51 protein-coding genes and 7 pseudogenes (1 of these 58 running past the window's edge) are annotated in these 55,868 nt (G+C 71.4%); 28 read left to right on the top strand and 30 right to left on the bottom strand.

The features are described 5' to 3' along the window. On the top strand, nt 1-111 hold the 3' end of the coding sequence (locus tag E1265_RS01850; protein WP_243740462.1) for a LysR family transcriptional regulator. 831 nt of this gene lie to the left of the window's left edge; the window shows 111 of its 942 coding nt (coding positions 832-942); the start codon falls outside the window, past its left edge; it ends in the stop codon at nt 109-111. A gap of 41 nt (nt 112-152) precedes the next feature. Here the strand turns inward: E1265_RS01850 and E1265_RS01845 are convergent, their stop codons facing one another. From E1265_RS01845 to E1265_RS01830, 4 genes and pseudogenes are all read right to left on the bottom strand, one after another. Continuing rightward, a complete protein-coding gene (locus E1265_RS01845) occupies nt 153-923 on the bottom strand; it encodes an aminoglycoside phosphotransferase family protein (RefSeq protein WP_132928413.1) in 771 nt (256 codons plus the stop codon). A 43-nt stretch (nt 924-966) separates the two neighbouring features. Then, the gene (locus E1265_RS01840) at nt 967-1,695 is read right to left on the bottom strand and encodes an NAD(P)H-binding protein (RefSeq protein ID WP_132928412.1); all 729 of its coding nucleotides are present in this window, start codon (nt 1,693-1,695) and stop codon (nt 967-969) included. A gap of 102 nt (nt 1,696-1,797) precedes the next feature. After that, nucleotides 1,798-2,331: an EF-hand domain-containing protein gene (locus E1265_RS01835; RefSeq protein WP_132928411.1), complete on the bottom strand. Its 534-nt coding sequence runs from the start codon at nt 2,329-2,331 to the stop codon at nt 1,798-1,800. Nucleotides 2,332-2,486: 155 nt separating this feature from the next. Beyond that, nucleotides 2,487-3,492 (bottom strand): annotated as a pseudogene (locus E1265_RS01830) (SDR family NAD(P)-dependent oxidoreductase). A gap of 73 nt (nt 3,493-3,565) precedes the next feature. Between E1265_RS01830 and E1265_RS01825 the strand changes: the two are divergent. Next, nucleotides 3,566-4,552 carry an AraC family transcriptional regulator gene (locus E1265_RS01825; RefSeq protein ID WP_132928410.1) on the top strand — a complete coding sequence of 329 codons (987 nt, stop codon included), beginning with the start codon at nt 3,566-3,568 and terminating at the stop codon, nt 4,550-4,552. Here the strand turns inward: E1265_RS01825 and E1265_RS01820 are convergent. Continuing rightward, entirely contained in the window at nt 4,522-5,718 is a 1,197-nt protein-coding gene (locus E1265_RS01820; protein ID WP_132928409.1) for a CehA/McbA family metallohydrolase, read from the bottom strand. The genes E1265_RS01825 and E1265_RS01820 overlap by 31 nt on opposite strands. Nucleotides 5,719-6,087: 369 nt before the next feature. On the opposite strand from E1265_RS01820, the gene E1265_RS01815 reads away from it, so the two are divergent. Beyond that, a complete protein-coding gene (locus E1265_RS01815) occupies nt 6,088-7,281 on the top strand; it encodes an MFS transporter (RefSeq protein ID WP_132928408.1) in 1,194 nt (397 codons plus the stop codon). Between the two features lie 182 nt (nt 7,282-7,463). Then, nucleotides 7,464-8,381: a S1 family peptidase gene (locus E1265_RS01810; protein ID WP_132928407.1), complete on the top strand. Its 918-nt coding sequence runs from the start codon at nt 7,464-7,466 to the stop codon at nt 8,379-8,381. Between the two features lie 235 nt (nt 8,382-8,616). On the opposite strand, the gene E1265_RS01805 is transcribed toward E1265_RS01810, so the two are convergent. The 4 genes and pseudogenes from E1265_RS01805 to E1265_RS01790 all read right to left on the bottom strand — a co-directional run bounded on the left by E1265_RS01805 (nt 8,617) and on the right by E1265_RS01790 (nt 11,747). After that, the gene (locus tag E1265_RS01805; protein WP_132928406.1) at nt 8,617-8,961 is read right to left on the bottom strand and encodes a hypothetical protein; all 345 of its coding nucleotides are present in this window, start codon (nt 8,959-8,961) and stop codon (nt 8,617-8,619) included. Nucleotides 8,962-9,025: 64 nt separating this feature from the next. Continuing rightward, nucleotides 9,026-9,583 (bottom strand): annotated as a pseudogene (locus tag E1265_RS01800) (alpha-amylase); the annotation flags it as partial. 132 nt (nt 9,584-9,715) lie between these two features. Then, nucleotides 9,716-11,071: a nicotinate phosphoribosyltransferase gene (locus E1265_RS01795; RefSeq protein WP_132928405.1), complete on the bottom strand. Its 1,356-nt coding sequence runs from the start codon at nt 11,069-11,071 to the stop codon at nt 9,716-9,718. Nucleotides 11,072-11,093: 22 nt separating this feature from the next. Next, nucleotides 11,094-11,747 (bottom strand): pyridoxamine 5'-phosphate oxidase family protein, encoded by a 654-nt coding sequence (locus E1265_RS01790; RefSeq protein ID WP_132928404.1) that lies wholly within the window; start codon nt 11,745-11,747, stop codon nt 11,094-11,096. A gap of 80 nt (nt 11,748-11,827) precedes the next feature. Between E1265_RS01790 and E1265_RS38520 the strand changes: the two genes are divergently transcribed. After that, nucleotides 11,828-12,172, top strand: a complete 345-nt coding sequence (locus tag E1265_RS38520; RefSeq protein WP_243740468.1) for a hypothetical protein — start codon at nt 11,828-11,830, stop codon at nt 12,170-12,172. 274 nt (nt 12,173-12,446) lie between these two features. Here the strand turns inward: E1265_RS38520 and E1265_RS38515 are convergent. Then, nucleotides 12,447-12,860 (bottom strand): annotated as a pseudogene (locus tag E1265_RS38515) (erythromycin esterase family protein); the annotation flags it as partial. A 662-nt stretch (nt 12,861-13,522) separates the two neighbouring features. After that, the gene (locus E1265_RS01780) at nt 13,523-14,422 is read right to left on the bottom strand and encodes a glycoside hydrolase family 19 protein (protein WP_279571385.1); all 900 of its coding nucleotides are present in this window, start codon (nt 14,420-14,422) and stop codon (nt 13,523-13,525) included. A 374-nt stretch (nt 14,423-14,796) separates the two neighbouring features. Between E1265_RS01780 and E1265_RS01775 the strand changes: the two genes are divergently transcribed. Further along, on the top strand, nt 14,797-15,702 hold the full coding sequence (locus E1265_RS01775; RefSeq protein WP_132928402.1) for a class I SAM-dependent methyltransferase: 906 nt from the start codon (nt 14,797-14,799) through the stop codon (nt 15,700-15,702). A 77-nt stretch (nt 15,703-15,779) separates the two neighbouring features. Here the strand turns inward: E1265_RS01775 and E1265_RS01770 are convergent, their stop codons facing one another. The 3 genes from E1265_RS01770 to E1265_RS01760 are packed head-to-tail and all read right to left on the bottom strand — an operon-like array spanning nt 15,780 to nt 19,053. Continuing rightward, entirely contained in the window at nt 15,780-16,883 is a 1,104-nt protein-coding gene (locus E1265_RS01770; RefSeq protein WP_132928426.1) for an NAD(P)-dependent alcohol dehydrogenase, read from the bottom strand. A 2-nt stretch (nt 16,884-16,885) separates the two neighbouring features. After that, complete coding sequence (locus E1265_RS01765) at nt 16,886-18,289, bottom strand: aldehyde dehydrogenase family protein (RefSeq protein ID WP_132928401.1); 1,404 nt, start codon at nt 18,287-18,289, stop codon at nt 16,886-16,888. Between the two features lie 8 nt (nt 18,290-18,297). Continuing rightward, nucleotides 18,298-19,053, bottom strand: a complete 756-nt coding sequence (locus tag E1265_RS01760; RefSeq protein WP_132928400.1) for a (5-formylfuran-3-yl)methyl phosphate synthase — start codon at nt 19,051-19,053, stop codon at nt 18,298-18,300. Nucleotides 19,054-19,323: 270 nt separating this feature from the next. Between E1265_RS01760 and E1265_RS01755 the strand changes: the two genes are divergently transcribed. The 4 genes from E1265_RS01755 (at nt 19,324) to E1265_RS01740 (ending at nt 22,466) form a co-directional block, all read left to right on the top strand. Beyond that, on the top strand, nt 19,324-20,250 hold the full coding sequence (locus E1265_RS01755; protein WP_132928425.1) for a hypothetical protein: 927 nt from the start codon (nt 19,324-19,326) through the stop codon (nt 20,248-20,250). A 223-nt stretch (nt 20,251-20,473) separates the two neighbouring features. Next, nucleotides 20,474-21,223: a hypothetical protein gene (locus tag E1265_RS01750; RefSeq protein WP_132928399.1), complete on the top strand. Its 750-nt coding sequence runs from the start codon at nt 20,474-20,476 to the stop codon at nt 21,221-21,223. Nucleotides 21,224-21,258: 35 nt separating this feature from the next. Continuing rightward, complete coding sequence (locus tag E1265_RS01745; protein WP_132928398.1) at nt 21,259-21,483, top strand: hypothetical protein; 225 nt, start codon at nt 21,259-21,261, stop codon at nt 21,481-21,483. An 83-nt stretch (nt 21,484-21,566) separates the two neighbouring features. Continuing rightward, nucleotides 21,567-22,466 (top strand): arginase family protein, encoded by a 900-nt coding sequence (locus E1265_RS01740; protein ID WP_132928397.1) that lies wholly within the window; start codon nt 21,567-21,569, stop codon nt 22,464-22,466. Nucleotides 22,467-22,604: 138 nt separating this feature from the next. On the opposite strand, the gene E1265_RS01735 is transcribed toward E1265_RS01740, so the two are convergent. Then, nucleotides 22,605-23,720 carry a ferric reductase-like transmembrane domain-containing protein gene (locus tag E1265_RS01735; protein ID WP_132928396.1) on the bottom strand — a complete coding sequence of 372 codons (1,116 nt, stop codon included), beginning with the start codon at nt 23,718-23,720 and terminating at the stop codon, nt 22,605-22,607. A 264-nt stretch (nt 23,721-23,984) separates the two neighbouring features. Between E1265_RS01735 and E1265_RS01730 the strand changes: the two genes are divergently transcribed. Continuing rightward, the gene (locus tag E1265_RS01730; protein WP_132928395.1) at nt 23,985-24,971 is read left to right on the top strand and encodes a DJ-1/PfpI family protein; all 987 of its coding nucleotides are present in this window, start codon (nt 23,985-23,987) and stop codon (nt 24,969-24,971) included. 5 nt (nt 24,972-24,976) lie between these two features. Here the strand turns inward: E1265_RS01730 and E1265_RS01725 are convergent, their stop codons facing one another. Then, nucleotides 24,977-26,146 carry an IS110 family transposase gene (locus E1265_RS01725; RefSeq protein WP_132928424.1) on the bottom strand — a complete coding sequence of 390 codons (1,170 nt, stop codon included), beginning with the start codon at nt 26,144-26,146 and terminating at the stop codon, nt 24,977-24,979. Nucleotides 26,147-26,383: 237 nt separating this feature from the next. On the opposite strand from E1265_RS01725, the gene E1265_RS01720 reads away from it, so the two are divergent. Further along, the gene (locus tag E1265_RS01720; RefSeq protein ID WP_132928394.1) at nt 26,384-26,986 is read left to right on the top strand and encodes a DJ-1/PfpI family protein; all 603 of its coding nucleotides are present in this window, start codon (nt 26,384-26,386) and stop codon (nt 26,984-26,986) included. A gap of 1,279 nt (nt 26,987-28,265) precedes the next feature. Continuing rightward, nucleotides 28,266-29,564 carry a Na+/H+ antiporter NhaA gene (gene nhaA, locus E1265_RS01715; protein WP_243740461.1) on the top strand — a complete coding sequence of 433 codons (1,299 nt, stop codon included), beginning with the start codon at nt 28,266-28,268 and terminating at the stop codon, nt 29,562-29,564. Nucleotides 29,565-31,290: 1,726 nt separating this feature from the next. On the opposite strand, the gene E1265_RS01710 is transcribed toward nhaA, so the two are convergent. Beyond that, nucleotides 31,291-32,691 (bottom strand): sodium:alanine symporter family protein, encoded by a 1,401-nt coding sequence (locus E1265_RS01710; protein ID WP_132928392.1) that lies wholly within the window; start codon nt 32,689-32,691, stop codon nt 31,291-31,293. Nucleotides 32,692-32,956: 265 nt separating this feature from the next. Between E1265_RS01710 and E1265_RS01705 the strand changes: the two are divergent. Beyond that, nucleotides 32,957-33,259, top strand: a pseudogene (locus tag E1265_RS01705) (hypothetical protein); the annotation flags it as partial. 552 nt (nt 33,260-33,811) lie between these two features. Here the strand turns inward: E1265_RS01705 and E1265_RS01700 are convergent. Continuing rightward, nucleotides 33,812-34,442, bottom strand: a pseudogene (locus E1265_RS01700) (alpha/beta hydrolase); the annotation flags it as partial. A 106-nt stretch (nt 34,443-34,548) separates the two neighbouring features. On the opposite strand from E1265_RS01700, the gene E1265_RS01695 reads away from it, so the two are divergent. From E1265_RS01695 to E1265_RS01675, 5 genes and pseudogenes are all read left to right on the top strand, one after another. Then, nucleotides 34,549-35,118 carry a TetR/AcrR family transcriptional regulator gene (locus tag E1265_RS01695; protein WP_132928391.1) on the top strand — a complete coding sequence of 190 codons (570 nt, stop codon included), beginning with the start codon at nt 34,549-34,551 and terminating at the stop codon, nt 35,116-35,118. 124 nt (nt 35,119-35,242) lie between these two features. Continuing rightward, the gene (locus E1265_RS01690; protein ID WP_132928390.1) at nt 35,243-35,494 is read left to right on the top strand and encodes a hypothetical protein; all 252 of its coding nucleotides are present in this window, start codon (nt 35,243-35,245) and stop codon (nt 35,492-35,494) included. 138 nt (nt 35,495-35,632) lie between these two features. After that, nucleotides 35,633-36,451, top strand: a complete 819-nt coding sequence (locus E1265_RS01685; protein WP_132928389.1) for an oxidoreductase — start codon at nt 35,633-35,635, stop codon at nt 36,449-36,451. 145 nt (nt 36,452-36,596) lie between these two features. Beyond that, nucleotides 36,597-37,299 (top strand): annotated as a pseudogene (locus E1265_RS01680) (SDR family oxidoreductase). Between the two features lie 55 nt (nt 37,300-37,354). After that, a pseudogene (locus tag E1265_RS01675) lies at nt 37,355-37,642 on the top strand (alpha/beta fold hydrolase); the annotation flags it as partial. 267 nt (nt 37,643-37,909) lie between these two features. On the opposite strand, the gene E1265_RS01670 reads toward E1265_RS01675, so the two are convergent. The 8 genes from E1265_RS01670 to E1265_RS01640 all read right to left on the bottom strand — a co-directional run bounded on the left by E1265_RS01670 (nt 37,910) and on the right by E1265_RS01640 (nt 44,256). After that, entirely contained in the window at nt 37,910-38,161 is a 252-nt protein-coding gene (locus E1265_RS01670; RefSeq protein WP_132928388.1) for a hypothetical protein, read from the bottom strand. Nucleotides 38,162-38,627: 466 nt separating this feature from the next. Further along, the gene (locus E1265_RS01665; RefSeq protein WP_132928387.1) at nt 38,628-39,203 is read right to left on the bottom strand and encodes an NAD(P)H-dependent oxidoreductase; all 576 of its coding nucleotides are present in this window, start codon (nt 39,201-39,203) and stop codon (nt 38,628-38,630) included. Between the two features lie 78 nt (nt 39,204-39,281). Further along, the gene (locus E1265_RS01660) at nt 39,282-39,548 is read right to left on the bottom strand and encodes a hypothetical protein (protein ID WP_243740466.1); all 267 of its coding nucleotides are present in this window, start codon (nt 39,546-39,548) and stop codon (nt 39,282-39,284) included. A 136-nt stretch (nt 39,549-39,684) separates the two neighbouring features. Next, nucleotides 39,685-40,359: a PP2C family protein-serine/threonine phosphatase gene (locus E1265_RS38510; protein WP_243740465.1), complete on the bottom strand. Its 675-nt coding sequence runs from the start codon at nt 40,357-40,359 to the stop codon at nt 39,685-39,687. Between the two features lie 23 nt (nt 40,360-40,382). Next, nucleotides 40,383-40,535: a hypothetical protein gene (locus E1265_RS38505; protein ID WP_165953616.1), complete on the bottom strand. Its 153-nt coding sequence runs from the start codon at nt 40,533-40,535 to the stop codon at nt 40,383-40,385. Between the two features lie 530 nt (nt 40,536-41,065). Further along, nucleotides 41,066-42,211, bottom strand: coding sequence for a galactonate dehydratase (gene dgoD, locus E1265_RS01650; RefSeq protein WP_132928385.1), 1,146 nt, complete (start codon nt 42,209-42,211; stop codon nt 41,066-41,068). Between the two features lie 34 nt (nt 42,212-42,245). Beyond that, nucleotides 42,246-42,995, bottom strand: coding sequence for an SDR family NAD(P)-dependent oxidoreductase (locus E1265_RS01645; protein WP_132928384.1), 750 nt, complete (start codon nt 42,993-42,995; stop codon nt 42,246-42,248). 43 nt (nt 42,996-43,038) lie between these two features. Further along, nucleotides 43,039-44,256 carry an ROK family transcriptional regulator gene (locus E1265_RS01640; protein ID WP_132928383.1) on the bottom strand — a complete coding sequence of 406 codons (1,218 nt, stop codon included), beginning with the start codon at nt 44,254-44,256 and terminating at the stop codon, nt 43,039-43,041. A 116-nt stretch (nt 44,257-44,372) separates the two neighbouring features. Here E1265_RS01640 and E1265_RS01635 point away from each other — a divergent pair, with 116 nt between their 5' ends. From E1265_RS01635 to E1265_RS01625, 3 genes are read left to right on the top strand one after another with little or no spacing between them, the layout of a single operon-like run. Continuing rightward, on the top strand, nt 44,373-45,713 hold the full coding sequence (locus E1265_RS01635; protein ID WP_132928382.1) for an extracellular solute-binding protein: 1,341 nt from the start codon (nt 44,373-44,375) through the stop codon (nt 45,711-45,713). Then, nucleotides 45,710-46,705, top strand: coding sequence for a sugar ABC transporter permease (locus E1265_RS01630; RefSeq protein WP_132928381.1), 996 nt, complete (start codon nt 45,710-45,712; stop codon nt 46,703-46,705). Before E1265_RS01635 ends, E1265_RS01630 begins: the two co-directional genes overlap by 4 nt. Further along, nucleotides 46,702-47,526, top strand: coding sequence for a carbohydrate ABC transporter permease (locus E1265_RS01625; protein WP_132928380.1), 825 nt, complete (start codon nt 46,702-46,704; stop codon nt 47,524-47,526). Before E1265_RS01630 ends, E1265_RS01625 begins: the two co-directional genes overlap by 4 nt. Nucleotides 47,527-47,915: 389 nt before the next feature. On the opposite strand, the gene E1265_RS36745 is transcribed toward E1265_RS01625, so the two are convergent. Next, a complete protein-coding gene (locus E1265_RS36745) occupies nt 47,916-48,089 on the bottom strand; it encodes a hypothetical protein (RefSeq protein WP_165953615.1) in 174 nt (57 codons plus the stop codon). A gap of 111 nt (nt 48,090-48,200) precedes the next feature. Next, nucleotides 48,201-49,010, bottom strand: a complete 810-nt coding sequence (locus tag E1265_RS01615) for an alpha/beta hydrolase (protein WP_132928379.1) — start codon at nt 49,008-49,010, stop codon at nt 48,201-48,203. A gap of 159 nt (nt 49,011-49,169) precedes the next feature. On the opposite strand from E1265_RS01615, the gene E1265_RS01610 reads away from it, so the two are divergent. The 5 genes from E1265_RS01610 to E1265_RS01590 all read left to right on the top strand — a co-directional run bounded on the left by E1265_RS01610 (nt 49,170) and on the right by E1265_RS01590 (nt 53,948). Further along, on the top strand, nt 49,170-50,027 hold the full coding sequence (locus E1265_RS01610) for an SDR family NAD(P)-dependent oxidoreductase (protein ID WP_132928378.1): 858 nt from the start codon (nt 49,170-49,172) through the stop codon (nt 50,025-50,027). A 2-nt stretch (nt 50,028-50,029) separates the two neighbouring features. Beyond that, entirely contained in the window at nt 50,030-51,322 is a 1,293-nt protein-coding gene (locus tag E1265_RS01605) for an aminotransferase class I/II-fold pyridoxal phosphate-dependent enzyme (protein ID WP_132928377.1), read from the top strand. Between the two features lie 16 nt (nt 51,323-51,338). Then, on the top strand, nt 51,339-52,310 hold the full coding sequence (locus tag E1265_RS01600; RefSeq protein ID WP_132928376.1) for a diiron oxygenase: 972 nt from the start codon (nt 51,339-51,341) through the stop codon (nt 52,308-52,310). A gap of 2 nt (nt 52,311-52,312) precedes the next feature. Beyond that, nucleotides 52,313-53,149 carry a tryptophan 2,3-dioxygenase family protein gene (locus E1265_RS01595; RefSeq protein ID WP_132928375.1) on the top strand — a complete coding sequence of 279 codons (837 nt, stop codon included), beginning with the start codon at nt 52,313-52,315 and terminating at the stop codon, nt 53,147-53,149. 430 nt (nt 53,150-53,579) lie between these two features. Continuing rightward, a complete protein-coding gene (locus E1265_RS01590) occupies nt 53,580-53,948 on the top strand; it encodes a hypothetical protein (protein WP_132928374.1) in 369 nt (122 codons plus the stop codon). Nucleotides 53,949-53,963: 15 nt separating this feature from the next. Here the strand turns inward: E1265_RS01590 and E1265_RS01585 are convergent, their stop codons facing one another. After that, nucleotides 53,964-54,866, bottom strand: a complete 903-nt coding sequence (locus E1265_RS01585; protein WP_132928373.1) for a DUF3626 domain-containing protein — start codon at nt 54,864-54,866, stop codon at nt 53,964-53,966. Between the two features lie 112 nt (nt 54,867-54,978). After that, entirely contained in the window at nt 54,979-55,278 is a 300-nt protein-coding gene (locus tag E1265_RS38500; protein WP_243740460.1) for a hypothetical protein, read from the bottom strand. Between the two features lie 421 nt (nt 55,279-55,699). Here E1265_RS38500 and E1265_RS37765 point away from each other — a divergent pair. Continuing rightward, on the top strand, nt 55,700-55,868 hold a 169-nt coding region (locus E1265_RS37765; protein ID WP_132928423.1), incomplete at its 3' end, for a transposase.

Raw genomic sequence — 55,868 nt, 5'->3', positions numbered from 1 at the left:
GTCCGGCAGGGCGGCCGCGCCCACCCACTCGTCCGGCACGGTCTCGACGCACTCGACGAGGTGATCGCCACCCATCCGTCGCTCACCATGGCCGTGCCCGCCGCCGGCTGAGCGTGTCCGTCCCGGAAGGCGCCGGGCTGCTCGGCGCCGGCTCAGGCGAACAGGTGGCGGTTGGTCCGGCTCCAGGCGAGTCGCCGGTCCAGGTCGTCGAGGTGACCGTCGGCCACCCAGCTGACCTGGGGCTGGCAGCCCCGCTCGGCCAGTGCGCGGACCTGCTCGATCCCGCTCCGCTGCACGTCGATGACCGCGTCGACCAGGCCGGCGGTGGAGGTCAGGCCGTACGCGGTGGCGAACAGCTCCAGGCGGTGGCGTCGGTCGGGCGGCTCCGGGTAGCGCAGCCATCGCAGGCACTCGGCGTCGTCCCGGAACGGCGCGACGTACTCCAGGGCGTAGGCGACGTCATGCAGGCGGGGCGCCGGACGGGCGTAGTCCCAGTCCAGGATCCCCGCCGGCGCCTCGCCCCGCCAGACGATGTTCCACGGGCCGAAGTCACCGTGGCAGACCACCTCGCCGTCGCGCAGCCCGCTGTCCCCGGTGCACCAGCCGAGCCCCTCGGGCGGACGAAAGTCGGCGACCGCGTCGTGGTACTGGCGCAGCAGGCGGGCGAAGGTGGCGAGTCCCGCGTCGTCGACCACTCGGGCCCAGCCCAGCGGCCCGGACTCGCCTTCCAGATAGCCGAGGACCTCACGACCCTCCTCGTCGATTCCGAGCACCCGCGGCGAGTACGGGAAGCCGACGTCCGCCAGGTGCAGGAGCAGGGCGTGCACGGCCGGGGTCCACGGGTGCACGGGGCGCCGGACGGTGCCGCCGCGGCGCACCACCCGGCGGTGTGGCGTGTCCTGCAGCACCTCTTCATCGGCCATGCGCGCAGTGTCCCGCGGATCGTGGTCTTGAGGCGAAGTGGTTTCAGGAGAGCCAGTCGGTGTACCGAGTGGGGGCGAGGTGGGCGTTCGTGTCGGTGAGGACGTCACCCTTGACGGCGGCGAACATGCCGGCAGTGGGGTCGGTGACGACGGTGCGGCCGTCGGCCTCGCGGGACAGGGTGATCCGGCCGAGCTCGTCCAGCGGGAAGACCTCCGGTCCGGCGATGTCGCGGATGCCCATCAGCGGGGCGCCGGCGGCGACTTCCGCGACCGCGGCGGCCACGTCCCTGGCGGCGATCGGCTGGATCGGCGTGGCGGGCAGCCGGACGGTGTCGCCTTCAGTGGTCATGGCCAGCACCGCGTCGACGAACTCCATGAACTGTGTCGCGCGGACGATCGAGTAGGGGATCGGTCCCGTCCTGAGGATCTCCTCCTGGAGCGCCTTGGCGCGGTAGTAGTCCAGCTCCGGCACCTGGTCCACGCCGACGATCGAGAGGACGACGAAGTGCCGGACGCCGCCCCGCCGGGCCGCGGCGAGCAGGTTGTCCATCGAGGTCTGGAAGAAGGCGGTCGACGCTTCGTCGAAGGTCGGGGAGTTCGTCAGGTTGACGACGACGTCGACCCCGGCCACCGCCTGGTCCACCTCCTGGCCGCTGATGATGTCGATGCCGGTGGACTTCCCGTGCGGGACCGCCTCGTGTCCGGCGGCATCCAGAGCCTTGACGACCTGTGACCCGATCAGCCCGGTGCCGCCGATGACCGCGAACTTCATGAGATCCCTTTCGCCTGGGATGTCCGCAATATGGCACACGAGGCGGGGCGGTTCTTCACGACGGGGCCGGAGTCGCGCCGGCCGTACCATCGGGCGGTGTGCTCAGGTCGCCGGGTGGCCGACGAGCCGGTCGCCCGGGATGTCCGCCTTCTCCGGGGCGTAATAGTCCTTGATGCCCTCCACCCAGGTCGCCACCGTGATGTGGTCGGTGTCCGTGGGGCCGAAGGCGTCGAACAGCGCGTCGATGTTGGGGCGTTCGAAGCCGATGGCCACCATCAGCGCCATGAAGCGCGACCGCTCCACCAAGCCCTCGCCATCCGGGTCGCCGAGCGCGGCGAGGGCGTCGGCGAACGCGGCGATGGTGGCGTCGAAGCGCTCGGGCGACAGGACGCAGCGGACATACTCCTCGTAGCTGACCCGGCCGTCGCCGTCGGCGTCGAGCTCGGCCTCCAGCGTCTCCCAGTACCGCCGGAACGCGGCCCGCATGGTGCTCTTCGCCGCCTCGTCGGACGCGGACGCCGCCTCGACGACCCGGTCCGCCATGAGGTCGAAGTCCTCGGCCTCCAGCTTGCCGTTGCCGTTGACGTCGAAGAGGGAGAAGACGAGCTTGACCCGGTTGATCGCCTCGGTACGCATGGTGCGTTCACCTTTCTGCCGGCGGTCGACGCGCGGGCGAGGACGAGCGGCCCAGCGCCGGAATCACTATCCGGTCATCGCCCCGGCGTCGACCGGGGCGATGGTCGCGGTTCACCTGAAAGCGTGAAGAAGGCCGGGCTTCGGTTTCCCGCCTGCTACGCCGTGAGCAGCCGCTCGCTCAACTCCCAGAGCCGGCGGTGCCGACTCCGGGTCCACCGCGTGTGGCACGACGTCGGACGGCACGTCCTCGCCGACGCCGAACGCGACGGGCCTCGGAGTGTCGAGCGGCGAGACGTCGTTGTTCTTGAGGTAGACGCCGCCGATCCCGGCGAGCAGGGGACTGGTCGCGGCGAACACGATGGTGCTGGCCCCCTGCCGCGGCGTCTTCATCTCGCGATCGGGGTCGATGACCGGCCGGCCTGAGGCGTCGAGGAGACCCATGGCCCGCTGCGCCGCCTCGCTCACCGCGGGACCGTCCTCGGCCCGCGCCGGCCCCAGGCTGGTCGTGACGACGATGCCCGGGTGCACGGCGTGGCCGCGGATCCCGTCGTCGGCCCACCGGCGGTCGAGCTCGACGGCGAAGAGCACGTTGGCGGTCTTCGACTGGCCGTATGCGAGCATGCCGTCGTAGCCGGTGGTGAAGTGCGGGTCGTCCCAGCGGATGTCGGAGAGCCGGTGGCCGCCGGACGTCAGGTTGACCACCCGGGCGCCCTGAGCCGCGCGCAGGGCGGGGGACAGGGCCAGGGGCAGTTGGAAGTGGCCGAGATGGTTGGTCGCGAACTGCGATTCGTAGCCGCGGGCGTCCCGGACCAGGGGGCCGCCCATGATGCCGGCGTTGTTGATCAGGATGTGCAGCGGGCGCCCTGAGCCGAGGTAGCGGGCGGCGAAGGCGTCGATCGACGCCGGATCGAGGAGGTCGAGACGATCGATCTCCACGCGCTCGATGCCGGCCAGCCCGGGCGCGGCGCGGTCCGGGTCCCGCGTGCCCACGGTCACGGAGGCGTCGGCCCCGCTGAGCGCGCGCGTGGTCTCCAGGCCGAGACCGACGTGGCCACCGGTGACGATGACGTTCCTGCCCGTCAGATCGATGCCGCGGAGGACCTCGTCGGCCGTGGACGCCGCCGTGAAGCCGGAGCCGATGGGGTGTTGGTCCTGAGTCATGGCACCACTCTGCGCGCCACCGGCCGTACTCTGAATCATTGACCGTTCGTATTTCCTTCGCGATAGTACGGGCATGGTCCCTGATCAACTGTCCGAGGTGTTCGACCTCGTCGAGGTCCGCGGTCAGATGACGGGCGGGTTCGCGGCGCGCGGCCCCTGGGGGTCGAGAGCCGTCATCGACACCCCGCTGAAGTTCATGGCGATGGTGCGCGGTCGGGCCCGGCTGACCACCGACGGTGCGGCCGAGCCGATCGAGCTCGGGCCGGGGGACGTCGCCATCCTGAACAACCGGTCGTGGCTGGAGCTCGAAGGCGGCACCGGCGACGGGCCCCGCCGCGAGATCGCGCCCGAGCCCGGCTTCCCCTCCCCCCGCCTCGTCGCCGCACACGACGGTACCGACGACGTCCTCGTCGGTGGCCGCGTCGACCTCAACCCGGCCGGTCGGGCACTGCTGACGCAGGCGCTCCCGCCGCTGGGGCACGTCCGGTCATCGGCCGCCGTGGCGGCCGATCTGCGCGGTTGCCTCGACCGACTCTTCCACGAGGCGACCGGGCACCGGATGGGCTCGGCGTTCGCCATCCGGCAGTACGCGCAACTCCTGGTGCTCGAGCTGCTGCGCGCCTACGTCGACCAGGCCGAACTGCCCCCCGGATGGCTGCGGTTGCTGACCGACGAACGGCTGCGTCCGGCGCTCAGCCTCATGCACGGCGACCCGGCCAAACCGTGGGGGCTCGAGCAACTGGCGCGCGCCGCGGCGATGTCGCGCACCTCGTTCGCCGAACGCTTCAGGACCGTCGCCGGTGTGCCGCCGCTGACCTATCTCAGCCGCTGGCGCATGCTGCTGGCGCGGCGCGCCCTCCGGGACGGCGACGTCCGCGTCGGGTCGCTCGCGGTCCAACTCGGCTACGGCTCCGAGAGCGCCTTCAGTACCGCGTTCAAACGCGAGGTGGGCGAGTCCCCGCTGCGCTACCGACACCGGACGCGCCACGAACCGCCCGCTGACGAGGTCCCGTTGGCACGTCTCGACGGTCAGGGCACCAGCCACCAGGGGCTGGTGTAGGCGACGCCCCAGTCGTTGCACGGGTGGCCCGCCGGTCCCGGCGTCTCGTTGGCCCGTGTGGGGTCGGAGACGCGGAGCACGACCCAGTCCCCGTCCTCGACGTCGAGCGGCACCGTGAACTCCACCAGGCGGCCGGCCACCGTCTCGACGACGTCCGCGACCGCCGGAACGTCCGTGCCAGGGCGCAGCACCTGCACGACGAGCGGCCTGTCCTGCCAGTCGGGACCACGGTCGAGGTCGACGGCGAACCTGACGTCACCGGCGGCGAGCGCCAACTCCCCGCCCATCCGGACCCCGTTCGCCGTGGCGTCGAGCCGTAGCCCCGAGACCCGGGTGGCGAAGAACCGGCGGGCGCGCATCGCCTCGAACACGCCCTGCCGGGTGTTCTCGGTGACCCAGAGGCCGCTGCGGCCCTTCCCCTCGGGGAAGCCCCAGTCGGTGCCGTGCTCGTCGGTCACCCCGCTCAGCCCGGTGCGCCAGCCGGCGTTGAGGCACGCCACCAGGGGCGAGTCAGAACCGCTCGACCAGCCCTGGAAGAGGTAGTCGTCGGTGCGGTTGAACATTTCGAGCCCCACTAACTGCTCGCGCACGGCCGGCGTGTAGTCGAAGCCGCCGAACCGCAGCGGCTCGCGGCCCGGGTGGTTGAAGCTCGCCACGGCCTGCCGGGCACCGAGCCACTGGAAGAAGCCGCCCATCGAACCGGCGCCGAGCAGGTCCACCCAGTCGTCGGTGAACCACACGTTGGCGTGTCCGAGCAGCGGGTGCGACCACTCGAACCCCCGGATCGCCGTGTAGCGCCCGGGGTCGTTCGCCGCGTCGGCCAGTTCGCCCGTCCGCCGCCACTCCGCTCCGTCGAGGCCCTCGACGGAGAACAGGGTGCTGTGGTCGGTCAGGGCCGCGACGTCGAGGCCGGCGGCCCGCATCGACGCGAACGCCGCCTCCGGGTCGCCGTCGCCGTCGGACATGATCGTGTGGTTATGCATGTCCGCGTGGACCAGCAGGGTGTCGGTGGAGAGCCGGGAGGTCCTGGCCGCCCCGGGCGGGGTTCGGGGCGCGGCCGCGGCAGCCGTCCGGGTCGCCCCGGAGACCGCGGTGATCAGTAATCCGCCGGCCGCCGCGAGCGCGGCTCGCCGGCTCGGCCCCGTCACTGTCTCGTGTCCGCTCATATCGACCCAGTACAGCACCGCGGCGCGAACACCGCACGAATCCGCCGAACATCCCGCCGAACATCACCGCACGGGCCGTGGTGAGGTGGCCCACGGCTCGTGAGCCGCCGCGGGACGACGCCGGCCTGGTGACCTCCCCCGCGCCCCCATCGCCAGCCCTGCTACTGTTGCCCCGGTCGCCCGGACCCGCCTTGGTCCGGGCCTGACGTTTCTCCTCCGCCCGGTGTCGGGGGCGGCGGTGAGGGCGCGTGTCCCGTCCCACCGCAGTCCTGGACGTCCCCCGGCGGGCCAGGGGTCGCACCTCTCAGCTCACTCAGGCGCCGGCGACCCCGGACGGCCCTCCCCGCCGGGCGGCGACGAAGGACACCCATGCCCAGCGCCGCCACCGGCTACCGGCCCCTGCTGCGCACCCCCGGCGCCGCCGCCTTCTTCCTGACCGCCGCCCTCGGACGCGTCGGCATCGCCATGACCGGTTTCGGCCTGGTCTGGTTGCTGCACGCCCGCACCGGCTCCTACGGCACCGCCGGTCTCGCCACCGCCGGATTCGCCCTCGCCGAGGCCCTGGCCGGCCCGCAACTGGCCCGTCTGATCGACCGGTTCGGACAGACCCGCGTCCTGCCGTGCTTGCTCATCGGCCACGCCGCCGCCATCGGCTGCGTCCTCGCCTCCACCACCCCAGCGGCCGCGATCACCGCCGCCACCTGCGCCGGCGCGGTTGTCCCCCAACTCGGCGCCCTGTCCGCGGCCCGCTGGGCCCACCTGCTGCGCGACGAACGGGCCGACGAACTGCCCACCGCCTTCTCCCTGGAGTCCCTCGCCAACGCCACCGCCTTCCTCCTCGGGCCCGTGCTGGCCACCTCGCTCGGCGCGGTCGGCGACGCCGCCCTGGCCAGCACCATCGCCGCGGCCCTGATCCTCGGCGGGGGAGCGGCCCTGGCCGCCCAGGTCCGCACCGCTCCCCCGCCCGCCCGTGCGTATGCCGAACACGCCCGCGCCGGACGGAGGTGGCCGCGGTCCGCCGTTCTGCTCCTGGCCCTGCTGAACCTGGCCATCGGGCTGTACTTCGGCACCATGGGGGTCGCCGTGAGCGCCTTCGCCATCAGCAACGGGATCCCCGGCGCCGCCGCGCCGATCATCGCCGCCTCCGGCCTCAGCGGGCTGCTCTCCGGCTGGCTCTACGGGCTGCTGCGGCCCTCCGCTCCGGCGCACCACCAACTCGTCGTGTCCACCGCATGGTTGACGGGCACGGCGCTGCTGCTTCCCCTCGCGCCGTCAGCCGTTTCGCTTGGCGTGGCCGTGGTGGTCACGGAGGCGGCGGTCCCGCCCACGCTCGTCCTGCTGAACGTCCTCACGGAGCGCACCGTCCACCCCACCGTTCTCACCCAGGCCTTCACCTGGAACAACTCCGCGGGCGCGGCCGGTTCGGCGGTGGCGGCGTCGCTCGCCGGGCGCACCGCCGACGCGTGGGGTGCGTCCGCCGCCCTCGCCCAGGCCCCCGCGGCCGGACTCGTCCTCCTCGCCCTCTCGCTGCTCCTCGCACGCGCCGCTCGGCGCCCCCGGTGACGGCCCAGACGGCTACTGGCCGAAAGTGCGCCTTGTCAAAGCGTGACGGAATGGGAGTATCTCGTGTGGCACTTGTCGCGGATTTGCGTGTTCTCCGCTCGGTGGGTGCCGAATCGCCATGCTTCACGCACCTCACAGCCGTCTCATCCACTGGATCGACGAATCCCACTGGAGGAATGCACGTGAGATCGAAGCGCACCACCTCGCGCCGGCGTCTCGCCCGCGGCTTACGGGCCCTGGCGGTCGCCACCGGCCTGGTCGCCGCGTCGGCGCTGTTCCTGCCGGCCACCGCCCATGCCGACGAAGGCGGTTTCAGCGCCACCGAGTTGTCCGCCGCCAGTGAGGCCATCGAGGCCGCCGGCATCGGCGGCGTCGCCTGGGCCGTCGACCAGGCGACCGACACGGTGACGGTCCTGGTCGACGAGACGGTCTCCGAGGCCGACCTCGCCGAACTCACCGCCAGCGCCGGCGACCTGGCCGGCGCGCTGGACGTCCAGCGCACCGAGGGCACGTTCGAGAGGTACCTGCAGGGCGGCGACGCGATCTACGCCGACGTCGGCTGGCGCTGCTCGCTCGGCTTCAACGTCCGCTCCGGCGGCAGCTACTACTTCCTGACCGCCGGTCACTGTACGGCCGACCCGTACGGTCCGACGCCGCCGTACCCGCTCTGGCACAACGGCTCCGCCTGGATCGGCTACACCGCCGGCTCGTCGTTCCCCGTCAACGACTTCGGCCTCGTGGCCTACGACCCGCAGCCCTCCTCGGTGCCCGGCACGGTGGCGGGCGGCGGCACCATCACCGGCTTCGCCAACCCCGTGGTGGGCCAGTCGGCCTGCCGCAGCGGCAGCACCACCGGCGTGCGCTGCGGCTCGGTCACCGGCCTCGGCTGGACGGTCGACTACGGGAACGGCGAGGTCGTCTACGACATGATCCGGACCAACATCTGCGCCGAGCCCGGCGACAGCGGTGGTCCCCTGTGGTCCGGCTCCACCGGCCTCGGCCTGACCTCCGGGGGCAGCGGCAACTGCACCTCCGGCGGCGTCACCTTCTTCCAGCCGGTCGTCGAGGCGGCCAACGCCTACGGCGTCACCGTGCCCTGACCGCCGGCCCGTTCCGACGGCTCGCGCCGGTCCGCACGCAGCCGGCCTCGTCCCCGCTCGGCCACGGCCGGGCGGGGACGTCCTGCGCGAGCGGTAGGCCGAGTCGGTCGGAGCCGCCGCCGTTGGACCGCGGGTCGGGGACGAGTCCGCGCGGCGCGTCCGGCCCGCTGGTCCGGTGCCTCGGTGAACTCAGGGCCGGTCGCTCCCCCACAGCAGGCGGTCGACGCCGACCTCGTCACGCAGCCGCCCGGCCGAGCGGCACGGGCGGCGCGCCCACCAGGTTGAGCCGGATGCCCCGCGCTCCCGCGGTGTGCGGGCCGCCCAGGGCATCGAGGGCCGCGCGTGGCTCCCGCTGGCCGATGACGACGGTCGCGCGTAACCGGTCGGGCCGGGCGCGCACCGCGTCGAGCGCCACGCCGAGGACGCGGCCGCGGGCATCGTTCGGCGTGCTGGTGCCGCTGATTGTGCCGTTCGTCCTGCGCTTGGCCGCATCGGCCGTGGACTCCAGCCCGTTCTCCACCGGAGGCGCCCTGGTGGTCGCCAACGTTGAGGAAAGCCGGCGGGACGGCGTCTTCCGCATGGTGATGATCGCGATCGCCTCCCTGGTCGCCAGGCTCGTCTTCCCGCTCCCGGCCGGCCCGGGGTCAGCGCAGATACGGCCCGACGCCACCGACCTGGCCGGGTGCGGCGTTGGCGCCGCCCAGGTCGAGGACGTAGACCCGCAGATTCCCCTTGCCCGGCGCCGCCACGCTCAGGGTGCCGTCGGTCACCCGCCGGGTGTCGCCGGTCACGACGTCGACGTAGGTGCCGTTGGGGATGCCGGTGAAGGTCGTCGCGCCACTTACCGTGACCAGGGCGAAGCTGTCCACCCCGGTCTCCTGGTCGGTGTAGCGCCGTTTGAAGGCCATGTTCCCCGAGATGCCCTCGGTGGAGTACTGGCCCGTCTGGAGGGCGGGCACGGCACGGTGGATCTGGTTGAGGCGGCGCTGCACGTGCCGGACGAGCGGCTGCTCCAACGTCTCGGCGACCGGGCCGCTCGCCGAGGCGACCTCGCCGAAGTCGGCCGTCGTCACCTCGCCCTCGACGTGGTCCCCGTAGTAGGCGCGGCCCGTCGTGGCCAGCGGGCAACCGGGGCCGCAGTCGATGCGCCGGCCGGCCCGGAACTCGATCTCCGAGCCGTAGTAGAGGGTGGGGATGCCGCGGGCATCGAGAAGCCGGTGTTGACCGTGCCCTTGAGCTACCCCAACGCGGGGTTGGTGCCCGACCTCTTCGCCGCACTCACGTCATGACGACGGCGAGGCCGTCGCCGACCGCGCCTGCGGGCCGCGGGCCCCTCACGGGACGTGGGGCCGTGCCGCCGGCGCGCTCGGCCGGTCCCGCTCGATCCGCTTCCGCACCTCGTCGGTGAGGCCCACGAGCCGGTCGGAGACCACGGGGACGGGCATCTTCGGACCCCGGACGCGCAGCGCGTCCCGGGGCAGCGCCGCCAGGTCGGCGGTCAGCCGCTCGTGGGCCGCCCGCAGCGTGTCGCGCGGTCCGGTGCGGCGGCCGTCGGTCATCACCGTGCGCAGCAGCGGCTCGGCTCCGGCCGGCGGCGGCTCGTCGCGGGTGGCGATCAGATCGGGTCCGCCGGGGCGCCGCCAGACCGCCTTGGGTCCTGGCGCCGTCACCTTGGCGGTGGACAGCTTCATCACCGGCCGGCCCGCGTAGGACACCAGCTTGTAGGCGGTGTCGAGGTAGGGGGCGTCCGCGGCGACGCCCACCTTGGTGCCGACCGCGAAGACGTCGATCGGCGCCCCGGCCCGCACCAGGTCGTCGACGGCGTACTCGTCAAGGCCGCCGCTGGCCACGATCCGCACCTCTGGCAGCCCCGCCCGGTCCAGGATCCGCCGGGAGCGGTGGGCCAACTCGCCCAGGTCCCCACTGTCGAGCCGGATCGCGCAGCCCTCCCCGAGCCCCATCTCCCGGAACACCTTGGCGGCCACCTCGGTGCCGGCCTCCGTGTCGTAGGTGTCGACCAGGAAGGTCACGGGGCCCGGGTGGGTGAGGGCGAACGACCGGAACGCGGCCTCCTCGTTGCCGAACGCCTCGATGTAGGAGTGCGCCATCGTCCCCGTCGCCGGCAGGCCGTACGCGGTGGCCGCGGCTACGTTGCTGGTCGCGGCGAAGCCGGCGAGCGCGCCGAGCCGGGCGGCGGCCATCGCGGCCTCCAGACCCTGGGTGCGGCGCAGCGAGAAGTCCACCACCCGCCGGCCGTCGGCGGCCAGCACGCAGCGCGCCGCCTTGGAGGCCACCATGGTGTGGTGGTTGAGCTGGTTGAGCAGCACGCTCTCCACCAACTGCGCCTGGGGGAGCGGGGCCGTCACCTCGAGTAGCGGCTCGCCGGCCAGCACGACCCGGCCCTCGGGCACCGCCCGTACCTCGCCGGTGAACCGCGTTCCGAGGAGCGGGGCGAGGTTGGCGAGCGGCCGGTGCAGCGCCTCGGCGAACGCCGCGACGTCCTCGGGCCCCACCCGGAAGCGTTCGAGGTAGTCGAGGGCCGGTTCGAGCCCGGCGGCCACCAGGAATCCGCGGTCGGGTGGAAGCCGGCGGGGGAACAGGCCGAAGGTGGCCGGCCCGGTCAGACCGTGCTCCATATACGACATGGCCATGGTGACCTCGTACAGATCGGTGGTCGCCGCCTCCGACACCGCCTCGCCTCCTCCCGGTCGCTCAGCCCGTCTCGATCCGCCGCCCGGTGATCCGGGCCGGGGCGATGCGCACCCACCGGTCCCGTGCGCCGCCCGCCCAGGGTTCGCTGTGGGCCGTCTCGTCAAGACGCCGCACCTCGGCCGGGTCGGTCACCTGCCGGGCGGGGCCCGTGACCAGGACGCTCCAGCCCCGGCTGAGCGCGTCGTCGATCTGGTCGACCTCGAAGGCCGCCTCGGCCCCCGCGGCCCGGGCGGCCGGGCTGTCCTGCCCGGTGCGGAAGGCGACGCCGCCGTCCACCACCGTGTAGTTCACCGGCAGGATGGCCGGTCCGTGGGGGGTGCTGACGGCGACCCGACCTACACCGTGGGTGGACAGTCGCTCCCGGCACTCCGGGCCGTCCATGGCCACGAGACGCGGATGGCGTCCCGCTTCGCCGAGGCCGGGCGGCAGGTCGTTGCCGGCTCCCAGCAGGGTCGCGGCCGGCGTGTCGAGTGCCGCCGCGATCCGGAGCAGTGCGGCCGTGTCGGGCGCGTCGGGGCGTCGCTCCGCGTAGCGGACGTAGCTGGCCGCCAGGCCGGCGTGGTCGGCCACCTCCTCCTGGCTGAGCCCCAGCTTCGCGCGGCGGTCGGCGATGCGCCGCCCCACGTCACCGCGGCCGCTTCCGGATGTCGGCACCTCGCGCTCCTCTCACCCGCGGCTCCCGTCTCGCCTCGACGGAGACCCATTCCGACTTGCCGTGAATGCCAGGATCAAACATGTTCGCTGTCGCGTGGTGGAGCGGGCCGGGGCGTCAGGTTGCGGACGGTGACGAGCCCCCGCTGGCGCGGGTCGAGCGTTTCGTCGCGGACTACGTGCGGCGGATCGGCGCCGAACCGCGGTTCCGGGAGCTGCTTGAGGTGGTCGCCCTGCGGACCGAGCCGCTCCCTGAGCTGGCGACCGCGCCTCGCGAGAAGCAGCAGACCGTCGAGGCATGGCGCGCGGCGCTCGTTCCCGTGCTTGCCGCGGACGAAGCCGCCGGACAGCCGCGTCCCGGGCGCGCCGGCCGCGGCGGCGGACGTCGTCGTGGTGCCGCACCGCATCACGGGTGGTCAGAGCCGTGAACCCGGGTGCGCACGGCGTGCCTGCCGCGGGTGCCGGTCTCCTCGGCGCGGAACGGCTGGCCCGGACCCTTGTGCGGGGCCTCGCCCGGTGATCGATGCCTTCCTGGCAGCACCGCCGAAGCTGATGCTGGACCGTGGCGTCGACGGAGCCGAGGCCGAGGAACCGGTGGAGCGCGTCGAGGCTCCGCACGCCGAATGGAACGTGAGTCGACGGCCTGGCGGGCGCGGCTCGCCAGGCGGTCGCGGTCGGCTGGTGGAAGCGCCGCGAAGTCGGCCGCCGCCGCGTGGGCGCGACGTGCGCGGTAGTGCCCCTCGACACGTCGAGCAGGTGCGGGTGGTGCCTGCCGACATGGTCGGTGACGGCCTGGAACTGTGCGTTGCCTGGCCGTGGGTGGTACAGGCCGGTGCCGAGGAACCGCACCTGCCGGCGCGGACGGCGCGCGTTGTGCTCGCGCCTCCAGCGGACGAGGGCCAGGTACTCCTGTACGTGCCAGGGGGCCGCTCCGCGGCCGAACTCGTCGGCCATGACGCGGCGCGGGTCGCCGGCGCCGGTGCGGACGTACGCGTCGAGCAGCAGCCTGGCGCTCCACCTCGCCTCCAGGGCGAAGATGGGGAACCCCTTCTCGGCCACCAGATAGCGGAAGACCCGGAGTTTGAGCGTGTAGAGCTCGTGCGAGCCGTGCAGCATCTCGCCGAGACCGACGACGGGTACGTCGCCGATCGCCGCGCCCAGCGGCCGGAGATCGGCGAGCGGGCCGCAGGGATCGGTGCCGGCCAACGGGAGGGCCGAGTCGGCCAGGGCCCGCGCCACTCCGGTTCCGGGCCCCGGCCCTGCGCCCGCACCATGACCGACAGGGGCGTCACCGCCGGAGCGCCAAGCAGGGCACGCCGCGACAGGCTCGGCATGGAGGTCGCCGTTTCCTCGGGATCGGGTGGCGGCCCTCACCTTCGCTGGAACCAGGGTCCCGGGACCATCCGGCCAGCTACCGTCTTCCGGGGCGGTAGGCACCACCTGGTCGCCGAGCGGCACAGATCCCCTCCTGGGCGCCATGGCACATGGCGTCGCGTCGGGTGCCCGCGGAGACGCCTCGCGGTCACAGGCCGATGGTGGTCGCCAGGCCGGCGGTGTGGGCGCGTAGGTAGTCCTCGTGGTCGCTGAATCGTGTCGGGGCCGTGATGGCCGCGCCGGTCGTTGTCAAGAACAGCGTTCTCGTTCTCGGCGACGCCGCACCCGATGCCCCGAGCACCGGCAAGCGTCCGGGGTGGCCTGGAGCGGGGGTGCCGTCCCGGCCGGCTCGGGGCGGGCCGGGACGGCGCGGGCGTCGAGAATGGTGCGTCAAGAATGGTGCGTCAGCAGTACAGGTTGCCGCCCGGGGTGGTGCCGAGGACCTGGCTGAAGTTCTGGAAGGTGGTCACCCGGCTCTGTACCTGGGCTGGGTTGCCGCCGTCGCATTCGATGCTGCCGTTGATGCTGCGGATCGACTCACCGAAGCCGGCGCCGCTGACGATGGCCTGGTGGCCGCTCATGGTGCCGGCGCCGGACTGGGTGTTCCAGAACCACAGGGCGGTGCGCCAGGCGATGGCGGAGTCGTTCTGCACCAGCCACGGGTTGCCGAGGAGATCGATGCCGAGCGCGTCCCCTGCGGCCTTGTAGTTGAAGTTCCAGCTCAGTTGGATGGGGCCCCTGCCGTAGTAGGCGGCCTGCCCGGCGGGGCACCCGTAGGGCTGGCTCCAGTCGCAGTAGTGCGGGTAGTTGGCGGTGTTCTGCTCCACGATGTGGACCAGACCGCCGGTCTCGTGGCTGACGTTGGCCAGGAACGCGGCGGCCTCGCGCCGCTGCGCCTCCAGGCTGCCGGTGGTGGCGAATCCGGGGTAGGAGCTGAGCGCGGCGACCAGACCGCCGTACGTGTAGAAGGAGTTCCGGTTCGAGAACATCTGGTTGAACTGCACCTCGCTCACGACGAAGCCGCTCGGGTTGCCGCCCCCGCCGTCGCAGCTGTACGGCTCCCAGTACCAGGTGCTGATCAGCGGGTCGTACCCGGGGTTGTCGTGCTCCGCGATGTAGTGGGAGCCGTTGTAGCGGACGATGCTGCCGGCCGGATACCAGGCGCCGGCCCGCCAGTCCGTCGCGGTGGCGCAGGAGGCGGCGAGGGGGGCGGGGGCCGCGCTCGCTGGCGGCACCATCACGCCGGCCAGCCCGATGGCGAGCAGAGTGGTCGTCAGTAAGGCCACGATGCGTTGTCGCAGCACGTGTTCTCTCCTCGGGAGTGCGGCGGCTCACCGCTCGGGACAGCGGGCGGCCGCCGCGTCGTGGGGGTGATGCGCACCACTGAAGCGCGCCCCGACATCTCCGTCAAGGTCTAGACCAGACCGCTAGTAGGATCGCACCTATAGGCTGGTGGTCCCGTCGTGCTAGCGCACGGCGGAGCGCCCCGGAGCCACATGGGCGATTCATTCGTTCGAGCGACTTTCACCAGTCCCCCGACCGAGGGGATTCGCGGGCTCTGACACTGGGAGTGCGCGGAAATCGCGCACCCACATGGGGGTTGGAGATGCGGCGGTCGGCAGTTCTCGAATGCGGCGCACGTTCATCAGGGTGATCAAGAGGAATCGACGGAGCGTCCATGGCTGACATATCCCACCGCGTCACCGGTACGGAAGGTGTGGAAGGCGGTGTCGGCCTGACCGCCCTCCTGGTCGCCGCCGCACGGGCGATCGAAACCCACCGCGGCGACAGCCTGGCACGGGACGTCTACGCGGAGCACTTCGTGCTCGCAGCTCCGGCGTCCGCGGGCTGGCCGGTCCGCCTCCGACAGGCGCCTGGCGGGGACGCGAACCCGTTGTGGGGGCGGTTCGCTCGGTACTTCGGTCTGCGCACGAGGGTCTTCGACGACTTCCTCCTGCGGTCGGTGGATGTCGGTGCCCGCCAAGTGGTCCTGCTCGGGGCCGGGTTGGACGCGCGGGCCTTCCGGCTCGACTGGCCACCAGGCTGCGTGGTCTTCGAGGTCGACAGGGAACCCGTGCTGGCCTTCAAACACCGGGTGCTCGACGACCTGTCCGCCACTCCGAAGGCGACGCGCGTCCCGATCCCGGTCGATCTGCGTGACGACTGGGTCGGAGCGCTGACCGGTGGCGGCTTCGATCCCGCCGCGCCGAGCGTCTGGCTCGCCGAAGGTTTGCTGTTCTACCTCCCCAACGCCACTGAGACATACCTCATCGACACGGTGGACCGGCTGAGCGCGGGGCGCAGCGCTCTGGCCTACGAGGTCAAGCTCGAGAAGGACCTGATGCGATACCGCGACAGCCCGATCTACACCTCGACGCGGCAACAGATCGGGATCGACCTGCTCGACCTCTTCAACAGGGAACCGCGCCCCGACTCCGTGGGCGCTCTGGCGGACAGGGGCTGGGCCACATCGGTCCACACCCCGTTCGACTTCACCCGCGGGCACGGACGCGGCCCGCTGCCCGAGCCGAACGACGCGCTTGAGGGCAACCGGTGGGTGTTCGCGGACAAGACCCGGCCGTGAACAGGTCGTGAGCGGGCCCGGGTGCGTCTCACCGGCGTCACGCACCGGTCGGGCAGGCGCCGGCGTCGCCCGCCCGGTCACCGGCCGCTCCCCTCCGGAACCAGGACGGGTTTGACCACGCGACCCGCGTCGAAGTCACGCTCGGCCTCGTCGATGTCGACGAGCGGGTACGTACGGATCAGCTCGTCGAAGGGGAACCGGCCGGCCCGCCACAGGCCGGTCAGGCGCGGAATCAGCAGGCCCGGCACCGCGTCCCCCTCGCAGACATGGGAGATCCTCCGGCCCCGGTCCAGCGCGCCCGGTTCGATCGCCAGCGTGGCGTGGAGCCGGGCGACGAGACCGAGGTGACCGGTCGGGCGCAGGGCCCGTAGCGCGTCGTTGATCAGCGGGGCGGAGCCCGTGGTGTCGAGCGCGTACCGCGCGCCGCCGTCGGTGAGTCGCCGAACGCGGTCGGGCAGGTCGGCCGACGTCGCGTGCAGCGGGATCGCGCCGAACCGCTCGGCGAGTGCCAGCCGTTCGGGGTGCCGTTCGACGGCCACGGTCATCGCCCCGGCGGCGGTGGCCGCCATCACCGCGGCCAGGCCCACCGCTCCCGCGCCGAAGACCGCGAAGGTGTCGCCGGGCCCGATTCCGAAGGAGTTCAGGACCGTTCCGGCGCCGGTGAGGAAGCCACAGCCGAGCGGTCCGAGCAGTTCGACGGGCAGCGCGGGATCGACTCGTACGGCGTTGCGGGCCGGGACCAGGGCGTACTCGGCGAACGAGGACTGACCGAACCACCGGGGAGCCAACGCGCCTCCGGCCGCGTCGGTGAACCGTGCCGCCTTCTCCTCGCGCCCTCCGAAGAGGTTCAGTGCGGCGAAGGAGTCGCAGTAGGCGGGGGCCCCGCCCAGGCAGTTCCCGCAGCGACCGCAGGAGTCGAAGCTCAGCACGACGTGATCGCCGGTGCTCAGGCCGGTGTGCGGGCCGCCCGTCTCCACCACCACCCCGGCTCCCTCGTGGCCGAGCACCGCGGGCAGCGGTGAGCGGCCCGCGGAACTCCGGACCGCGAGATCGGTGCGGCACATCCCGCAGCCCGCGATCCTGACCAGGACCTCGCCCTCGACCGGCCCCGCCTTGAGGATCACCTCCTCGACCGCGAATCGGCTCTCGTACGAGCGCAGCACCGCCGCGGCGAACCTCAGCGTCACGGCTCCTCCGGACGGTGTACGACGAACGGCCTGAGATTCCCGTAGAGCCCCCACGGCCCGCCCGCGACGCCGACGCCGCTCTCCTTCGTGCCCGCGAAGGGCTGGGCCAGTGACAGTTCGCCATGGTGGTTGATCCACGCCGTCCCGCACTCCAACCGGTGGGCCACCACCTCGGCCCGGTCCAGATCGGTCCCCCACACCGAGCCGCCAAGGCCGAAGCCGGTGTCGTTGGCTGCCTCGACGGCCTGGTCGAGACGGACGTACGGCAGCACCGGCAGCACAGGACCGAACTGCTCCTCCGTCACCACCGGGCTGTCCGGGGGGACGTCGGCCAGGATCGTCGGGGCGAAGAAGTAGCCAGGCCGGTCAAGACGGTGGCCGCCGGCCACGGCTCGGGCGCCGTCCGCCAGGGCCCGGGCCGTGTAGCGCTCGATCCGGCCCAGTTGGGGGGCGTTGTTGACCGGTCCCAGTTGCGAGGCCGGGTCGAGCCCGGCTCCAACGACGACGGTCCTCGCACGCTGCGCGAGGGCCTCGACCACCTGCGCGTAGCTCCGGGCCGGCGCGTAGACACGCTTGACCGCCATGCAGACCTGCCCGCAGTTGCGGAACGCCGCCCAGAACAACCGGTCCGCGACGCGCTCGACGTCCACGTCGTCGAGCAGGATGGCGGCGTCATTGCCGCCCAGCTCCAGGGTGACCCGGGCGAGCGAGGCCGCCGCGCCCGCCGCGACGGCCCGGCCGGTGGGACCGGATCCGGTGAAGGTCACATGGCGGATCCCCGGATGGGACGCGAGGCGGGCGCCGAGGGGCTCGCGGCCGGTGACGATCGTCAGTACGCCGTCAGGGAGGGCGGTGGCGATGACGGACCCGAGCAGCCGGGTGGCGAGGGGCGTGAACGGGGAGGGCTTGAGCACCATCGTGTTGCCCGCCGCGAGGGCGGGCGCGAGTTTCGCCGACGCCAGTTGGAGGGGGAAGTTCCACGGGACGAGCGCGGCGACAGGTCCGAGAGGCCGCCAGCGGACCTCGCTGCTGACCGGCCGCCCGTCCGTGATCGGCTGGGGGCGGGCATCGAGGTCGGCGAAGTACCGCAGGCGGGCTGCCGTACGGGCGATCTCCGCGTACGACTCGGCCAGCGGCTTGCCCTGCTCGCGGGTGAGCAGCGGAGCGAGGTCCCGCCCGGCCGCCTCCACGAGGTCGGCCGCCGCGCGCAGCGCGGCGGCGCGCGCGACGGGGTCCGCCCGCCAGCTGAGCCAGGCCGCATGGGCCCGGTCGACGATCTCGTCCAACTCGTCCGGCCGCTGGTCGGGAGCCTCGTCGAACGCCTCACCCGTCGCCGGATCGACGACGGCGAAACGCTCACCCGGGCCCCCGGGCCCGTGCCCGGGCCGACTCGTCGGCATCCGGGCGGTCAGCTCGCGGCGGTGACGGCGGCCGCGTGTTCGCGGGCCTGCCGATCCATCTCCGCCCGGAAGGCGGCCACCAACTGGGTCTTGATCCGTCCCCTTTCGCGGTCGCCCCGCTCGCAGACCGCCCCGCGCACGCCCACGATGTCCGTGCCGATGCGGGTCAGCGCGGCGAGGTCGCCCTCCTTGACGCTGCCCGCGAGCGCGGCGAGCAGCCCCGCCTCGTGGCTCAGCCGGACGAACTCGGCGCAGCGGTCCGGCGGAACGTGGTCGAACAACCGTGTTCCGTCCTTGATCGCGGTGTCCAACATGGCCGCGTCGCATCCCGAGTGCCGGGCGATGTCAGGCAGGGCGAGCGGGTTGACGCAGCCGATCCGGTGGGCGTCGGCGTAGCCGGAGGCGACGACGAGGGCGTCGGGCCGGTGGTCCTTCACCGCCCGGACGACCCCTCGCATGACCTCGACGGCCTGCTCGGGCGTCGTGCATCCGTGGAGGCCCACCTTGATGTACGTGGCTCCGGAGACGACCGCGCCGAGCGCCGCCTGGGCCACCGTGCCGGGCTTGTACGGCACGTCCCCGACGGTGGCGGACACCGGCTTGTCCGCCGGCACCACGTCGCGGATCTCCCTGATGACCCACGGGAAGTTCGCGCCGAGCGAGCCCTCGTCAGGCTTCTTGACGTCGACGATGTCGAGATGCTGCGCCGCTTTCGCGCAGACGATGGCCTCCTCGACGCTGTCCGGAGAGATGAGAAGTAACAAGGTGGACCCCTTCCCATGGCATGTCCACCCGGCCAGCGGGCCGGTGCGCGGAATCGCCTGGAGCGCTCGCGATCTGCTCAGTGTCGTGGTCAACCAGGGCCATCGGTAGGGCGTGCGGTGACCCAACGAGTCACTCCCCGCGCCACCCCGTGCGCCGTTCACGCCGGTGAGGCGTCCCCCCGTGGTGACGCGCCGCCGGCCCTCGCCCAGCGACCCGCACCGTGGGGCGACCTTGACTCTCACACCGTGTCAGGCGGCACCGTGCGGGACATGTCCCTCACCTATGTCGGCTCCGGTCCCTACTGCTACGCCAACTCCCTGGCGATGATCCTCGGCGACCAGGCGCCGCCTCCGGCCGTGATCGAGGTCCTCACGGGCTCCCCGTACGGCATGCAGCTGATCGGTGGGCGGCTGCCCCTGTTCGACTCCTTCGGCTGGGACCCCGAGATCGGGCTCGACGACGCGATCGGCCTCCTCGGCTGGGAGTGCGATCGCGTGGACGGGGAGACGGTCGCGGACGCCCTCGACCGGCTCCGTAGGGCCTGCCAGGACGGCCCCGTGCTGGCCGGGCCGCTCGAACTCGGTCTGCTCTCGTACCAGCCCGGGTCGGGCAAGGCGGTCGGCGCCGACCACTACCTGGTGGTCCTTGAGGTGGGCGACGACACCGTCCTCGTCCACGACCCGCAGGGCTACCCGTACGCCACGATTCCGGTCGACGCCTTCGCCGAAGCGTGGCGCGGGGAGTTGATCCCCTATCTGGCGCGGCCCTTCCGGATGCGGCACGGGTTCACCCGGCGCGCGCACGTCCCCCCGAAGGAGGCCTTGCGGCGCGCCCTCCCCGCCGGGCTGGCCTGGCTGGCCGGCCGGAACGACGTGGAGGTCGCCCCCGGCACCCTGGGCCAGGCCGAGGCCGCCGAGCGCACCGCCCGGCTGGTGGAGCAGGGGCTTGATCCCGAGATCAGGCTGCTGTGGCAGGCATTCGCGGTGCGCGTGGGCGCCCGCCGTCACAACGACCTGGCAGCGGCCCTGCTCTCCCTCGACCGGGACGCGGGCGCGGCCGTCGCCGCCGAGCAGGCCCGGATCGTCGGTGGGCTACAGGGGCCGCTCGTGTCCGGAGACGACACGGCGCTCGCGGCTGGCCTGCGGCGCCTGGCCCCGACGTACGAACGACTGCGCGCCGCCCTGAACGCGGAGTGAACCCCTCGCCATCACGCCCGTCGAGATCACCGGGGCCGGGTCGCGGCCCTTCGCCACGGGTTCCGAAAGGCGGGCTCGGGGCCTTGGCCCCGAGTGGAGTAGCGAGCGGCGAGCCGCCGACCCATGACGGTTGCGGCTGGCCACAGCCGCCAGCATGACGACACCGAGAGGGCGCGGTCCGGAGGCGCCGCGAGAGCCGCGCCCGCACGAGGATGTCGCCTGGGTGCTGCGGGAGCAGGCCCTCGCGCGCATCCAGGGCGTCCAGACACGCGTCGACGTGTCGAAGGGCAGGGCGCTCGAGGTGGCGACGGACCGAGCGGCGCGGCACGCCGTCGAGAAGCTGACCGAGGACGCGAACAGCGAACTGAAGGCGGCTCGGGAGATACTTCGGCACGAGCATCGGCACCGCCGCCGCATGGACGAGCACGTGCTCGCCGCGAACACCCACAACGACATGGCCCACAACCTGATGCTCCGTCCAAGCGGCCCTGCCCGGGGTGCTGGCCTTCGTACGCCAGCAGCTGCCGCTGGCCGACGAGCGCAGGAAGCGGCTGGAGAAGTTCGCGAAACAGGGCGGGACCTTCGGGGAACAGGAGCGGTGGGTGCTCACCAGCGCGCTCACCGCGGCGCAGCGGTCTCTGCACAGCAGCGGATGCGCGCACGCAGCTTCGACAGGACGTTGACAGTCGTGGTCTGGGGGCTCGCGGCGCTGGCGATCGCCGTCGCGGTGGCAGGCGCGCTGTGGCCGAGGTTCGTGCCGCTGTGCTTCACCCCGGAGAACCACGTCGTCTGCCCCACGCGCACGGAGTCCGCGCGGGGCGATCGTGCCGACGAGATCGCCCACGGGGCGTCGCGCTGGGACTACCTCGCCGTGGAGGTCGCCGGTGTCGTGGCTGCCGCCGTCGCCTCCGCGATGACGCTGGGCGGCAGCAACGGCACGGCCGCACCGGTCAAGGTGCCGCTGAGGAGCTAGCGCTGCTGAAGCTGCCGACCGGTGCGCTCACGGCCGTGCTCGGCATGCTGCTGATGCGCGCGAACTTCGTCCCCGGCCTGACCAGTCTTGACACGTCGGCCCAGATCATCGGCTGGGCCATCATCTTCGGGTACGCCCAGCAACTCTTCCCCCGGCTCGCGGACGCGCAGGGGCGCGCCGTTCTCAACGGCATTCGCACCGTGAACAGCCCGCCGGACTGTGATCCGCCGCCGAAGCGGGGCCGCGCCACCGCGCCGTAGCGCGAGCGGCGCTGATCGCGGCCCGCCCGAGGTCGCGACCGGCCGCCCACGGCGACGATGCGCCACCGCGCCACAATGGAGTGATGCGCCGCAATCCCGTCCTTCTTGACGCCCCGTCGAATCTCGGTCTCAGGCCGCCCGCGGAAGGCACCGTGCCCGGGTGCCACAAGCTGGCCGGCGCCCTGCGCGAGCAGCGGCTGCTGGCCCGGCTCGGTGCCGACGAGGGCGGAGTCGTCGTGCCGCCCCGCTATGACCGCGGGGATTGGAAGGAGGGAGGCGGGGTGTTCCACGCCGGGCCCATCGCCGCATACACCCGCAAGCTCGCCGACCGCGTCGAAAAGCACGTGCGGGCCGGGGAGTTCCCCGTGGTGCTGGGCGGGGACTGCTCCATCCAACTCGGTGCCTCGCTCGCGCTGCGCCGCGTCGGGCGGTACGGGATCGCCGCCGTCGACGGGTCCGCCGACTTCCGGCACCCCGGCAACTCCGACCGCGTCGGCGCCGCTGGGGGCGAGGAGTTGGCCCTCGCGACCGGCCGCGGGCAGACGGACCTCACCGACATCGAAGGTCTGCGACCGTACGTACGGGACAGCGACATCGAGGTACTCGGCATCCGCGACTACGACCCGGAGCGCGCCGAACTCACGGAGTCGGGCATCAGCAGCACGACGGTGGGGGAGATCAGGGCGCGTGGCGCCCGGCAGGCGGCCGGCGCGGCGCTGCGAACGCTGGAGTCCCCGGCTCTCGACGGCTTCTGGGTCCACCTGGACGCCGACGTCCTGGACCCGTCGGTGATGCCCGCCGTGGACAGCCCCGACCCCGACGGCCTGCTGCCCGGCGAACTCGCGCCGCTGCTCCGCGCGTTGCTCGGCTCGCGCCGGTGCGTGGGGCTCAACGTCACCATCTACGACCCCGATCTCGACCCGGACGGCTCCTGCGCCGCCCTGCTCGCCGACCTGCTCGTCTCGGCTCTCACCGAGCGCTGACCGTCCTCTAACCCGCACGCGGCGCCAGGCCGGTGGCCGACGGTGGGTCCCGTTCCCGGTCGGGACCCGTTCGGCGGTCCGGTGCGAGGCGACACGTCGCCCGCGTCGCCTCGCACGGGGCCAGGGTGGTGGTTGTTGTCAGCTGGTGGGCTGGGGTTGGTTGGGGGTCTGGTCGTTGTTCTCGGGGGTTTGGCCGTGGGCGGGTGTGTGTCGTGTGGGGCGTAGGCGGTGGATGGTGGTCACCAGAGCGAGGGTGAGGGTCAGGAGTCCGGTCCAGATGACCCATTGTTCGGGCCAGGGGTCCGTGGAGTGGCCGTGGTCGGGTCGGCCGCCGTCGGTTCCGGTGATGATGATGGCGGCTAGGCCGGCGATCGTGGCTAGGACGGCGAGGCGGCCGGTCAGGCGGGTGGTGAGTGGCAGCGGGCGTGGCTCTCGGCGGGGTCCGCGCAGTCGCAGTCGTTCACTGGGGCGGGCGGGTGCCAGCAGTCGGAGTAGTAGTAGCCCGGCGAGGGGCATTTGTAGCGCCCATACCAGGGTGCGGAACGAGCCCTCGAACCAGACGTTGGTGCCGTACAGCAGGGTGTGCCAGGCGCTGAGCACGTAGACGATGATGATGAAGCGGTGCAGGGCGCGCCATAGTCGGGAGCCGGTGGTCTGGCGCACGTAGAAGGCGAGGCCGAGGATGATCGCCAGGTAGAAGGCGAGTAGGCCGAGGAGGATGGCGATGCGGCCGGTGCCGGTGTCGTAGCCGCCGGGGACGAATACTTTGACCAGGGTCTGGCGTACTAGCTCGCCCGTCGGTTGGTTGTCGAAGTTGGTCTGGAGTTCGGCGGCGAAGAATGTGGCCATGTGCATGAAGATCAGCCCGATCGTGGTCAGGCTGGTGGTGCGGTGCCACTTCTCGACCCTGGCCGCCGACATCCAGCGCCAGGGCGGGCGCGTTCCGGATCTGAGCAGGCCGAAGACGACGGTGATGTAGGCCCACAGCAGTCCCGACCAGCCGAAGGCCTGGCACAGCCAGTACCACCAGTACTCGGACGCGTCCTCGAAGGGCGGCATGATCTGGAGGCTGGGCGAGGTGCCGTTGTCGATTCGGGCCCACAGCCACCAGAAGATGAGGCCGGTGATCAGCAGTGCCAGGCTGGCGTCGGGTACCGTGGCGCGGGCGTCCGCCCTCAACCCGCGCCAGTCGAAGCGGCGTGCGTTTCTTCGCTTTCCCGGGGTGGGCAGGGCTGATCTCGTGACGTCTGTCATCGGAGTCCACCATTCTCTGAAGCGACTTCGCGGTGTTCCAGCCCCCGGTGACGGTCCCTCACGTGCGTTTCTCCTGAGAGTAGACGCGGCGTGTGTGGACCGGAACACACGTACGGCACGAGAAGTTCCGCGTGCCGCCATTCGGATCGGTAGTCGGCCCGGATCGCCCGCGGGTTCCACCTTCGGTGCGGGCGCTCTGGATGGCGCGATCCGTGGGGTGTCCGTCGTTGACGTCATGGGTCGGGGCGACCGAGGGTGGTGGCCATGGATCGGCGTCGCGTCGTGTTCGTGGTCTTCGAGGGATTCCAGCCGCTGGATCTGGTCGGCCCCCACGAGGTGTTCCTGCACGCGGACCACCTCGCCGGCGGGTACGACTGCCGCGTCCTGGCGCCCAGGCCGGGGCCGGTGCGCACGTACGCCGGGCTGCCGGTGCACGCCGAGTACGGGGTGGCAGAGCTCGACCCGACCGACGTCGACACTCTCGTGGTGGCCGGCGGCCGAGGCGTCGACGAGGCCCGCCACGATCGGGAACTGACGGGCTGGATCGCCGCGGCCGGCGCCGGTGCGCGGCGGGTGGCCTCGGTGTGCAGCGGGGCGTTCCTGTTGGCGGCGGCCGGGCTCATCGACGGTCGCCGGGTCACCACCCACTGGGCGCGCGCCGACCAGCTCGCCAGGGAGCACCCGGAGGTGAGGGTCGACCGCGACCCGATCTTCGTGCGCGACGGCCGGGTGTGGACGTCGGCCGGGGTGACCGCCGGCATGGACCTGGCGCTGGCCCTGGTGGAGGACGACCTGGGCCGGGAGGTGGCGCACGCCGTCGCCCAGCGTCTGGTGCTCTTCCTGCGCCGCCCGGGCAGCCAGGCCCAGTTCAGCGTCGCGATGTCGACGCCGGCGCCGTCCACCGACCCGATCCGCGCCGCGGTGGCGGCCGTCCACGCCGACCCCGCCGCCCGGCACGGCATCGCCGAGCTCGCCGACCGCGCCGGACTGAGCCCGCGCCACCTACAGCGCCGCTTCACCGCCGAACTCGGCGTCCCGCCGGCGGCCTACGTCGAGCGGGTGCGCGTCGAGACGGCCCAACGCGCCCTCGCCGAGGGCGACGAGACGGTCGACGCCATCGCGCGCCGCTGCGGCCTCGGCACCGCCGAGACGCTGCGCCGCGTCTTCCACCGCCACCTGGGCGTCGCGCCCTCGGACTACCGCGACCGTTTCCGATCCACCGGCACTCCAACTCACCGGGAGTCTCAATGACGAAGTCAAATCGCGTGCGCGACCGGTGGGGTGGAGGTGAAGACCCGGATGTCGCGCAGGAGTGCCCACAGGACGCTGGCGCGTCGGCGGGCCAGGGCGATGACGGCTTGGACGTGTTCGCGGCCCTCGCCGCGCTTTTTGAGGGAGAAGTCTCGGTTCGATCCCTCGCGGACGATGCTGGTCTGGGCGGACCTGTAGAACACCCGGCGCAGGCGGCGGCTGTAGCGCTTGGGCCGGTGGAGGTCGCCGGTCCTGCGGCCAGAGTCACGTGGGACGGGCACCAGCCCGGCCGCCGAGGCCAGGTGTCCGGCGTCCAGGTAGGCGGACAGGTCGCCGGCGGCGACGACGAACTCCGCGCCGAGTATCGGGCCCATGACGGGCAGGGACTCGATGATCTCGGCCTGCGGATGGGTGCGGAAGGTCTCGAGGATCTGCCGGTCGACGTGCTTGAGCCGGTCGTCCAGGGCCAGGATCTGTTCGGCGAGGTCGGCAACGATCTGGGCGGCGACGTCTTCGCCGGGCAGGGCGGTGTGCAGGGCGCTCGCTGCTTCGAGCGCGGTGGACGCGACCGGGTCAGCACCTCGCACGCCGCGGCCTGCCAGCCAGGCCGTCAGTCTGGCCCGGCCGCGGCGGCGGATCGCGGCGGGGGTCTGGTAGCCCGTCAGCAGCACCAGGGCGCCCTTGTGGGCCGAGTAGTCGAAGGCCCGCTCCGGGGCAGGGAAGACACCGGTCAGCACGTCGCGGAGCCGGTTGAGCATGCGAACTCGGTCGGCCACCAGATCCGTGTGGTGGGCTGTCAGCAGCGCGAGGTCTGCGGCGAGCTGGGCGGGCACGTCGATCGCGGAGAAGTCGTTGCGGTGGCGGGCGGTCTCGGCGATGACGTAGGCGTCGCGGGCATTGGTCTTGGCCTCGCCCCGGTAAGCGCCGGCCATGCGGTTGACCGTGCGGCCGGGCACGTGGACGGCCTGCTGGCCGTGGGCCGCGAGCAGGGCCAGCAGCAGCGCGGAGGACGTGCCGGCGATGTCCACCGCCCAGTGCACCTCGTCGGCCAGTTCCAGGATCTCGCCGAGTGCGGTCAGGATCGCCGACTCGTCGTTGTCGATCTGCTTCGACCACAGCGTCGCGCCGGTCTCGTCGACCACCGCCGCCCAGTGATGCCCCTTGCCCGCATCGATGCCGGCCCAGACCTGGCCTGCCCCTTGCTCACTCGCTCCTCCTCGTTCCGCGGAGCGTGCCGTTGGCCCGAGGAACACCCCGCCGTCATCTCCGTAAACAGCGACCGGAACGCGCATCTCAATCAGCGGCCAGGGCGCCCCGGAGAGCCGGACGGCCACTCCTGGTCAGCCACTAAGGCAAGCACTCACAAGCCACAGCCGGCCCTCCCGGGTCGCCTGACACCTCACGGAGCACTCATGACCACGTACGGACTGCTCATCTTCCACGGCGCGGAGGAGCTGGACTTCATCGGCCCCTGGGAGGTGTTCACCGTCTCCTCGGCGCTCCGCCAGGGCGCCGACACCGCCGTGCTGATCGCCGAACGGCCCGACGCCGTCCGGTGCGGCAAGGGCATGCGGGTGCTTCCCGACCACACCCTGGACGACCATCCGCCGCTCGACGTGCTGCTGGTCCCGGGCGGTCGGGGAGCCCGCGAGGAGCAGCGGCGCAACCCGAAGGTCCTGGAGTGGGTCGCCGCCACAGCGGCACGCGCCGACTGGACCCTCGGTGTGTGCACCGGCGCCGCCGTGCTGCACGCTGCCGGCGTGCTGAGCGGGCGCCGGGTGGCCACCCACTGGAACTACGAGGACGCGCTGGAGGCGACCGGCGACCTCACCGTCGTGCGGGACGCCCGCTACGTGGTGGACGGCGACCTGGTCACCAGCCAGGGCGTCTCGGCCGGCATCGACAGCGCGCTCTGGCTGGTGGGGCGGCTCCACGGCCGCGATCACGCCCGCGCCGTGCGCCGCGTCATCCAGTACGAGCCGGCACCGCCGTACCTGGCCGACGAGCCGATCTGACCCCACGACGGAGGCGACTGCCGAGATGCTCGCCTCTTCGACAGAAGGTTCTCCGGTCGGATGTGCCGGCCGGAGGACCTTCGTTGTGCCGCCCGCCATGAAGGGTGAGAAGACGATCACGGGCAGGACGTGGGGATGACAGGCGTGGTCTAAGGGGCGAGCAGCAGGCTGTCGCCGCGCTCCTTGGCCGCGGCGTACGCTTGGCCACTCCTGCCAGTTGACGACGGCCCACCTCACCCCTGCTCTTCGGGCCGCTCATCGAGGACACTTCGATAGCCACCGGCGCCCTCGTCGCAGCCGTCGGCACCACCGGCATCCTGATCGCCCTGCTACGGCTGAAAGAAGCCGCCCGCCTCACCTACAGCACGACAACCGCCAGCGACGATCCACACCAAGCCGCCAACCCCACCGCCCAATCACCAGGGGAATGACAGTCGTCTCAACCCCAACGCCATCCCGCCCATGACTACCGCCGCCCGGGTTGGTCAATCGCTGCAGGCTGTTGTGGGGCCGGAAGTGCCATGGCCATCACGGCGATGATCGCGCACACACCTGCCATCGTGACGAACACCGTCTGGGAGGAGGTGCCGTGGCCGGCCGTGGCGAGAGTGACCAGGGCGGTGATCGGCGTGATCAGCAGCCCATCCCGGCGGACAGCACGACCGCCGGTCCCAACGGCCCATCGACATAGCCGTCGTTCGGGCCGATCCGGCTCTGCCAGAGGTTGTGGGTTCGAAGAGGGCGCCGTCGCGGAGCATGGCGAACAGGACGTTGATGCGGTGGGGGGTGGTTTCTCCGCGGGCCCGGCATCGGTGGCAGTAGGTGCCGGAAGACTGTGTCGTGGGGGGGAACAGTCATGCCGGGCCCGGAGGCCAGCGGCCCTCTCGCAGGACCGCGAAGAACGTAACGGGGAGATGGGCCGGGCGTCGGCGCAATTCCGGTCTCGCTCGCACGGCATTCCGCCCGCGGGCGAAACGGAGCAACACCATATCGCCGATCTCGCGCGGCGCGGCTACGTACCGGCGACAACGGCAACCGGTGCGGCCCTTGCGGTGCCGACTCGGAAACAGGGCGGGGCGTCGCCGCGACACCGGCCGCACCGACCGTCATCTGGTCGGACGATTCCGGTATGTGACGCAGGGCACGACGTTGCCTGGTATTGGTTGGTAGGTGGGGGCTGCCGTAGGGTGGGCCGAACGCGTACGAGCGAATGGTGTGCCGGGAAGTCTGGTCGGCGTCAGGAATCACCCGACCCCACCTTTCCCGGAGGATCGCCGCCGTGAGTGCTGCCCCGCCTGCTCGAAGAGTGTTTCTCGGCCTGTTGCCGTTGCGTGAGCGGGCGGCGATCACGCGTACGTTGCGCACCGAGACCGTCGGCGGCATCCTGCTGCTGATCGCCGCCGTGGTGGCACTGGCGTGGGCGAACTCCCCGTGGAGCGAGAGCTACGAGTCCGTGCGACACGCGCACTTTGGACTGTCCGCACTGGGCTTGGACCTGTCGGTGGCGCATTGGACGGCCGACGGTCTGCTGGCGTTGTTCTTCCTGGTGGCCGGCATCGAGCTGAAACGTGAGCTGGTGGTCGGCGAGCTGCGCACCCCGGCAGCCGCGGCACTTCCGGTGGCGGCCGCCGTGTGCGGGATGCTGGTGCCCGCGGCCCTGTACGCCCTGACAGTGTGGGTCGGGGACGGCTCGCTGTCTGGCTGGGCGGTGCCGATGGCCACCGACATCGCCTTCGCCCTGGCTGTGCTGGCGGTGCTCAACACCCACCTGCCCTCGGCGTTGCGGGCGTTTCTCCTCACTCTCGCGGTGGTCGACGACCTGGGCGCGATCATCGTCATCGCGGTGTTCTTCAGCAGCGGCCTGAATCTGTGGGCCCTGGGCGGTGCGCTGGTCGGTCTTGTCGTGTTCTACGTCCTGCAGCGCCGTGGGGTGCGCGGCTGGTGGTGGTATGTGCCGCTGGGGCTGGTCGTCTGGGCGCTGACGTACAACAGCGGTGTGCACGCCACCGTGGCTGGTGTGGCGATGGGGCTCCTCCTACCCGTCCTGCCCAGGACGGGCGCCGAGGAGTCGGTCGGCGAGCGCACCGAGCACCTGGTGCGTCCCTTTTCCGCGGGCGTGGCCGTGCCGCTGTTCGCGCTGTTCGCCGCCGGAGTGAGCGTGTCACCGCAAGCGCTGGGCGAGGTGTTCACACGGCCGGAGCCGCTGGGCGTGGTCCTCGGGCTGGTGGTCGGCAAGACGGTCGGGATTTTCGCGGGGACGTACCTGGCGGCCCGTTTCACCCGCGCACGCCTCAATCCCGACCTGTCCTGGGCCGACGTCCTCACCATCGCGGTCCTGGCCGGCATCGGGTTCACCGTCGCCCTGCTGATCGGCGAACTCGCCTTCACCGACCCCGCCGCGGCCGAAGACGTCAAGGCGGCCGTACTCTCCGGCTCGCTGATCGCCGCGGCTGGGGCCGCCGTCCTCATCGTCTGGCGCAACCGTGTCTACCGCCGTCTTACCGAGGAGGAGGAGCGCGACGAGAACCGCGACGGCATCCCCGACATCTACCAGCGGGATCGCCCCACAGGCGAGTGAAACCTGACAGCGGACCAGCCTCGGTCCCGGCTCGGTCACCGGTGGCCGCTGAGCAACCGCTGGTGGCCAGGCGCCGCCACCGGTCTCGGCTGCGATCACTCGCGGGCCGCACACGACCAGGCCTTACCGGTCGACACATTGTCCGAACTTTGTCGCCACCACATCGGAGAGCGCACCACATGGCCAAAGCAGCTGAAGAGCCCCATGAGCCACCTTCGGGCCCGGCCGGCGCATCCGACCACGGCCCACCGTCGCACGGACCGCACACCTCCCCGACAAGCCAGGGAGTGCCCGGACCCGGCTTCGGCTGGGACACCGACGCCGGTACAACCGGCACTCCCCACACCGCCGTCTTGGCGCGGCTGTTCACAGCGATCGAGGACGTCGCGACCAGCCTGACCGCGTGCGACAACGCCCGCACCCGACGCGGCTCCATCCTGGCCGCCGACCGAACAACCCAGAGAGACGAAGAGACCAGCTACCAACGCCTGCGTCAGGCCGTAAGGCAACTCCAAGACGCCGAACGACAATTCCGTGCCCACCTCCCGCCGCCATACACGGACCCCTGACCCGAGAAACCCCTCGCCGGCCGGTATCCGAGTTCGTCAACTGGAGCATTGGTCGAATGGCCTCCACCTACAAGACCCCACCGCACGCCGGAACGTCGAGAGATGGTGCGCTGAGCGGCTCAACAGGTGGCCTGTACCCCATCGGACCTTGGAACTGACCACATCCGGGTCGAACGCATGTTGTCGCCGCCGGAGGACTGCCGACTCACCCCTTGCGGTGCCCCGCGTGCTGGTGGTTCCGGGCACCAACTTCAACGCGGCCGCCGTCCTGCCCCTGCTCACCGCACTCGCGGCACGCTGGCCCACCTACGCCGTGGACGTGCCCGGTAGCCAGGCCTGAGCGTTGCCGACCGTCCCCGGCGACCACGGCTCACCCAGTACGGCCAGTGGCTAGGAGGTGCTGAACCAACTCACTCCAGGACCAACTCTCGCCCGACTCAAGGTCACCGGCGGCGTCTTGGCGGCCAGGGTGCCCTGCTCGCACGTCCCACCGAGGCCCGCAGCACCGCGCTGCTCCGGCAGATGCACGGGCCGGGCCGACAACCGCCAGCCGAACTCGTCACCTGGATGACCCCGCTGGCCCGATCCTGCCGCACCAGCCTGGCGCCCGCACCTCTCCCCGACGCGACGCTCGCCCGCGCTCGCCGGATGACGAACATTGTCGCCACCGGCGAACACGATGTCTTTCTGCCCCCCTCGCGACTGACCGCGCCCACGTCCCGCCACCTCGCCACAACGGTGAACACCGTGCCCGGGGCGGGACACCTCCTGCCCGAAGAACACTCAGAGACAATTGCCGCACTGGTCACAGTCTGCGCTCTCTGAGGCGGAGCCCACCTACGTCCGGGAGCGAACGGAGTGAGTGACCAGCTGAGTGACATCGGGCGCGGATCGCCGCGGACGGCGGTGGCGTCGGAGGATGGATCGTGCAGGTCAGCGGGCTGATGCGCCTGCCCTGGGGAGTGCTGGACCGCATGACATGCAAGAGGTCGATCCAAGCATCCTTGATCCCGTGGCGGGAGCCTTCGCTTGGCGTGACGGCCAGCCGTCGACCAGCGCTTCCGCGGCGGTCTCCGGTGTCATAACCAGGACTCGGAGACCGATGCCGCGGAAACCGGGAGGTGACCGCCCGCACTCGCGGGCTCGGGACCCGCGGTCTACCGCGTGCCCATCGCCTGCTGGGCGCGGGCGATCTCGCGTTCCGGGTCCCTGAGGTAGGCGCGGGTCTCCCGGACGACGAGTGGGGCCAGGATGACGAGGCCGATCAGGTTGGGCAGTGCCATCAGGCCGTTGGCGACGTCGGAGAAGAGCCAGACGGTCTGGAGGTCGGTCACCGAGCCCACGTAGACCATGAGCACGAACAGCACGCGGTAGGGGGTGATGGCCCTGACGCCCCACAGGCTCTCGACGCACCGGTCGCCGTAGTAGCCCCAGCCGACGATGGTGGAGGCCGCGAAAAGCACGATGCTGATGACCACCAGGTGACTGGCCCAGCCGCCGAGGCCCTCCTCGAAGGCGGCGATGGTCATCGGCGCGCCCTCCGCCACGTCCGGGTCGTCCCACACGCCGGTGACGACGATGGCAAGGCCGGTGAAGCTGACGACGACGATGGTGTCGAGGAAGGTCTGCGTCATGGACACCAGGCCCTGGCGGGTGGGGTGGGAGCTCTGCGCCGCCGCGGCGGCGATGCCGCCGGTGCCAAGGCCCGACTCGTTGGAGAAGATGCCCCGGGCCACGCCGTAGCGCACGGCCTCCATCACAGCCGCGCCGGCGAATCCGCCGGCCGCCGAGGTGCCGGTGAAGGCGTCAGTGACGACCAACTCGACGGCGCCGGGCAGTTCGCCGATGTTGAGGGCGATCAGCGCGGCGGCGCTGGCGACGTAGAAGATCGCCATGATCGGCACGAAAGCTGCGGTGACCCGGCCGATGGCCTTGATGCCGCCGATGATCACGGCGGCGGCGCCCACGGTGAGGATCACGCCGGTCAGCCAGGTCGGCACGCCCCACTGGGAGTCGGCCGAGGTGGCCACGGTGTTGGCCTGCGTGCCGTTGCCGATGCCGAACGCGGCGACGGCGCCCGCGACGGCGAAGAACACCGACAGGAAGAGTCCGGTGCGCCCCGGGATGCCCTGACGCAGGTAGTGCATGGGGCCGCCGCCCATCTGGCCGTTGGCGTCCTTGCGGCGGAAGCGGACGCCGAGGAACGCCTCGGAGTACTTGGTGGCCATGCCGACCAGGCCGGTTATCCACATCCAGAACAGCGATCCCGGGCCGCCGAGGTAGAAAGCGGTGGCCACGCCGGCGATGTTGCCGACGCCGATGGTGGCGGCCAGCGCGGTGGTCAGCGCCTGGTAGTGGGAGACGTCTCCCTGAGAGCTTCCCTCGGGCTCCTTGCGCTGGACGAGGGCGAGGTAGAGGGCGGGGAACAGTTGCCGGAACTGGATGCCGCGCAACATGACCGTGAGGTAGAGGCCGGTCAGCAGGAGGAGCGGGATCAGGAGAAAGGGGCCCCAGATGAACTCGGAGGCGTCCGCCAGGGGGTCGTCGAGCCAGTCCACGCGATTCCTTTCGGTGGGGAGCGCGTCAAGCGCGAGAGGGTGATCTGAAAATCGGCGTGGTACGGGATCCTAGAGAACGGCTCAGAGGCGTTTCGCAGGGGGCACGTGGGGTCCCTGTGGACGCTTGGAGGAGACGCGGAGCGCGTGGTGTTCCAGCTTCGCCACGGTGCAGGTTCCGCCTAGCCGAGACGGAGTAGCTGCGGCGGGGGAATATATGCCTGTATGGCTTGGGAGCTCCGGCCTCAGTACGGTTGGGGCTGTCTTCGGGTTCCTGCTCTCCGTGGTGGCCTGACTCGGCGCGGTGGTCGCGGTCTTCGCGTGGGGCTGGGCCGCCGGGCTCATCGGGGTTGAGGAGACCGGCCCGGTCATGAGCAGGATGCCGATCCTCCTGGTCGGCATCGTCTTCGGCCCGGCCATCGCCGTCCTCTTCGACGCTTTCGTCGTCCGCGTGGCCATCGTCTCCGCCGTCCTGGCCCTCCTCGACCGCGCGGCGTGGTGGCTGCCGCGCTGGCTGGACCGTGCCCTGCCGAACGTGCACATTGAGGGCGAGCGGCTCCATCAGGCACTGGACGGTGGGGTGACGGCACCAGCACTGACGAGGAACGCTGGGATCAGTCCGAGCCCGAGCTCAGGGCCGTCTGACACCGGCCCGTCAACAGAGGGAAGCAACTCCACAAGACGAGTCACGCCGGAGCGGGGCGCGGCGACGGCCGTGTCAAGGCGGGCCGAGTTGCCGAGTTATGTAACAGCGATCTCCGCACATCCCCTGGTGACAGCGCTGCCATCGCGTAACTTTCCGAGTGGCGAAGCTCGTTGAAGCGAGACGACGCGATGGTCTTGTCCCGGCATGAGAGCACACCGTCTGATGGGGTGTCTGCGTACGGCGGACAGAATCGAGTTGATCAGGGTCCTGGGCCCAGAGGACCCTGCGGGAACCCACCGAGGCCGAGGCCACCGCCCGGATCGGCACCGGGCCCGGAGAGCACGCCGAGACACGCACGAAGATGAAGGGACACCGGAAGTGACGTTGCTGGCGTCCGCCGTAGACCCGGTATGCCTTGCGGGCCGCCGCGTCGCCCGTGGTGGCCGCGCCCTCGTGTCCGCGGCACTGTCGGTGTGGTTACGCGACCGCGTCCAACAGGTCGGCCACCAGCTCCGGCCTCTCCAGCGCGATGAAGTGGCTACTCCCGGAACCTGCGTGAAGTCGGCGGCCGGCAGCAGCTGCTTGTTGGCTTCCCAGTCTGAGGGCCGGGACCAGTCCTTCTCGCCGTAGACGAGGTGGATGGGCACCTTGACCTCGGGGTAGCGCGAGCGGGCCGCGATGAGGCTGGGCAGGTTCTGATACACGCCCCGGGGGCGACGGTCGGGTAGCCGGGGCGGCCGCCCGCCTGGAGGAGCTCGTCCACGTAGTCCGCCCGCAGCGCACTCTTGTCGCCGAGGCCGCCCTGCAGGATCCTGCGGAGGGCGGGCTTGGGCTCCACCCCGGCGATCACCGGGCCCACTCGCGGAGTGAGAACACCGCTGACCACCACACGGGCGAGGAGACCAGACCGGGCGATACCGCCGCGGAAGTCGTACGCGTTCACCGCGACGACGCGCCGTACCCGCTCCGGCAGATCGGCCGCGGTGGTCAGGGCGAGTACCGCCCCCATGGACTCCCCGACCAGCGTCACGTCGTGGAGGTCGAGTGCGGTCAGGAGCCGGTTGACTCCCGCGCGCATGGCCGGCTCGTCGTACGAGGCCCCGGGCACGGTCGCTCCCAGGCATCCCCTCTGTCGTGCGGCCAGGGGTAGCCACCCCGAGCGCCGCGGAAACCGATCGGTTTCCGTTTTGCCGGAATCGAGCTACCCTCACCGTATGAGCACCGAAGTGAAGGCCAGGCCCCGGGAGCGGCTGCTGGAGGCGGCGGCCACGCTCACCTACCGGGAGGGTGTCGGCATCGGCATTGACGCGCTGTGCAAGGCGGCGGGGGTGTCCAAGCGCTCCCTGTACCAGCTCTTCGAGAGCAAGGACGAACTGCTGGCGGCGAGCCTGGAGGATCGCGCCTCGGCCTATGTGGCGACGCTCCTGCCCCCCGCGGACGATGGCCGTTCACCCCGCGAGCGGATCCTGCACGTCTTCGAGCAGGTGGAGTCGGAGTCGGTCGCGCCCGAGTTCCGAGGCTGTCGGTACCTGGCGGTGCAGGTCGAGCTCAAGGATCAGAGCCATCCCGCCAGTCAGGTGGCTCACCGGGTCAAGTCGAACCTGACGGCGTTCTTCCGTTCCGAGGCCGAACAGGGTGGCGCGAGCGATCCCGACCTGCTGGCCCGACAGCTCAGCCTGGTCTTCGACGGCGCCAGCGCCCGCGCGGGGATCGGAGCCGACACCCTCACCGGCCTCATCGCGCCCACTGTGGCCACCCTGCTCGATGCGGCAGGCATGGGCTGACGGTCGCCGTCAGGGCAGGCCCGCAGCGGACCTGGTATCAAGATTCCGGACAGCACCTCCGCTGGGGGAGGTCCGACGGCCGTAGGGCTGTTGCCGACCGGGCGTCCCGTGCGCGAGGAGGACCATGCTGTCGGCGGCCGGCGGCAGGTGCATGGTTTCCCGGAGCCGTCTCGCCGGCCCGGAGCAGTTCGCCGATCTGCTCACCCTCGCCCTGCGCCTCGGCGGCTGCCGCGATGGCGTATCCCCGCATCTGCGTCTGGAGCGCTTCGGAGTGCTCCGAGATCAGCCGCGCATGAGCGACCGCCGTGATGTGGCGACCCCGCAGTCCGCGCCGGGCGCTCCCGGCCCTCGACGGCGGCCGAACGCCGACTTCTGATGACGGGCCGACCTGCACGCGGCCGGCGGCGAAGAAGAGCACGGCGGCCCCGGCCGGATCGACGCTGGAACTTGCGCATGGAAACCGATCGGTTTACGCTGAGGGAAACCGATCGGTTTCTCAAGAGTTCGGGGGTCCATGATGACCGCAGATCGGCCGGTGGCACTCGTGACGGGTGCGTCGTCCGGCATAGGGAAGGAAACCGCGCTCGCGCTGGTCGCAGCGGGTTTCGACGTGGTCGGCACAGGCCGCGACACCTCACGCGTCACTCCGCTCGACGGTGTGACGTTCCTCGACCTTGACGTGACCAGTGACGCCTCGGTCACCACCGCGGTCCAACAGGTGGTCGAGCGGTTCGGGCGGATTGACGTCCTGGTCAACAACGCCGGCGTCGGGTCGACGGGCGCGGCCGAGGAGACCTCCGTCGCGCAGGCCCAGGGCGTCTTCGACACCAACGTCTTCGGAGTCATGCGCATGGTGAAGGCGGTCCTCCCGCACATGCGCGCTCAGCGTCGAGGGCGCGTCATCAACATCTCGTCCGTGGTCGGGTTCATCCCCTCGCCCTACATGGCCGTCTACGCCGCCTCCAAGCATGCGATCGAGGGGTACACCGAGTCCCTGGACCACGAGATCCGTGAGCACGGCGTCCGGGCGCTTCTCGTCGAACCCGCCTACACCAGGACCGGATTCGAGGCCAACAGCGGGAAACCCGACACGCCCCTGCAGATTTACGCGAAGCAGCGGCACACCTTCGACCGCCTGATGGCGGAGGCGATCGAGAGCGGCGACGCCCCCGCCCTCGTCGCCAAGGTGATCGTCACTGCGGCGACCGACGCCAAGCCGAAGCTGCGCTACACCGCCGGCTCCATGGCCGGACGCGTGAGCACACTGCGCCGCGTCGTTCCCACTCGGGCCTTCGACAAGCAGATCCGCAAGCTCAACCGGCTGGCCGGCTGACGCCCGGCCGGGCCCAAGCACCCCGTGAGAGGCGAGTGGAGTGGCGTGTGCGCGGAGCGGAACGAGATCGATGTTCCGACGGAGATGTCCGTGGCGCCGTGCCGCGCGCCTGCGCCAGATCGTTTCCCAACTCTTGGAGGTAGTCGTGACAGCGATAAAGGGCGCCACCGTGCTCGTCACCGGAGGCAGCCGGGGCATCGGCAGAATGCTGGTCGAGGAGCTCCACGCGCGCGGTGCCGGCAGGATCTACGCCACGGCCCGCGACCCGCGCAGGGTGACGCACACCCACGCCTGTTCCGCTGGCGCTCGAGGTAACGGACCCCGCTTGCGTGGCGGCCGCCGCCGAGCAGGCCCAGGACGTCACCATCCTGATCAACAACGCCGGTGCCTCCGTCGGCGCCTCGTACCTCGAGTCGCCGACGGAGGACGTGCGCCGGGATCTGGAGACCAACTTCTACGGGCCACTGCTGGTCACCCGGGCCTTCGCGCCGATCATCGAGCGCAACGGCGGGGGCCACATCCTCAACGTCCACTCGGCCCTGTCCTGGCTGGCCGACGGCACGCCCTACAGCGCGTCCAAGGCCGCCCTGTGGTCGCGGAGTAACTCGTTGCGCCTGGCGTTGCGGCGGCGCGGCCTCGCGGTGACCGGGCTCCACGTGGCCTACGTGAACACCGACATGACGTCGGGAATCGACGCACCCAAGGCCGACCCCCGTGACGTGGCCGTGGCCGCCCTGGACGGCATCGAGGCGGGGGCGCACGAGGTGCTGGCCGATGACACCACCCGTTGGATCAAGTCGCAGCTGTCCGCTGACCCGGATACCCTGTACGTGCAAATGGGAAAATAGCAAGAAATGCGCATCTTCTGAGGTGGTGCGAGCTCTCCGATTCAAGGAGGCTGGTGTGGACGGTTCGCTCACCCACTCCTTCGTAGACGTGAACGGGGTCAGGCTGCACATCGCCGGGCAGGGGCAGGGGCCGCTGGTTCTGCTGCTGCACGGCTGGCCGGGAGGCTGGTACTCCTGGCGTCACCAGTTCGGGGCGCTGGCGGCGGCCGGGTACCGGGCTGTCGCCCCTGACCAGCGTGGCTAGGCCCGGAGCGAGCAGCCGCCGGACGTCGCGTCGTACACGCTGCTGCACCTCGTCGGCGACGTGATCGCCCTGATCGAGGAGTTGGGGGAGGAGCAGGCACCAGGAGGTGATCGTGCGCCGGGCGATGCCGAAAGCGAGGCCGATACCAGGTCCCGCGCTGAGCGCCGCGAGCGGCCGGCGAAGGTCAGGAAGGTCTTTGAGCGTGTGTGGGTCCACATCATTCCCGCCAAACCGCCGCCCTAACGGCACGACTTCGTCAGGGCGCACCTGGCCGCCGCACCCAGCCGAATCTCCCGGCCGAGCCACGCCGCTGCCGTCGAGCGACGTGACACCCGGTCCGGATTCCGTTGGCGTGTCAGCGCGAAGTCAGCGCAGGATTTCAGCGCGCAGCCTCTCGTCCGGCGTGGCGATGTCCCAGTAGCGAGCAGTGCCCCGCGCGTTGCCGTAGACGCCCGTACCGCCGGTGACGGCCATGTCGAGCGAACTCGTTCGCCCCGACCAGAGCGACTGCATCGTGAGGGAGCCGCGCTCGAGTTCTATCGTGATCAGGCATTGCGTCGTGAGTTCCTCGCTCTCGACGTGAATGACCTGACACGATCGCCCCCCCACGTCCGACACCGCGACCATCCCTGATGGCCGTGCCGGAGTAGACGTGCATGTCACCCACGCTCGGCCCTGGCTGGCCGAGATCGGAAACCACGTACTGATCGTTCTGAACTCCGAGTTCGAGGACTTCGACCCCGCCCCTTTCCTGGCTGTCGGCGTCAGCGGTGCCCACCGAGCAGACGCCGACCATGGCGGCGACCAGCGATACGGCAACGAACCTCATGAACGTCGCTCCGGCTCGTGGGGTTGCCGATTCCGTGCTGATTCCCCCGCTCCTTCCGACGCGCGGCCGCGGAACCCAGAATGCTGGTGACCACGATGAATTAATCCTCCTCAGGGGTTTTCCCTGTGCGAGCAAGGTCCCGTCCACGATCAATATCGCTGTGGCGTCATGTCATGCGGACAGAGCGAGTTGAACCCGCTCGAGTTGGCGCCGGGCGCGGACCGCCACGGTCATACCGCGGATCCTGATCGTTGTTCAGGCAGCGGTTTGGGAAGCGGCGCGCAGCGGCGCGAGTGCGGCGCTCCAGGCGACGACCTGGTCCAGAAGGGCGTCCAGCGCGGTGGCGCTGTGGTCGGTTGGCCTGAGGGTGGCGTAGTGCTCGAACTCGGTCATCAGTGACAGCGTGACCTGCTGGCCCACGCTGGCCATCTGCAGCGCGCCGCAGATCAGCCGTAGTTGTTCTGCCGCCCGGGCGCCGCCGACGACGCCGTAGGAGACGTAGCCGACCGCCTTGTTGTTCCATTCCGCGTACAGGTAGTCGAGGGCGTTCTTGAGCACCCCGGAGGCGGAGTGGTTGTACTCGGGGGTGACCATGACGAACCCTGCGAACGAAGCGATCCTGGCCGCCCAGACCCGGGTGTGCTCGTGCTGGTAGTGGCCGTGTTTGGCCCCCAGCGGCTCGTCCAGGTGGGGGAGCGGGTGGTCACGCAGGTCGATCAGTTCGAACTCGGCGTCGGTGCGGCGCGACGCGGTGTCGTGGACCCACGTGGCGACCTGTTCGCCGTTGCGGTTGGGGCGGGTGCTGCCGAGGATGATGCCGATCCTGGTCATGTCCGATTCTCCTGTTCTGCAGTGTGGTGCGACGAGTCCGTCAGCGGGCGTCCGCGCCGCGCCGGGGTACGGACCCCGTCAGGGGGCTCTCGTCGAGGTACCGGATCTCGTAGACGCGTTCGGTGAACTTCCAGGCGCCCGGGGTGCGCTGGTAGCGGTCGTGGTAGATGGAGAATTCACTCCGGACCGGCCGTCGCAGCCGCGCCCGACCTCGGACATGTACGCACGGCCGGACGCGGTGTCGCCGTCGAGCCGGATGACGCCCGGATGGGTGTTCTGTACCAGGAAGTTCACGAACTCCGGCACCCGTCGGCCCCAGGCGCGGATCTGCTGCTGGCCGGACATCTCGGCGGGGATGTCGGGCATCCGCCACACGCCATCCGGTGTGAACAGCGACGCGGGGCACGACGCCCAAGGCCGGCCCGCCGCCGGGTTCGTCCGAACCCGACGGCCCCAGCCGAGATCACGGCGCAACCGGCCGTCAGGCGTTCGAGGCGGTCACGGCGGGCCAGGGCCACGCCACAGTCCTCAGTGCCAAGCACTCACTCCTTATGCCGCGGCGCGGGTATGTCGAGTGGCCACGTCCAGCAACCGGTGGTCCCTTCCACGGCGACCACGTTGGCGTCGGTGAGCCTCGCCCTCCGGCCGTCTCCAGTGTGGGGTGCTTGTCGGGTCGGTAGCTGGGACCGTTCATGATGACCTGGTGGCTGGTGTTGATCAGCCGGTCGAAACCAAGCCCCTTGACCGTGCTTCCTGTGTCATCGTCACGCTGGGGGCGTCCCGTCAGCATTTTCTCATCGGGTGAGCCTGCTCCGCGTCTACTCGGCAGGCTTCCCGGACGGGTCTCCTGGCCGCGAAGGGCTCGTTGGATGGTGGCTGGCCAGGACGCGGTGTCGTCGTGGAGGTTGCCTCCGGTGTGTGCCAAGACGTCGTCGATGACAGCGTCGACGAGTGTGTCGGGGTCGTCGAAGACCCGGTCGCGCAGGCTGATCGAGGGGTCGTAGAAGCTGCCGTGGGGGGCGCGGGCCTCGGTGACTCCATCGGTGTAGAGCAGCAGGAAGGCTCCGGGCGGGAGGTCGGTCGCGCACAGGTACGTGTCCGGTTGTCGTGCCCCCGTGCCCAACCCGAGGGGTGGGGCGCTCCCCGGGGCCGGCAGGTACCGGGGAGCGCTCGCGGGTGTCAGGACCAGCAGGGGCGGGGGTGGCCGTGGCAGACGGTCGTCATCCGGTGCTGCTGCCCCGAGCGGATCTCCGTGAGGATGGCTGTGATGAAACCCTCGTAGGGGTCGAGGGGTCGGGGGGTCTCGTTCTCGCGGAGCAGGGCCTGTTCCACGCGGGCGCTCAGTGTGAGCAGGTCCGGTTCGTGCTGCGATCGACCGGCCCCGCCGCCCGCGATGACTCCTCGAGGACGCCGGCGAGGACCAACTGGTGGTGCGCCGCGGCGACTGCTCCGCACCCGCCCCGGAGCATGAGGTACGGCCGGCGAGCGAGGATCGAGCGCGCGTGACCCAAGGAGTCCGACCATGAGTTCTGCCGTGCCTGCCGACGGGCGCTCTGATTCGGACTTCATCTTCGGCTGCTGGCAGGTGCACAACCGCAAGCTAGGTGGACGTCACCGGCCCGGCCTGTGACGACTGAGTCGGGTTCGACGCCACGGCGGCGGCCGAGCCGATCATGGGCGACCTTGGGCTGCAGGACGCTCGGGTCGAGGCGCTCCAGTCTGGGCGACCGACCCGCCACGGGACGCCAAGGGCTGCTGGTCACCATGGCTTGGCGCACGTTCCTCGACAGACCCGCGCGGACACCGCCCGCCGACGTGAGGACCGCGCAGAGGAGGAACCGGTCGCCGGACCGTCCGACGTCTCACCACTCGGCGAACGAGCCGTCGGCGTGCCGCCAGATCTGGTTGCGCCAGCGGTGCCCCTTGGCAGCCATGTGGCGCACCGTGTCCTCGTCGATCTCGATGCCGAGCCCGGGGCCGAGGGGCCGCTCGACGTGACCGTCGGCGAAGCGGAAGCAGCCGGGGTCGGCGAGGACGGCGAGCAGCTCGTTGTCGTCGGGGGCGTGGATGTCGAGGCTCTGTTCCTGGATGAGGAAGTTCGGTGTCGCGAAGTCGACCTGGAGACTGGCCGCCAGGGCGATCGGGCCCAGCGGGCAGTGCGGGGCGAACGCCACGTCGTACGCCTCGGCCATGGCGGCGATGCGACGGGCCTCCGAGATGCCGCCGGCGTGGCACAGGTCCGGCTGGGCGACGGCGATGCCGGTGGGCAGGACGTCCCGGAAGTCCCAGCGGGAGTACAGGCGTTCGCCGACGGCCAGCGGGACGGAGGTGCCTGCGGCGACGGCGGCCAGGTCCCGGGAGAACTCGGGCAGCACCGGCTCCTCGACGAACATCGGCAGCAGCGGCTCCAGGAGGGGGAGGGTCCGGCGGGCCATGGCGGTGGAGAACCGGCCGTGGAAGTCCAAGGCGATGTCCACATCCCAGCCGACCGCCTCGCGTAGCGCGGTCAGCTGCTCCATCACGCCGCGCACCGCCGCCGCGCTGTCGAGGTGCCGCAGCTGGGCGCTGACGTTGCACTTGACGGCGGTGTAGCCCTGGGCGATGGCGCGCCGCCCCGCCTCGGCGAGTTCGGCGGCGTCCCGGCCGCCTATCCAGCGGTAGACCCGAGCCTTCTCCCGCACCGGGCCGCCCAGCAACTCGTACACGGGGACGTCCAGCGCCCGGCCCTTGATATCCCACAGGGCCTGGTCGATTCCCGCCAGGGCGCTGGAGAGCACCGGGCCGCCGCGGTAGAAACCGCCCTTGGCCAGCACCTGCCAGTGGTCCTCGATCCGGCGGGGGTCGGCGCCGAGGAGCAGGTGGGACAGCTCCTCTACGGCGGTGGCGACCGTCTCGGCGCGTCCCTCCACGATGGGCTCGCCCCAGCCGGCGATGCCCTGATCAGTCTCGACACGCACGAAGAGCCAGCGCGGCGGCACCAGGAAGGTCTCGATACTGACGATCTTCATCACAGCTCCGGTAGGTGGGGATGGGCGGCGGCCGTCACAGCCGGACGCTCCATCCGCCGTCGATGGGCAGTGCCGCGCCGGTGGTGTAGGCGGCGTCGTCCGAGGCGAGGAACGCCACCGCGGCAGCGACCTCCTCGGAGGTGCCGAACCGGCGAAGGACGGTGTTCTCGGCCTCGGCCCGCTGGTCGGCCGCCGTGGTGTACCGCCACTGGGCGGTGGCGATGGGACCGCAGGTCACCGCGTTGACCCGGACAGCGGGGCCGTACTCGACGGACAGCTGCCGGACCAGGGCCTCCAGGCCACCCTTGGCGGCGGCGTAGGCGGCGAACCCCGCCCGGCCCTGGCGGGCGTGGACGGAGGAGACGGCGACGATTCTGCCGTGCGCGGCGAGCAGCGGGGCGTGGAGAGCGCGGACCCCGAGGTAGGTGGCCTTGAGGCAGACGTCCACCACACGGTCCCAGTCCCCCTCAGGCAGCTCGTGCGCGGGCCGGATGGCGATCGCGTAGGCGTTGGAGACGAGGACGTCGACGCGGCCGTGGCGGTTGAGCACGGTCTCGGACAGGCGCTGCCAGTCGGCCGCGACGGCCACGTCGCAGAAGACGGCGTCGGCCCGATGGCCGTCGGCGCGCAGCGCGGCGGCCACCCGCTCGCCCGCCGCCTCGTCGATGTCCGCGATGACGACGGCGGCTCCCTCGGCGGCGAGGCGGCGCGCGCACGCGGCGCCGATGCCGTCGCCGCCGCCGGTGACGACCGCGACCTTTCCCTCGAACCGGGTACTGGTCATGCGGACTCCTCGATGGCGGAGGCGGGGGTGCGCGTGAGCCGCGTCATGTCGTGGCCCGCCGGACGGTGAAGCGGTTGAGCGACGCGGCCAGGTCCGCGGTCTCGCCGAGGACGAGCGCCGCGCCGCCGAGCGCACCGACCCGGCCGCCGAGGCCCAGCTCGGCCGGCACCACGTCCACGTCCCGGACCGGGGACAGCGCGTACCGGCGAACGGCGGTCCGCAGCGGGCCCAGCAACGCCTCTCCGGCCTGGGCGATCTCGCCGCCGACGATCACACGTTCGGGGTTCAGGAGGTTGCACAGGTTGGCCAGCACCTGGCCGACGACCGTGCCGACATCAGAGAACACCCCCTCGCCGGCCCGGTCCCCGGCCGCGGTGCGGGACAGGACCTCGTCCAGGCCGGTGCCCTCCCCGAAGACGGGGCGGAGCGCGGCGAGCACGGCGGGGATGCCGGCGTGCAGGACCAGGCAGCCGCGGTTGCCACAGCGGCACGGCGGGCCGTCGATGCTCACCGACAGGTGTCCCAGCTCGCCGGCGGCCCCGATCGCGCCGCGGTAGAGCCGCCCGTCGAGGATGAGGCCCGCGGCGATGCCGTTGGACAGGCCGACGTACAGCAGGTTCCGCACCCCGCGGCCGGCGCCCCAGCGGGCCTCGGCGACTGCCTCCAGCCGGGTGTTGTTCTCGACGGCGACGGGCAGCCCCAGGGCGCGCTCGAACTCCTCCAGGACGTGGACGTGTGACCAGGGCTCGCCGGGCAGGGACACTCCGACGACGCCGGTGGTGTGGTCGATCGGCCCGGGCACGCCGATGCCGGCGCCCAGTATCTGCTCGGTCCGCAGATCGTGCTCGTCCAGCAGCTCCCGCAGGACGCCCAGGCCGGCGGCGATCCGCTCGGCGGGGCCGCAATCGGGGTCCAGGGGGGTGCCCCGGCCGGCGATCCGCTGTCCTGAGAGGTCGCCGAGGTGCACCCAGACACCGTCGAAGGCGTGGTTCATGCCCACGACGGCGGCCGCGTCCGGGTTGATGGACAGCAAGTCCCGGGCCCGCCCGTCGTGGTCGTCGCCCGGCTCTTCGTCGGACTGGACGACCAGGCCGCGGGCCATCAGGTCGCTGACGATCGTGGACACCGTAGTTCTGGAGACTCCGGCCCGGCGCGCGAGCGCGGCCCGGTGCAGGGGCCCGTCCGCGAGCAGGAGGGCCAACACCCGTTCTTGGTTGGTCCGTCGCAGCCCCTGCAGTGATCCTCCGGACTTCTGGCGCATGGGGGATAGATTACAGGGCTGTTTCGAAAGTGCGTCAAGACTCTTGACACGGATTCCACCCAGGCACAGGCTCTGCCCCACTTATACGCACACCTTCGGGAAAGGGTGGTGTGCTCATGCACGCACGCCTCGACGTCTCGCTGAGTCGTCGCCGCTTCCTCGGTCTGTCGGCCGCCGTTGGCACGGCCGCCCTGTCCGGCTGTGCCCTCTCGGTCGCTCAGGGCGCCGGCCGGCACCCGGTCACGGTCATGGCGACGGCCGACGACATATCGCCGGAGCTGGTCCAGCTGGCCGCCGAGCAGCTGGACATCCGAATCGATATCGTCACGTACGACCCCACCCGGCTGACCGCGATGCTGGCCAGCGGCCAGCCGCCGGACCTGGTGCGGGGCCTGGGGGCGGTCGACACCCCCTACCTCGTCGCGCGGGAGGCCGCCGAGGACCTGGACCCGTACTTCGCCCGCAGTTCGATCCTGAGGGTCGACGACCTGGACCCGGTCAACGATCTGTGGCGGTTCGACGGCCGGCGTCAGGGCGTGGGCCCCCGCTACGGCATGGCCAAGGACTACTCCCAGGACTCGATGTTCTGGTACAACACCGCGCTGTTCGAGCAGGTCGGGGTCTCCGACTACCCGCCGGACGACCAGCCGCTGACGTACGAAGAATGGCTGGACCTGGGGCAGCGGCTGGCCCAGCGGGACGGCGGTCGTACCACCGTCTTCGGCATGAGCGCCAACGGCCTGGGCCCCCTCGTGAACCTGATGACCATCACCGCGGCCGCGGGCGGGCAACTGTTCAGCGACGATCTGAGCCGGGTGGACTTCTCCAGCCCGGAGGCCCGGCAGGCCCTCACCTGGTACCTCGAGTACGCCCAGTCCCGGGTCGGCCCCAGCCTGATCAACCCCGATCCCAACGTCTGGGACGGCCCGACCTACCAGGCCGGCCGGCTGGCGATGTCCAACTCGGGCTACTGGTTCGGTGGCCTTGTCGGCACCTCGTCCCCGGAGATCGCCGCCGCCTCGCGGCTCGCGCCGGCTCCCCAGTTCGCCGGCCGGCCCAGGATCAGCACCTGCCAGTCGGGAACCGGGTTCTGGATGCCGAGGAAGGCGCGGAACAAGGACACCGCGTGGCGGCTGTTCGAGTGGTTCTTCGGCGAGGGCCCGGCCCAGGGCCGGGCGTCGGGCGGCTGGGGCATCCCCACCCTGCTGTCGCTCCGTTCGCTGATGCCCAGCGAGCAGCTCTACCAGCAGCAGGCGCTGCGGGTCCAGAACGCGGAGCTGGAGTACTTCTCGACCCTCTCGTTCACCCCGTACGCGCGCTCCACCGCCCTCGACTCCGTGCTGAACCAGGCGCTGCCCGCGGCGATGCGCGGCGACAAGCCCCTGGACGTCCTGGTCCGCGAGCTGAACGAAGGCATGAACCACCAAATGGACCTCGGCAAGGAGCTCGTGTCATGACCGTCGAAGAGATACGGGCGGTGCCCGGCCCCGCCACGCGGGCGGAGCGCGCGCCCGGCGCGGCGGCGACCGGCCGCTCCAGCTCGATGGCCGTCCGGCGGCGCCGGGCGTTCTACATGTTCACCGCCCCCTGGCTCGTGGGCTTCGTGCTGCTGACGGCGTTCCCGATGGGCTACGCGCTGTGGCTGAGCTTCACCAACTTCGACGCCATCTCGCCGAACTGGCGCTTCGTCGGCCTGGAGAACTACCGCGAGGCGCTCAGCGACCCGGTGATGCGCCAGTCGCTGGGCCGGACCGCGTGGTTCACCCTGATCAGCGTGCCCATGACGATGATCGGCGGCCTCGTGCTCGCGGTCCTGGTCAACCGCCCGCTGAAGGCACGGGGCCTGTTCCGCACCCTGATGTACCTGCCCGCGGTCATCCCGCCGGTGGGCACGGCGATCACCTTCAAGCTGATCTTCGACACCAACGCCGGCGCGACCAACGGCGTCCTGGACTTCTTCGGCATGGACGCCGTGGCCTGGCTGGCCGACCCGTACGCCCGCTACGTCATCCTGATGAGCGTTCTGTGGGCGCTGGGCAACACCATGATCATCTCCCTGGCGGGCCTGCAGGACATCCCCCGCGAGCTCCAGGAGGCGGCCCGCGTCGACGGCGCCAGTGCTTGGCGGTCGTTCCGCAGCATCACCCTGCCACTGCTCTCCCCGGTGCTCCTGTTCCAGGGCGTGACCGGAGTCATAGGCGCGCTCCAGACGTTCATGCCGCTGCTGCTCGCCGCGGACAGCAGCATGGCCGGGACCACCACCGTGCCGCAAGACAACTACATGTACATGATTAACGTGTTCGCGCAGTACTTCGCGTACGGGCGCTTCGGATACGCCTCCGCCCTGCTGTGGATCCTGTTCGCGGTGATCGTCGTCGTCACCGCCCTGATCTTCAAGGCCACCAGCGGCGCGGTGTTCTACAACGTCGAACCGGAGGCGAAGAAGTGAAGCTCAACGCGCCCCGCCTTGCTCTCTACACCGTCCTGGTCCTCGTCACCGGACTCCTCCTCGGCCCCTTCGGCTGGCTGCTGATCACCGCCCTCAAGGCCCCCGACGAACTGGCCGCCCTCCCCATCCGCTGGCTACCCGAGAACTTCCAGTGGCACAACTTCGCCGACGCCTGGAACGGCGTCAACTACCTCGGGTACACCCGCAACTCGCTGATCATCGCGGGCATCTACTCGGTCCTGGTCACCCTCAGCTCGGCCTGGGTGGGCTTCGGCTTCGCCCGGCTGTCCGCCCCCGGCAAGCGTCCGATGTTCGCGGCGCTGCTGAGCACCATGATGCTGCCGCAGATCATCACCCTCATCCCCACCTACCTGGTCTTCGCCCGGCTGAACATGATCAACACCTACTGGCCGTGGGTGCTGTGGGGGCTGGCCGGCGCGCCGTTCCTGATCTTCCTGTTCCGGCAGTTCTTCGTCGGCCTGCCGCGTGAGATGGAGGAGGCGGCGATCGTCGACGGCTGTTCCTACACCGGCATCTTCTTCCGGATCTTCCTGCCGCAGTCCTGGCCGGCCATCGCCGCCAGCCTCGTCATCTCCTTCGGCTGGACCTGGGGCGACTTCATTGCCCCGTCGCTGCTGCTCAGCGCCGACAAGACCACCCTGGCCGTCGCCCTGACCAGCGCCTACACCGACGCGGCCGGCAACCCGCTCCTCAACCTGATGGCCGCGGGCGCCGTGATGTACGTCCTGCCTCCCCTCCTCCTCTTCCTGGTGGCCCAGCGCGGCTTCATCGCCGGTATCTCCACGACCGGCATGAAGTGACCGCCTCCCCGCACATCTCCAAGGAGCAGAGTGAGTCCGTCCCCAGCCCCGACGCGCCACCCTCCAGGCCGCCCGCGCCACCGGCCTCCTGGGCGGCACCGCGCGCACGCCGCCGCACCCGGCGAGGAGGAGCAACCAGTGAACAGAGTGGTCGTCCACCCGCCTCTTCCGAGCGTGCCCACGAACAACGCCTTCACCGTCAAGGTGCGCCCCGTCGGCGGCACCTGGCAGACGCTCGGCGTCCACCTGGTCAGGCTCGCCCTCATCAACCCCGTCACCGGCGGCAACCAGGCGCAGAACTCCTCGATGGCCGCCTTCGACTTCTCCGGCACCGTCGAAGTCGAGGTCACCTACGACTCCATCGCCCTCTACACCCACCGCTGGGACTTCTACGGCGACTCGAAGAGGGCGTGGACGTCCCCTGCGACTCGGACGCCGCGCAGCACGTTGCCGTTGGTGCGCAGTCCTTTCAGCCGGCGGTCGGCCTTCTTCGCGGCCTCCTGGATCTCGGGTTTGCGGCCTGCTCGCTTGTGGTCGTCCAGCTCCCGCAGGACAGCGGGCATCAGGGTGGACCGCGGACGGTTCCCTCGTCGGTGCAGTGGCCCGAGTGAGACTTCCTCGGCCGCATCGATCCCGCCGCCCTGGGCTCGGCCGCGGCGCGCGGAGCCGGGCGGTCAGTCCGGTGCCGTCGCCCCGGGACGGCCGTCCGGGCCGGACGGGCCACCCAGCTCGGCCAGTGCCGCCGGCACCGCCGGCCAGGCGGCGCTGAGCGGGTCGATCACCGCGAAGTGGCCGGCGCCGGGCAGGCGGACCAGCCGGGTGCCGGGATGGGCCGCCGCGTACGACGCGGCGACGGCCGGGGGCACGATCCGGTCCGCCGCCCCGTGCAGGATCGTCACCGGCGAGCCGGGCCCCGGAGCACGGACGGGGTCCAGGTCCGGGCGCCCGCCCGGACCGGCGCCGAGAAACGCGTGGACGGCGTCCTCGTCCAGCGCCAGGTCGTGGGCCAGCCGCAGATCGGCGACCGGGGCCAGGGCCAGCGTGCCCAGTGGCGGCGGCACGCCGGGCGCGGCCGCCGCCCACAGCGCCAGGTGACCGCCGGCGGAGTGGCCGGCCAGGACGTATCCGCTGCGAGTGCCGCCGGGGGCGTCGCCGGGCAGCGCGGCGAGGGCCGTGAGCACGGCCCGGACGTCCGCGGTCGTCAGGTCGGGCCGGCCCGGCACCCGGCGGTACTCGGCGGAGACGACCGGCCAGCCGGCGTCGCGCAGCGCCGCCGCCAGCGGGCGCGTGTGGCCGCGGTCGTAGTCGGGCCGCCAGAACCCGCCGTGCAGGAACACCACGGGCGGGCGGCCCGTCGCGGCGCCCGGCGCCGGCCGCCAGACGTCGGCCACGTGGTGGGCGGTGTCCGGGCCGTAGCGCAGCACCTCGTCGGGCGCGGGAGCGGGCCGGGTCAGGACGGAGCGGTCCTCGGTCGCCTCGGTCACGCGGAACCTCCTCTCGGCGCCGCGACCCTAGCAGCGGGACGGCCCGCGGCGGCCCGCCGACATGGACAAGTCGCGCTGCTCACCGGCGACTTGGACAAGTCGTGGCGGCTGCCGACGACTTCGGGGACTCCACCCGCCGACCGCCGGTAGGAAGGACCCGTGCGGGAAACGAGTGCGGACACGGACGCGCGGACGCGTCGCGGCGTACTGGTCACCGGGGGGTCGCGCGGCATCGGCGCGGCCGCGGTGCGCCGGTTCGCCCGCGCCGGGGACCGGGTGTTCTTCACCTACCACAGCGGTGTCGGACCGGCGGAGGAGCTGGTGACGGAGCTGGCGGCCGAGGGCCACGAGGTCACGGCGCTCGCCTTCCGGCAGGGGGAGCGGGACAGCCACGAGGAACTGGGCCGGGCGCTCGCCGGCAGCCGGGTGGACGTCCTGGTCAACAACGCGGCCGTGGGCTCGGCCACCGTGGCCCGCCACGCGCCGGAGCCCGGCCCCGACCGGGACGCCGCGTTCCTGCGCGTCAACTGCCTCGGGCCGCTGTGGCTGGTGCGGCAGTTCGCCCCCGCGATGATCGCCCGCGGCTATGGCAAGGTCCTCAACGTCTCCAGCGTCGGCGGCGGCGTCGCCGTGTTCCCCCAGTTCGACGTAGCGGACGGCATGAGCAAGGCCGCCGTCGCCTACCTGACGCGGCACCTGGCGGCCCAGTGGTCGGCCCTGCCGGTCGACGTGTTCGCGGTGTGCCCGGGGGCCGTCGACACCGGGATGTTCCGCGCCAGCACCCTCGACGGTCTGGACCCCGGCCGGCTGCGGGCCCTCACCTCGGGGCTGCCCGGCGGAAGGCTCATCGAGCCCGCGGAGGTCGCCGACGTCCTGTGGTGGCTGTGCGAGGAGCCGGCCCGGATCCTGCGGGGGGCCGTCGTCGACGCCTCGCTCGGGCTGGGCAGCGACCCGGCCGCCCTGGACCGCACCCCGGGCCACGACGACTGGACCGGGCAGGCCGGGCGGGGGTGGTGACGATGGTGTCCCGACAGGCGGGCCGGCTGGTCAAGGCGTCACCGCCCATCGCCGCCGCGCACTTCCGCGCCGAGGCCGACCCGTATCACCCGGAACGCAACCCCGGCGGCTACGTCAACCTCGGCACCGCCGAGAACCGGCTCGTGGCGGACCTGCTGGCGCCCCGCCTCGCCGAGGCCCCGCCGCCCGACGCCGCCACCACCCGGTACGCGCCGCTCCACGGCTCGGCGCGGCTGCGCGAGGCGATCGCCGCGTTCCTGTCGGCCACCTCACGTGCCACCCCGGTGGACCCCGGCCACCTCGTGGTCGTCGCTGGCGCCACCACCGCGCTGGACGTCGTCGCCACCGCGCTGTGCGACCCCGGCGACGGGATCGTCGTCCCGGCCCCCTACTACGGGGCATTCGATGTCGACCTCGCGGGCCGGTCCGGTGCCCGGCTGCTGCCCGCCCCGCTGTCGCCCGCCGACGGGTTCGCCCTCGCGCCGGACGCCGTACGCCACGCCGTGGAGCGCGCCCGGCGCGACGGCGTCCCCGTGCGGGCCCTGGCGCTGTCGTCGCCGTCGAACCCGCTGGGGCAGGTCTACCCGGCGGAGGTCCTGCGCCGGCTGCTGGCCGTGGCCGCCGAACTGGACCTCGACGTCATCAGCGACGAGCTGTACGCCCACAGCGTCTTCGGGCCCCGGCGGTTCGTCAGCGCCGCTGACGCCGCCACCGGCTCGCCGCTGCCCCCGGAACGGGTCCACGTGGTGTGGGGCTTCGCCAAGGACTTCGCCCTCCCCGGCTTCAAGGCGGGCGTCCTGCACACCACCGCGCCGGACGTCCTGGCCGCGGCCCGCGAACTGGCCTACTTCGCGCCGTTGTCCACCCAGACCCAGGAACTGCTGGCGTGGCTCCTGACCGACGACCCCGGCTGGGTCGCGCGGTACCTGGCCGCCGGGCGACGCCGGCTGGGCGCCTCGTACGCCGCCGCGACCGGCGCGCTGGAGCACCACGGCGTGCCCCACCTGCCGGCCGAGGCGGGCTTCTCCGTGTGGCTCGACCTGCGGGCGGCCCTGCCCACCGGCGCGTCTGGCCCCGACACCGCGCACGCGGCCGAGGAGGCCCTGTGGCGCGAGCTGTTCGAGAACCGCCGGGTCAGCATGCTGCCCGGCGGGATGTTCGCCGCCCCCGAACCCGGCTGGTTCCGGATGTGCCACACCACCGAACCCACCACCGTCCGCGTGGCCGTCGAGCGCCTGGGCGGGCTGCTCGCCGCGCGCACGCGGCGAAGACCACCGACCCGACGGACACGATGACGGAGTACAGCAGGAGATGACGACCGCGACACCGGCCCCGGACGGCGCAGACGCCGGAGCGACGGGACCCTTCGCCGAGTGGTACACCGCCGCGGGGGTGCGCTCGGGCGTACGCCGGCTCTTCCACGACGAGAGCGACCAGGGCAAGGTCTTCTTCCCCGAACGCCTGGTGCCCTTCCTCGACCACCCGCTCCTGGCCGGCCTGGACCGGCAGCAGCGCTCCGCGCTCGCGCTGCGGCACCTGTACCAGTTCCTGATATCGACCACCCACATGGAGACGCGGGTCGTCAACACCGCGGCCGAGCGGATCGCCAACGGCCGCAGCGGCGTCGAACTGACACCGGACGACCGGCTGGACGCGTTCAAGGTCTACTGCGACGAGGGCTACCACGCCCTGTACAGCCTCGACCTGGCCCACCAGATCGCCGACACCACCGGCGTGCCGGTACCCGACTGGGACTACGGCCGGTTCGTCGACCGGCTCGTCGCGACGGCCAACCGGCTGCTGCCCGGCGAACCCGTCCTCGCCGGGCTCTTACAGGTCGTCGTATTCGAGACGCTGATCACCGCCGTCCTCAACGAGCTGCCCGGCGACACCACGGTCATCACGACGGTCCGCGACCTCATGCGGGACCACGCCCGGGACGAGGGCCGCCACCACCGCTTCTTCTCCGGCTACTTCCACCGGCTGTGGCACGCGCTCGACGCCCGGCACCGCGCCCTGGCCGCCCACGCCCTGCCTGCCCTGATCCACGACTGCCTCGCCGCCGACCTCGGGCCGGCCCGCGCGTCCCTCGCCCTGGCCGGGGTCGACGCCGACGTCATCGCCGGGGTCGTCGACGACCACATGGCGACCGACCGGGAGCGCATCCGCTCCATCACCCGGTCCACCGTGCGGATGTGCCGCTCCGCCGGGGTCTTCGACGTGCCCGGCGCCTACGAGGAGTTCGCCCGCCACGGGCTGGTTGCGGGGGACGGGGGCGAGTGACCATGGCGACCGCTTCCTCCGTACCGGCGTCCCCGTCAGGGCTACCGCCGTCCGGCCCCCTGACCTACTGCGGCTACCTGCGCCTGGCCGACCTGCTCACCGCCCAGGTGCCCGTTGTGCGGCCGCCCGCCCGGGACGAGCTGGCGTTCATCGTCACGCACCAAACCTACGAGCTGTGGTTCAAGCTGCTGCTGGCCGACCTGGAACTGGTGCGCGACGAGATGTTCGCCGGCCGGCCCGCCGCGGCGTCCCGCGTCTTCGAACGGATCCACGTCGTCGGCCGGGTGCTGCTGGAGCAACTGGCCGTCCTGGAGTTCATGACCCCCGCCGACTTCGCCGAGTTCCGCGACGCGCTGGCGCCGGCCAGCGGGCTCCAGTCGGCCCAGTTCCGGGAGCTGGAGTTCCTCTCCGGGCGGGAGGCGCCCGTCCCGCCCGAGCGGGCCTGCGCCGGCCTGGGACCCGAGGAACGGGACGCGGTGCTGCGACGCCTGGCCGAGCCCAGCGTGTGGGACGGTCTCCGGCACCTCCTGCGCGAACTGGACACCGGCGGGCGGGACGTGGGGGAAGCCGCGGGAGAGGACAGTCTGCCCGCGACCCTGGCCCGGATCGCCGCCGGGCAGGAGCCCGGTACCGGCGAGCTGCGGCGGCTGGTGGCCCACCTGTACGCGTACGACGAGGAGGTCGTCGCCTGGCGGACCCGCCACGCCGACCTCGCCGCCCGCCTCATCGGCGACACGCCTGGCACTGGCGGGACCAGCGGCGTGGACTACCTCCGCCGGGCCGCGCGCCGCCGTTTTTACCCGCTGCTGCACGACCTGTTCGGGGCCTGCCCGGCCTAGCTGTATTGCCCTTCTCCGACCTGCCCCACCTGCACGCTTCTGCAACGGTCTCGAACTCGACCGCGCCGTAGTGAACGCGGGCCTGACCCTTCCGTGGAGCCAAAGGCCGCCCCCGCAGGTATTTGTGCGGCGGTGGCGGCCGGCTGCACGGTGATCGGCTTGACGACAACCCACCGAGAGGAAGCACTCCGGCAGGCACACACGCGTGCCGCGTCCTTGACAGAAGTGCGAAACCTGCTGATCACACACGGACTTCTCGCAAGGCGCTGAGGCCGGGGGCAGTCCACGGTGGCTCAGCATCGGACGGTGCCGAACGGGACGGGCTGGCATGACGCCTAGTAACCGGAAGGTAGGAGGTGATCCCGCTGTCTACATAGCTCGAGTGGCATATCGGCATGCGATACCTCGGTCGCACCCTGAGAATGACCCCATGGTCCAGCTGATCGAAGTGTCCGACCCCAACGGTGCTGAATCCGTGGGCCATATGTTGCTCAGGGCATGGCTCCAGACCTACCCGAACGAAGACGCTGGTGTTGATGAGACGTGGATTCTTGAGCAACGAGGGTCTGCTGTCACCGCGGAGGGTATTGGGCAGTGGCAACAGTTCATCGAGGAGACGATACGTCACCCAGAGCTGTTGTGCCGCGTCGTCCGTTCCGGGGCGGAGATCGTCGGAGTTCTCTGCGGCCGCCGGGACTTCGCCGGTGAAGGGCTGCAGCATGCCGATGGCTGGCATGACATGCACCTTCACGCGCGCCTACGAACTGATCGCCGCCCGACCGCGTCACCCTCTCGGTGAGGACGACGCTGTCGTTCAGGGCCCCGCTGCTTCCGGTAAGCAGCAGATGGCGACGGCGTGCAGGGCTTCCACGCTGGTGGGAAGCGGCGCGCCGAAGCGTGCCAGGCAGTGCCAGACCTTCTTCAGTGCCTGTGGGTCGTAGCGGCTGGTGGCGGCGGCCTCGCCGATGGTGCGAGGGTCTAGGCTGCCGTTGGCCGCGATCTCGGCGCCCAGGTCGACATACTCCTGTCCGCGGTAGTCCGGGTGGCGCCGCAGATGGTCCGCGGTGATGTGGTAACCGGGATGCCATTCGACCGGGCACGGCAGTCGGCGGGCGGCGGTTTCCACGGCTGTCCCGCGATAGCTGGGATCCAGGGCCAGCGCCTCCACGTCACGGTCGAGCCTGACCGGCCCGTGGATCTGTGCCTCGATGTGACCGTCCAAGGCGTCCAACCCATCGGTCTGGGCCAGGTCGATCAGGGCACAGCGGCTCGCGACACCGAATGCCGAAGGATCGGTCGAACTGTCCGGGTAGCAGAAGGTCGCGCGTTCAAGGGCGTGGGCGGCGAGCCTGAAGTGCGAGGAGCCGAACCGCGGCGCGCCGCCGACGGAGGCGCGCCGGTAGTTCAGCGCGCCGTAGACCGGCCGTGCGTGAGCCTCGGCACGATCGTAGGCACCACCGAAGACACGGCTCTCCCATCGCCACCGGTCACCACCTGGATAAGCGGTCAGGCCGCCGTTGCTGGTGCCGGTCACGAACTGCGAGCAGTAGACGCCGTCTTCCGCCATCTTGAGGAGGACCAGACGATCACCCACCAAGCGGTCGGGATGGAAGTTCATCGTCAACCGCAGTCCCGAGTCGAGCGGCCCTCCAACCGACAGGGCTGCTACATGTCGCAGAGCCCTCTCCTGCAGCGACCAAGAACCATCACCACCCATCCGTGCAGTGTGTACGAAGGCCGTCCATCGCGGCACGTGAATTCGGCCGTCTCATCGACAAGACGACGTCCGATGGCTTGGCAGAGCCGAGGGCTGCGTTCTCGCTGGGGCGTCAGCTCGCGCGTCGTTCTGCAAGGTCCAGCCAGTGCTCCACGTCGATCGGACTGAAGTGTCTGATGGCCCAGTCGACCATGCGAAGGCTCATGTGGGCCCATGCTGGGCGCAGGATCTCTTCGGGGAGCGAGTCGAGGACGGCGTCGAGGCGTTCCGTCATTCCCGTGTCGGTCTTCTTGGCATGGATGCCGAAGCGCAGGGTGACCAGGTCGAATCGACGATCACCGCGGGCGGCGCCGTCCCAGTCGATGACTCCTGTGATCGCCGGCCGGTCGCCAGCATGTTGCCGGGGTGGCAATCCAGGTCCGCGTCATCCCCGGCCAACTGAGACGGGCTCTCGGCGCCGACAGCGGCAATCCAGCGTTCCAGCGCTGCGCTGCGGCGGTTGTGCTGACGGAGCGGCTCGTGCAGGCAACAGCCGACGCCGGCGCCCAGCAAGTTCAGGTCCGCTGCAGGGACGTCAGGCCGGTCGTCAAGTCGATTGGCCTGCAACTGGTTGAGCTGAGAAGCCGTATCTCAACCGATCACGGAACGTGCGGGTCGAACAGGTTCCCGTCGGGGTGATGTTCCCGTTGTATGCGCATGAAGGCAGGGCCTCTCGGTAGCTCGGGGATGCGAATCTAACCGAGCAGTGCCGGGAGGCCCTGGTGTCGTTGTTGTACGTGTCCGAGCCTGTCCAGTTCAACTCGGCCGCACCATCGTGTGATTGCCTCGCGCACGTGTACGGCAACGCGGTCGATCATCCCGATCGGGTGCGCCGGTATCCGTCGGACATGACGGACGCGGAGTGGGCGACCATCCGACCGTTGCTGCCGGTGCCGGCCTGGCTCCAGGGGCGGGGCGGGCAGCCGGAAAGCTATTGTCACCGTCAGATGCTGGACGCGATCC

The organism is Streptomyces sp. 8K308 (assembly GCF_004348315.1).
In the GTDB taxonomy this organism is placed as follows: Bacteria; Actinomycetota; Actinomycetes; order Streptomycetales; family Streptomycetaceae; genus Streptomyces.
Note: the sequence above shows the minus strand (reverse complement) of the source record. Positions and strands in the feature narration are given on the sequence as shown.

What these genes read in the sequence shown, in the direction of transcription:
- E1265_RS01630 (WP_132928381.1), top strand. Translation starts at nt 45,710, where the DNA reads ATGACCGTCGAAGAGATACGGGCGGTGCCCGGCCCCGCCACGCGGGCG.
- E1265_RS01665 (WP_132928387.1), bottom strand. Translation starts at nt 39,203, where the DNA reads ATGACCAGGATCGGCATCATCCTCGGCAGCACCCGCCCCAACCGCAAC.
- E1265_RS01755 (WP_132928425.1), top strand. Translation starts at nt 19,324, where the DNA reads ATGTCCCTCACCTATGTCGGCTCCGGTCCCTACTGCTACGCCAACTCC.
- E1265_RS01815 (WP_132928408.1), top strand. Translation starts at nt 6,088, where the DNA reads ATGCCCAGCGCCGCCACCGGCTACCGGCCCCTGCTGCGCACCCCCGGC.
- E1265_RS01720 (WP_132928394.1), top strand. Translation starts at nt 26,384, where the DNA reads ATGACCACGTACGGACTGCTCATCTTCCACGGCGCGGAGGAGCTGGAC.
- E1265_RS01835 (WP_132928411.1), bottom strand. Translation starts at nt 2,331, where the DNA reads ATGCGTACCGAGGCGATCAACCGGGTCAAGCTCGTCTTCTCCCTCTTC.
- E1265_RS01590 (WP_132928374.1), top strand. Translation starts at nt 53,580, where the DNA reads ATGGTCCAGCTGATCGAAGTGTCCGACCCCAACGGTGCTGAATCCGTG.
- E1265_RS36745 (WP_165953615.1), bottom strand. Translation starts at nt 48,089, where the DNA reads ATGCCCGCTGTCCTGCGGGAGCTGGACGACCACAAGCGAGCAGGCCGC.
- E1265_RS01735 (WP_132928396.1), bottom strand. Translation starts at nt 23,720, where the DNA reads ATGACAGACGTCACGAGATCAGCCCTGCCCACCCCGGGAAAGCGAAGA.
- E1265_RS01595 (WP_132928375.1), top strand. Translation starts at nt 52,313, where the DNA reads ATGGCGACCGCTTCCTCCGTACCGGCGTCCCCGTCAGGGCTACCGCCG.
- E1265_RS01740 (WP_132928397.1), top strand. Translation starts at nt 21,567, where the DNA reads ATGCGCCGCAATCCCGTCCTTCTTGACGCCCCGTCGAATCTCGGTCTC.
- E1265_RS01645 (WP_132928384.1), bottom strand. Translation starts at nt 42,995, where the DNA reads ATGACCAGTACCCGGTTCGAGGGAAAGGTCGCGGTCGTCACCGGCGGC.
- E1265_RS01805 (WP_132928406.1), bottom strand. Translation starts at nt 8,961, where the DNA reads ATGCGGAAGACGCCGTCCCGCCGGCTTTCCTCAACGTTGGCGACCACC.
- E1265_RS01730 (WP_132928395.1), top strand. Translation starts at nt 23,985, where the DNA reads ATGGATCGGCGTCGCGTCGTGTTCGTGGTCTTCGAGGGATTCCAGCCG.
- E1265_RS01845 (WP_132928413.1), bottom strand. Translation starts at nt 923, where the DNA reads ATGGCCGATGAAGAGGTGCTGCAGGACACGCCACACCGCCGGGTGGTG.
- E1265_RS01840 (WP_132928412.1), bottom strand. Translation starts at nt 1,695, where the DNA reads ATGAAGTTCGCGGTCATCGGCGGCACCGGGCTGATCGGGTCACAGGTC.
- E1265_RS01825 (WP_132928410.1), top strand. Translation starts at nt 3,566, where the DNA reads ATGGTCCCTGATCAACTGTCCGAGGTGTTCGACCTCGTCGAGGTCCGC.
- E1265_RS01585 (WP_132928373.1), bottom strand. Translation starts at nt 54,866, where the DNA reads ATGGGTGGTGATGGTTCTTGGTCGCTGCAGGAGAGGGCTCTGCGACAT.
- E1265_RS01640 (WP_132928383.1), bottom strand. Translation starts at nt 44,256, where the DNA reads ATGCGCCAGAAGTCCGGAGGATCACTGCAGGGGCTGCGACGGACCAAC.
- E1265_RS01695 (WP_132928391.1), top strand. Translation starts at nt 34,549, where the DNA reads ATGAGCACCGAAGTGAAGGCCAGGCCCCGGGAGCGGCTGCTGGAGGCG.
- E1265_RS01685 (WP_132928389.1), top strand. Translation starts at nt 35,633, where the DNA reads ATGATGACCGCAGATCGGCCGGTGGCACTCGTGACGGGTGCGTCGTCC.
- E1265_RS01660 (WP_243740466.1), bottom strand. Translation starts at nt 39,548, where the DNA reads ATGTCCGGCCAGCAGCAGATCCGCGCCTGGGGCCGACGGGTGCCGGAG.
- E1265_RS01775 (WP_132928402.1), top strand. Translation starts at nt 14,797, where the DNA reads ATGGCTGACATATCCCACCGCGTCACCGGTACGGAAGGTGTGGAAGGC.
- E1265_RS01635 (WP_132928382.1), top strand. Translation starts at nt 44,373, where the DNA reads ATGCACGCACGCCTCGACGTCTCGCTGAGTCGTCGCCGCTTCCTCGGT.
- dgoD (WP_132928385.1), bottom strand. Translation starts at nt 42,211, where the DNA reads ATGAAGATCGTCAGTATCGAGACCTTCCTGGTGCCGCCGCGCTGGCTC.
- E1265_RS01605 (WP_132928377.1), top strand. Translation starts at nt 50,030, where the DNA reads ATGGTGTCCCGACAGGCGGGCCGGCTGGTCAAGGCGTCACCGCCCATC.
- E1265_RS01765 (WP_132928401.1), bottom strand. Translation starts at nt 18,289, where the DNA reads ATGCCGACGAGTCGGCCCGGGCACGGGCCCGGGGGCCCGGGTGAGCGT.
- E1265_RS01600 (WP_132928376.1), top strand. Translation starts at nt 51,339, where the DNA reads ATGACGACCGCGACACCGGCCCCGGACGGCGCAGACGCCGGAGCGACG.
- E1265_RS01820 (WP_132928409.1), bottom strand. Translation starts at nt 5,718, where the DNA reads ATGAGCGGACACGAGACAGTGACGGGGCCGAGCCGGCGAGCCGCGCTC.
- E1265_RS38520 (WP_243740468.1), top strand. Translation starts at nt 11,828, where the DNA reads ATGTTCGCTGTCGCGTGGTGGAGCGGGCCGGGGCGTCAGGTTGCGGAC.
- E1265_RS01690 (WP_132928390.1), top strand. Translation starts at nt 35,243, where the DNA reads ATGCTGTCGGCGGCCGGCGGCAGGTGCATGGTTTCCCGGAGCCGTCTC.